The sequence below is a fragment of the Micromonospora sp. DT46 genome, from assembly GCF_049841735.1.
GTDB classification, from domain to species: domain Bacteria; phylum Actinomycetota; class Actinomycetes; order Mycobacteriales; family Micromonosporaceae; genus Micromonospora; species Micromonospora reichwaldensis.
Window position 1 is genome coordinate 61,970 of the sequence record NZ_JBNCKW010000009.1, and the last position, 57,671, is coordinate 119,640.

At 72.4% G+C, this 57,671-nt stretch carries 43 protein-coding genes and 1 pseudogene (1 of these 44 cut by a window edge); 15 read left to right on the forward strand and 29 right to left on the reverse strand.

Annotated elements, in window-relative coordinates:
- The 3 genes from ACLQ20_RS24755 to ACLQ20_RS24765 form a co-directional block, all read left to right on the forward strand.
- Window positions 1-429 (forward strand): tetratricopeptide repeat protein (locus ACLQ20_RS24755; RefSeq protein ID WP_425857804.1); only part of this gene is annotated, 429 nt, incomplete at its 5' end.
- Between the two features lie 175 nt (window positions 430-604).
- Window positions 605-1,723 carry a hypothetical protein gene (locus ACLQ20_RS24760; RefSeq protein WP_225851897.1) on the forward strand — a complete coding sequence of 373 codons (1,119 nt, stop codon included), beginning with the start codon at window positions 605-607 and terminating at the stop codon, window positions 1,721-1,723.
- Window positions 1,720-2,898 (forward strand): ankyrin repeat domain-containing protein, encoded by a 1,179-nt coding sequence (locus ACLQ20_RS24765; RefSeq protein WP_151452518.1) that lies wholly within the window; start codon window positions 1,720-1,722, stop codon window positions 2,896-2,898. The genes ACLQ20_RS24760 and ACLQ20_RS24765 overlap by 4 nt, the downstream gene beginning before the upstream one ends.
- Before the next feature lie 679 nt (window positions 2,899-3,577).
- Here the strand turns inward: ACLQ20_RS24765 and ACLQ20_RS24770 are convergent.
- From ACLQ20_RS24770 to ACLQ20_RS24785, 4 genes are all read right to left on the reverse strand, one after another.
- The gene (locus tag ACLQ20_RS24770) at window positions 3,578-4,540 is read right to left on the reverse strand and encodes a hypothetical protein (protein ID WP_425857805.1); all 963 of its coding nucleotides are present in this window, start codon (window positions 4,538-4,540) and stop codon (window positions 3,578-3,580) included.
- 78 nt (window positions 4,541-4,618) lie between these two features.
- On the reverse strand, window positions 4,619-5,059 hold the full coding sequence (locus tag ACLQ20_RS24775) for a hypothetical protein (RefSeq protein ID WP_425857806.1): 441 nt from the start codon (window positions 5,057-5,059) through the stop codon (window positions 4,619-4,621).
- 85 nt (window positions 5,060-5,144) lie between these two features.
- Window positions 5,145-5,648 (reverse strand): hypothetical protein, encoded by a 504-nt coding sequence (locus tag ACLQ20_RS24780; RefSeq protein ID WP_327027863.1) that lies wholly within the window; start codon window positions 5,646-5,648, stop codon window positions 5,145-5,147.
- Complete coding sequence (locus tag ACLQ20_RS24785; RefSeq protein ID WP_425857807.1) at window positions 5,641-7,026, reverse strand: molybdopterin-dependent oxidoreductase; 1,386 nt, start codon at window positions 7,024-7,026, stop codon at window positions 5,641-5,643. Before ACLQ20_RS24785 ends, ACLQ20_RS24780 begins: the two co-directional genes overlap by 8 nt.
- Window positions 7,027-7,325: 299 nt before the next feature.
- Between ACLQ20_RS24785 and ACLQ20_RS24790 the strand changes: the two genes are divergently transcribed.
- Window positions 7,326-8,387: an NAD-dependent epimerase/dehydratase family protein gene (locus ACLQ20_RS24790; protein ID WP_425857808.1), complete on the forward strand. Its 1,062-nt coding sequence runs from the start codon at window positions 7,326-7,328 to the stop codon at window positions 8,385-8,387.
- Between the two features lie 17 nt (window positions 8,388-8,404).
- On the opposite strand, the gene ACLQ20_RS24795 is transcribed toward ACLQ20_RS24790, so the two are convergent.
- The gene (locus tag ACLQ20_RS24795; protein ID WP_425857809.1) at window positions 8,405-9,820 is read right to left on the reverse strand and encodes a hypothetical protein; all 1,416 of its coding nucleotides are present in this window, start codon (window positions 9,818-9,820) and stop codon (window positions 8,405-8,407) included.
- A 145-nt stretch (window positions 9,821-9,965) separates the two neighbouring features.
- Between ACLQ20_RS24795 and ACLQ20_RS24800 the strand changes: the two genes are divergently transcribed.
- From ACLQ20_RS24800 to ACLQ20_RS24815, 4 genes are all read left to right on the forward strand, one after another.
- Entirely contained in the window at window positions 9,966-10,640 is a 675-nt protein-coding gene (locus tag ACLQ20_RS24800) for a glycosyltransferase family 2 protein (RefSeq protein ID WP_425857810.1), read from the forward strand.
- Window positions 10,637-11,317: a TIGR04282 family arsenosugar biosynthesis glycosyltransferase gene (locus tag ACLQ20_RS24805; protein WP_358121030.1), complete on the forward strand. Its 681-nt coding sequence runs from the start codon at window positions 10,637-10,639 to the stop codon at window positions 11,315-11,317. The genes ACLQ20_RS24800 and ACLQ20_RS24805 overlap by 4 nt, the downstream gene beginning before the upstream one ends.
- Window positions 11,314-12,057, forward strand: coding sequence for a class I SAM-dependent methyltransferase (locus ACLQ20_RS24810; RefSeq protein WP_425857811.1), 744 nt, complete (start codon window positions 11,314-11,316; stop codon window positions 12,055-12,057). The genes ACLQ20_RS24805 and ACLQ20_RS24810 overlap by 4 nt, the downstream gene beginning before the upstream one ends.
- 681 nt (window positions 12,058-12,738) lie before the next feature.
- Entirely contained in the window at window positions 12,739-14,112 is a 1,374-nt protein-coding gene (locus ACLQ20_RS24815; protein ID WP_425857812.1) for a calcium-binding protein, read from the forward strand.
- 477 nt (window positions 14,113-14,589) lie between these two features.
- Here ACLQ20_RS24815 and ACLQ20_RS24820 read toward each other — a convergent pair whose 3' ends face one another.
- The 4 genes from ACLQ20_RS24820 to ACLQ20_RS24835 all read right to left on the reverse strand — a co-directional run bounded on the left by ACLQ20_RS24820 (window position 14,590) and on the right by ACLQ20_RS24835 (window position 18,379).
- The gene (locus ACLQ20_RS24820) at window positions 14,590-14,832 is read right to left on the reverse strand and encodes a hypothetical protein (protein ID WP_425857813.1); all 243 of its coding nucleotides are present in this window, start codon (window positions 14,830-14,832) and stop codon (window positions 14,590-14,592) included.
- A 270-nt stretch (window positions 14,833-15,102) separates the two neighbouring features.
- Window positions 15,103-16,050 (reverse strand): carbohydrate ABC transporter permease, encoded by a 948-nt coding sequence (locus ACLQ20_RS24825; RefSeq protein ID WP_327027871.1) that lies wholly within the window; start codon window positions 16,048-16,050, stop codon window positions 15,103-15,105.
- Window positions 16,047-17,018, reverse strand: a complete 972-nt coding sequence (locus ACLQ20_RS24830) for a carbohydrate ABC transporter permease (RefSeq protein WP_151452542.1) — start codon at window positions 17,016-17,018, stop codon at window positions 16,047-16,049. The genes ACLQ20_RS24825 and ACLQ20_RS24830 overlap by 4 nt, the downstream gene beginning before the upstream one ends.
- 128 nt (window positions 17,019-17,146) lie before the next feature.
- Window positions 17,147-18,379, reverse strand: coding sequence for a hypothetical protein (locus tag ACLQ20_RS24835; protein WP_425857814.1), 1,233 nt, complete (start codon window positions 18,377-18,379; stop codon window positions 17,147-17,149).
- A 357-nt stretch (window positions 18,380-18,736) separates the two neighbouring features.
- Between ACLQ20_RS24835 and ACLQ20_RS24840 the strand changes: the two genes are divergently transcribed.
- A complete protein-coding gene (locus ACLQ20_RS24840; protein ID WP_425857815.1) occupies window positions 18,737-21,235 on the forward strand; it encodes a hypothetical protein in 2,499 nt (832 codons plus the stop codon).
- Between the two features lie 71 nt (window positions 21,236-21,306).
- On the opposite strand, the gene ACLQ20_RS24845 is transcribed toward ACLQ20_RS24840, so the two are convergent.
- Window positions 21,307-24,360 carry an alpha-mannosidase gene (locus tag ACLQ20_RS24845; RefSeq protein ID WP_425857816.1) on the reverse strand — a complete coding sequence of 1,018 codons (3,054 nt, stop codon included), beginning with the start codon at window positions 24,358-24,360 and terminating at the stop codon, window positions 21,307-21,309.
- 188 nt (window positions 24,361-24,548) lie between these two features.
- Here ACLQ20_RS24845 and ACLQ20_RS24850 point away from each other — a divergent pair, with 188 nt between their 5' ends.
- The gene (locus tag ACLQ20_RS24850; protein WP_425857817.1) at window positions 24,549-26,534 is read left to right on the forward strand and encodes a hypothetical protein; all 1,986 of its coding nucleotides are present in this window, start codon (window positions 24,549-24,551) and stop codon (window positions 26,532-26,534) included.
- Between the two features lie 63 nt (window positions 26,535-26,597).
- Here ACLQ20_RS24850 and ACLQ20_RS24855 read toward each other — a convergent pair whose 3' ends face one another.
- From ACLQ20_RS24855 to ACLQ20_RS24875, 5 genes are all read right to left on the reverse strand, one after another.
- Complete coding sequence (locus ACLQ20_RS24855) at window positions 26,598-29,426, reverse strand: alpha-mannosidase (protein ID WP_425857818.1); 2,829 nt, start codon at window positions 29,424-29,426, stop codon at window positions 26,598-26,600.
- A complete protein-coding gene (locus ACLQ20_RS24860) occupies window positions 29,423-30,004 on the reverse strand; it encodes a D-sedoheptulose-7-phosphate isomerase (protein ID WP_425857819.1) in 582 nt (193 codons plus the stop codon). The genes ACLQ20_RS24855 and ACLQ20_RS24860 overlap by 4 nt, the downstream gene beginning before the upstream one ends.
- Entirely contained in the window at window positions 29,997-31,037 is a 1,041-nt protein-coding gene (locus ACLQ20_RS24865) for an ROK family protein (protein ID WP_358121049.1), read from the reverse strand. Before ACLQ20_RS24865 ends, ACLQ20_RS24860 begins: the two co-directional genes overlap by 8 nt.
- Before the next feature lie 261 nt (window positions 31,038-31,298).
- Window positions 31,299-32,345, reverse strand: a complete 1,047-nt coding sequence (locus tag ACLQ20_RS24870) for a LacI family DNA-binding transcriptional regulator (protein WP_151457031.1) — start codon at window positions 32,343-32,345, stop codon at window positions 31,299-31,301.
- A 22-nt stretch (window positions 32,346-32,367) separates the two neighbouring features.
- Complete coding sequence (locus ACLQ20_RS24875; protein ID WP_425857820.1) at window positions 32,368-34,266, reverse strand: MBL fold metallo-hydrolase; 1,899 nt, start codon at window positions 34,264-34,266, stop codon at window positions 32,368-32,370.
- Window positions 34,267-34,369: 103 nt separating this feature from the next.
- Between ACLQ20_RS24875 and ACLQ20_RS24880 the strand changes: the two genes are divergently transcribed.
- Entirely contained in the window at window positions 34,370-36,457 is a 2,088-nt protein-coding gene (locus ACLQ20_RS24880) for a beta-N-acetylglucosaminidase domain-containing protein (RefSeq protein ID WP_425857821.1), read from the forward strand.
- Here ACLQ20_RS24880 and ACLQ20_RS24885 read toward each other — a convergent pair.
- The 6 genes from ACLQ20_RS24885 to ACLQ20_RS24910 form a co-directional block, all read right to left on the reverse strand.
- Window positions 36,413-37,951 (reverse strand): FAD-dependent oxidoreductase, encoded by a 1,539-nt coding sequence (locus ACLQ20_RS24885; RefSeq protein WP_425857822.1) that lies wholly within the window; start codon window positions 37,949-37,951, stop codon window positions 36,413-36,415. The two genes, ACLQ20_RS24880 and ACLQ20_RS24885, sit on opposite strands and share 45 nt — an antisense overlap.
- Entirely contained in the window at window positions 37,948-39,789 is a 1,842-nt protein-coding gene (locus ACLQ20_RS24890; protein ID WP_425857823.1) for a hypothetical protein, read from the reverse strand. Before ACLQ20_RS24890 ends, ACLQ20_RS24885 begins: the two co-directional genes overlap by 4 nt.
- Window positions 39,790-39,858: 69 nt before the next feature.
- Window positions 39,859-41,253, reverse strand: coding sequence for a GH1 family beta-glucosidase (locus tag ACLQ20_RS24895; RefSeq protein ID WP_425857824.1), 1,395 nt, complete (start codon window positions 41,251-41,253; stop codon window positions 39,859-39,861).
- A gap of 28 nt (window positions 41,254-41,281) precedes the next feature.
- Window positions 41,282-41,980: an aspartate/glutamate racemase family protein gene (locus ACLQ20_RS24900; protein WP_425857825.1), complete on the reverse strand. Its 699-nt coding sequence runs from the start codon at window positions 41,978-41,980 to the stop codon at window positions 41,282-41,284.
- Window positions 41,965-42,870 carry a hypothetical protein gene (locus ACLQ20_RS24905; protein WP_151453032.1) on the reverse strand — a complete coding sequence of 302 codons (906 nt, stop codon included), beginning with the start codon at window positions 42,868-42,870 and terminating at the stop codon, window positions 41,965-41,967. The genes ACLQ20_RS24900 and ACLQ20_RS24905 overlap by 16 nt, the downstream gene beginning before the upstream one ends.
- A complete protein-coding gene (locus tag ACLQ20_RS24910) occupies window positions 42,867-44,432 on the reverse strand; it encodes an FGGY-family carbohydrate kinase (protein WP_425857826.1) in 1,566 nt (521 codons plus the stop codon). The genes ACLQ20_RS24905 and ACLQ20_RS24910 overlap by 4 nt, the downstream gene beginning before the upstream one ends.
- Before the next feature lie 87 nt (window positions 44,433-44,519).
- Here ACLQ20_RS24910 and ACLQ20_RS24915 point away from each other — a divergent pair, with 87 nt between their 5' ends.
- Window positions 44,520-45,347: a DeoR/GlpR family DNA-binding transcription regulator gene (locus ACLQ20_RS24915; RefSeq protein WP_425857827.1), complete on the forward strand. Its 828-nt coding sequence runs from the start codon at window positions 44,520-44,522 to the stop codon at window positions 45,345-45,347.
- Complete coding sequence (otnK, locus tag ACLQ20_RS24920; protein WP_425857828.1) at window positions 45,344-46,651, forward strand: 3-oxo-tetronate kinase; 1,308 nt, start codon at window positions 45,344-45,346, stop codon at window positions 46,649-46,651. The genes ACLQ20_RS24915 and otnK overlap by 4 nt, the downstream gene beginning before the upstream one ends.
- 881 nt (window positions 46,652-47,532) lie before the next feature.
- On the opposite strand, the gene ACLQ20_RS24925 is transcribed toward otnK, so the two are convergent.
- From ACLQ20_RS24925 to ACLQ20_RS24955, 7 genes and pseudogenes are all read right to left on the reverse strand, one after another.
- Entirely contained in the window at window positions 47,533-47,838 is a 306-nt protein-coding gene (locus ACLQ20_RS24925) for a hypothetical protein (protein WP_425857829.1), read from the reverse strand.
- A gap of 42 nt (window positions 47,839-47,880) precedes the next feature.
- Window positions 47,881-48,297 (reverse strand): annotated as a pseudogene (locus tag ACLQ20_RS24930) (transposase); the annotation flags it as partial.
- 292 nt (window positions 48,298-48,589) lie between these two features.
- The gene (locus tag ACLQ20_RS24935; RefSeq protein WP_151453028.1) at window positions 48,590-48,877 is read right to left on the reverse strand and encodes a hypothetical protein; all 288 of its coding nucleotides are present in this window, start codon (window positions 48,875-48,877) and stop codon (window positions 48,590-48,592) included.
- A 181-nt stretch (window positions 48,878-49,058) separates the two neighbouring features.
- Complete coding sequence (locus ACLQ20_RS24940; protein ID WP_151453039.1) at window positions 49,059-49,637, reverse strand: hypothetical protein; 579 nt, start codon at window positions 49,635-49,637, stop codon at window positions 49,059-49,061.
- Between the two features lie 365 nt (window positions 49,638-50,002).
- A complete protein-coding gene (locus ACLQ20_RS24945; protein WP_425857830.1) occupies window positions 50,003-51,121 on the reverse strand; it encodes a hypothetical protein in 1,119 nt (372 codons plus the stop codon).
- Between the two features lie 38 nt (window positions 51,122-51,159).
- Window positions 51,160-52,296: a hypothetical protein gene (locus ACLQ20_RS24950; protein WP_425857831.1), complete on the reverse strand. Its 1,137-nt coding sequence runs from the start codon at window positions 52,294-52,296 to the stop codon at window positions 51,160-51,162.
- Window positions 52,297-52,688: 392 nt separating this feature from the next.
- Window positions 52,689-53,459: a hypothetical protein gene (locus ACLQ20_RS24955; protein WP_225851966.1), complete on the reverse strand. Its 771-nt coding sequence runs from the start codon at window positions 53,457-53,459 to the stop codon at window positions 52,689-52,691.
- A gap of 629 nt (window positions 53,460-54,088) precedes the next feature.
- Between ACLQ20_RS24955 and ACLQ20_RS24960 the strand changes: the two genes are divergently transcribed.
- Window positions 54,089-55,240, forward strand: coding sequence for a cytochrome P450 (locus tag ACLQ20_RS24960; RefSeq protein WP_425857832.1), 1,152 nt, complete (start codon window positions 54,089-54,091; stop codon window positions 55,238-55,240).
- 35 nt (window positions 55,241-55,275) lie between these two features.
- Window positions 55,276-55,467, forward strand: coding sequence for a ferredoxin (locus ACLQ20_RS24965; RefSeq protein ID WP_425857833.1), 192 nt, complete (start codon window positions 55,276-55,278; stop codon window positions 55,465-55,467).
- Between the two features lie 273 nt (window positions 55,468-55,740).
- On the opposite strand, the gene ACLQ20_RS24970 is transcribed toward ACLQ20_RS24965, so the two are convergent.
- On the reverse strand, window positions 55,741-57,671 hold the 3' portion of the coding sequence (locus tag ACLQ20_RS24970; RefSeq protein ID WP_425857834.1) for a LuxR C-terminal-related transcriptional regulator. 775 nt of this gene lie beyond the right edge of the window; the window shows 1,931 of its 2,706 coding nt (coding positions 776-2,706); its start codon lies off the right edge, out of view; the stop codon is at window positions 55,741-55,743.

Sequence of the window (57,671 nt, forward strand, 5' to 3'; positions counted from 1 at the left end):
GATCCGGCCGGCGCCCGAGACCTGTTCGCCGAGGTGCTCCCCATCCGTGAGCGGGTCCTGGGCGCCGAGCACCCCGACACCGTGACTACTCGCTACGACCTCGCGTACTGGATCGGGGCGGCGGGTGATCCGGCCGGCGCCCGAGACCTGTTCGCCGAGGTGCTCCCCATCCGTGAGCGGGTCCTGGGCGCCGAGCACCCCGAAACCCTGAACACCCGCCACAACCTCGCGCGCTGGATCGGGGCGGCGGGTGATCCGGCCAGCGCCCGCGACCTGCTCGCCGAGCTGCTCCCCATCCGCGAGCGGGTCCAGGGTGTCAAGCACCCCGACACCCTGGACACCCGCAACGACCATGCGTACTGGACCGGGAAGGCGGGTGACCCGGGCCGGCGCCCGCGACCTGCTCGCCGAGGTGCTCCCCATCCGTGAGCGGGTCCAGGGCCTCAAGCACCCAGGGTGCAGGTCTAGACAAAGCCGGCTGATTGCTGCGCATGGCTCGGTAGTCACTTCACGGTTTCGGCGTAGCGCCTAATCACTTGCCGTGGTCGGCCCGGGCTGGCATCATCCCGGCCATGATCGAGAGAATCGAGTCCTCCGTCCGCCGGTGAGCGTGACGACCGAGCCAGGATCGCTCGGACCCCAGACCGCCCTGTTCGAACACGCCCTGCGCCTGCATCAGCAAGATCCGGATTCGCCCCTGCCACGTGATGGCGAGCCGTATCCGGACGACGAGCTCCACCGCTATCAGCGGCAGCGCCCGCAGACCCGGAAAGATCAGCGCCTCCGCGGCGTCGACGTTGCCGCCATCCTCGACATGCACTTCGGCAAGGCCGATGCGCCACCGAGCGAACTCGCCGACGCGTTCTGCCTGGCTGACGTCCCGATCCATCACAACGAGCACATCGCTGCAGCGGCGCTGCGCGCGGACCGGCAGCGGGTGCGGCAGACTGGCCGGTGGCTGGTGCGGCACAGCCCCGATCGATGCTCAGCCGCTGTTGGGCTGGCACTGCTCGCCACGGACTGGGCGGAGGAAGACATCCCGCTGATCCAGACTATCGGCCTGCTGTCGCATTGGTTCGGGCCGTTGGCCGCCGAGGGGCTGCGACGTCGCCGAGGAGGCGAACAAGCGTTGTTGTGGCTGGCCCAGCGTGTTGCCGGTTGGGGACGGGTCTACGTCATCGAGGCGCTCTGCCAGCAGGGGGCATACGCCTCGCGTCGATGGCTGCTGCGCCACGCCTGCGACGGCGACTACCTCAACGGCTACTTCGCCGGCCGCGTCGCCACTGCAGCTCACCTGCACGAAGCGATCACCGGGACTGAGACCGACGATGACCTGGTCGATCACACCGGTCGACTGTTGAAGATAATGGCGGGCTGCGGTGGCATGGGCATGCCCCTCGATCACTATCCGCCGGCGCCTCATGTCCTCGCCGCGCACGTGGCTCGCCTCGACCGGCAGACGCCGACCCTGAGCAGGTACGTCGACGCCGCGATCATCGCCGACCATCTCGCGGACAAGACTCCGCAGCAATCCGGATGCACGAATGAACAGCGAGACCACCTCGTCCAGCAGTACCTGGCCGTGCTTGATCGACAAGACTGGTGTGATGCCGTTCGCGCCGGCCTTGATGCGGACAACGACTTCTTCGCCTGGTTCGCCAGCAACCCTGCGGCACGGCTGCATCTGCGAGCGTTCACGGAGATGACGGGTGATGATCGATGAACGAGGCTGCCGATCAGCGCCTGATCGACGCCGTGCAGGCTGGGGACGAGGTGGCCGTCGGGCAAGCGCTGGCCACCGGCGCGGACCCGAACGTCCCGGTTGGCCGCTTCCGAGGATCGTTGCTGGCCGAGGCATCGCGCAGCGGCCGGCGGGGGATCGTGGGCATGCTGGTGAACGCCGGCGCGCGCATCGGCCCCGCCGATCCCTACACCGCCTCGCCGTTGCGCGCCGCCGTACTCGAAGCGCACACGGAGGTGGTGCTGCTTCTTATCGCCCATGGGGCGCTCACGACGGAACCCGCCACCGGGCCGAGCGTGCTGACCCAGGCCCTGTCCCACACCGCATTCCGCCCGACACCAACAGCTCTTGCGACGCTACGGGTGCTGCTGGAAGCGGGAGCGACCCCCGTCCCGAACGAGGAAGCACCACTCATCACCGCAGTGACGCGACCCGTCGCACCGGCGGTGCTACGACTTCTCCTGGCCTACGGAGCGGACGCCAACCAAAAGCGTTCCGATGCCACACCAGCGATCGTGGTGGCGGCGCGTCGAGGCGATCACGCCGCGGCCGACGTGCTCCTTGAGGCCGGCGCCGACGTGAACGCCCGCGACGGGCAAGGGCGAACCGCGTTGATGCACGCAGTCGAACGCAACGAACGACGGGTCATCGCTACCCTCCTGCTGGCCGGCGCCGCCATCGACACCGTCAGCGCCGACGACATGACGGCCCTGCAACTTGCGCGTGGCTGGCAACGCCAGAACATCCAGTTCATGCTGGGCGAGTGCCACGCCGGCCTGGACGACGTGCCAATTGTTCGTACCGCTCTCCGGGTTGCCGCGTCCGACGTCCGGCTCGCCGGAGACCCGCAGATGCTCCATCTGCTGGCGGACGTCATCGACATCGCCCTAGGAGATCTCGGAGACGACGAGTGGAACACTCGCACGGGCACCGACGCCGAGGTGGCCCGGGCCTTTGCCGTCCGCCTGCGCGACGACCTCGTCCCAGCAGTCCACGCATCCTGGCATCAGCTCGACGCAACTGCGGCCGAGCTTGCCGCCGCGCGCTCGGCGTTGGTGGAACTCGCCTACGGCACCACGCAGATCATGCCAGCCGCCGCCAGCCGGCTCGAGATAACCGACCTGCTCGAGGAGCTGAATCGACAGCTTGGTCGCTAACGCCAACGCCAGTCACGTGCGTCGGAGCAGGGGGCGCGGGAGGAAGTCGTACAAGCTGTTGAGAGGTCTGTGCCTCGAGTGTTCGGTGGCGGAGAGGCGCTGGTGCCGTTCTCTAGCGCTTCTCCGCAGCCGGGCCGCCCGTGAGATCTCACAACCGTCTCACGGACGGCCCGGGAAGGCCCGGTAGAGCCCGACCTGCCTCGGACTGCCGGCTGGCCGATGACCTGCAATTTCGGCAGGAGGCGGTATCGTCCGGCAGCCGCCGGTAGACCTGCTAGTTCACTGGGGGTCAAGGGGTCGTCGGTTCGAATCCGGCCGTCCCGACCGGTTGACCTGGGGAGATGAAGATCTTCTCCGGTAACGGCGGTAACATCCGGTAGCGGATGATCTTTGTTGGCGGTAACGGCACAGACCGTCGGCCGCCGTGCTGTTGGCTGTGGAACGCTCTGACCTGCCGCTTCATCTGCATCCCGGATGAAGCGGCATTGTGGTCTCTTGATTCCGCGTCAAGCGCTCCAGATCTGCCAGATGTTACTACGTCGGGTGTTTCGGCGGTCCTGAATGCGAGGCAGGATCGCCGGCGCTCCCCGGTCCTGGTCTTCACGAGTTCGACCGGTGGACAGTGGAGCAACCTGTCATTGCGTCGGCGGAGAGGTCGACATCGGCCTGGCTCGGGCGACTACCTCCTGAGCAGTTCGATGAGCGCGGTGTCGCCTTGGGCCAGGATCGGCGGTCCATGCAGCGGTGTGGCCAGGACCCGTCGGCAATGGTCGAGTTCGATGTAGACCACGTCGCCGATGATCGTGGCGTCCTGTAGGGCAGCGAAGCGGCCTGCGGCGACTGAGCACTGCTCAGCGGGGCGTAGCGCTGCCAGCATCCGCTCGATGGCCGCCCGCCGCTTCTGTGGCAGGAGCAGTCCGTACTCGAAGGTCCCGGCCGGCTGGGGCGTTCCCTGCTGCTGCGCCGGCACCCGGTACACGCACAGACGCACTCGGGACGGGAGCGACACCCGGCCCGGCCGTGGGAGGAGCCTCGGGTCCCTGGTCTCGGTGGCCATCACGTCTGACCGATCCTGGTTGCATCCGGAGGCGGCCACTCCGGCTGACACGATCTCCCGTACGACCTTTTCCGAGACGGAGGTCAGGCGCAGGGCGCGCACCGCCTCTGGTACCTCGGGGCGCGGCTTGCGGCAGTTGTCCGTCGGTAGTCCCGGGCGGATCCATCGGCCTTGCGCGTCGAGTAACAGCAGGTTCGGCACCCAGGGCATCTCCAGGCTGCAGGCTTCGACGGTGGTCGTGTCATCGGGTAGGCGCAGTGCGGCAAGTAGCGCCGTCACGTCGGTAGCCCGGCCCTGGGTGAGGACCAGATCCTCACCGCGGTCGGCGCGTCGTTTCGGCTCGAGCTGGCAGTGAATCGCGGCCGCCACCGTGAAGTCGGTGCCCAGGCGGGGCAGGGCGAGGGCGTCGGGCGGGCGTCCGTCGTCTGCTACCGGGGCGTCGACCGCGCAGGAGGTCCACGCGGATCGGATCGTCGCCTTGCCGGTTACCACAGCGGACCTCGGCGCCACCCGCCCATCGGCGGGTGCCTCGGTCGCCGTGGGCGCACCCGTGCATGCGGCCAGTCCGGCCAAGGTCATCACCACGACGAGCCCTCTGACAACTACTCGCATATCGCTCCTTGACGTCTAAATACACGCAATCCGTGCACCTCTGAGACGATGTCATCCGCGATGCGGTTCCCGGCCAGTTCCCCGGGCCTTGCGTGAGTGGCGGCGGAGCGGTCGGTCGCCGTCGTCATCGCCCGAGCGTCGTCCGTCAGCACGCTCCAGTCGGGCACCGTGACCAGCGCTTTCGTCGTCGTGATCGGCGAGACCAGCACCTTCGAGCAGACGGTTACCACGATCCTGCACGTCAGCGGCCTCACCACGGTCGCACCGCAGACGCCCTGCCCCGGCGATGCCCGCACTGCGTCCGCAAGGCCGACCAGACGAACGCCGCGACGGAGGCCCCGTGACGCCGCCGGTTCCGCAGCCGAGGTCGATCACGGTGTCGCCGTCGTCGAGACCGAGGACACCGACGACGGCGTCGAGCACCTCCGGCGGGTATCCACGCCGCTGTCTCGCGTAGTAGGTGGCCACCTCGCCGCCGAAACCCGTTGCCATGCCGCCAGCTTCCGGCGGCACGACGCGGAAGGCGAGCGATTCTGCTCAGGGCAGCGTGATTCCGTCGAGCCACAGGCCACGCCGATCAATCGGCGACGGGCAGTGGCCGCTCCCCGCTTCCCGGCGCGGCACGCGACCGCGCCGCCCGCCGGAGCGCGTAGAGGATGCCGCTGGCCAGGAACAGGGTGGCGCTGAGCAGCAGCCAGCGGGCCAGGAAGGGCTGCTGGTCCTGACCGGTCGCGGCGGCATAGGTCTCCCGGCCCTGCCTGAGGATGCCGGGGAGGTAGACGAGGAACAACAGCCCGGCGGCCAGGGCCGGCACACGGAGGTGGTTCAGCAGCGACGGCCCGGACGCTGGCATCGCCGACCGGCTCCGCAGGCCTCGGTCGGCCAGCGCGTAGACCGGGAACAGGACCAGGTCGTGGGCGATCACCGCGCTTACGAACCAGAGGAGCAGAGGACCGGACCCCGGCTCGCCGGCGACCCGGAGGACCACCCATCCGGTGACGGCGAAGCAACCGGCGAGCAGGAGCAGGTGCCGCGCACCGGCGCCGTACGCGGCCCGGAACCGGGCCCGCACCTCAGCCATCGGTACGCGTCCGGAACTCGATCTCGCCGACCCACTTCGTGCAGTGCACACCGGGCAGGGCAGGCACGATGATCCGGGCCGGGTAGCCGTGGTCGAGGGAGAGGTCGGCGCCGTTGACGCCCAGGGCGAGCAGGGAGTCGGGGTCGAGCACCTGGTTGGCCTGCAGGGTCGCCTGGTTGAAGAGTCCCGCCTTCTCCAGGGAGCGGACGTGGGCGGAGTCGGGTGTGCCCGCCCCGACGAGGGCGGCGAGGTCGCTCAGCCGTACGCCGGTCCAGGTCTGCAACGTCGACCACCCCTCGACGCAGGCGATCGGCAGCCGGGCGGTGTGCTGGGCCATGGCGAGCAACGCGGCGCGGTCGAGGGCGACCACCCGCTCGCCGGCGCGTAGCGTCACCCGCCAGCCCGGCCCGGTGTCGGCGGCCTCGACGCCGGCCGCGGCGGCGGTGCGGTTGACCGGGAAACCGTTCGGTCCCTCGCCCGGCTGCCGGCCCCGGGGCAGCAGCAGAGCGGTACGCCGCCACACCCCGTCGAGGCTCTGCCCGACGGTGAGCGCCCCCAGCAGCAGGGACAGGCCGCCGACCAGGGCGAGGGCCCCGCGTCGGCTGACGGTAGCCGGCCCGGGGTGGCTGGCCACCAGGCCGTCCGGGTCCGGCGGCTCGGGTCGGGTGGCGGCGCGCGGGGCGGTCAGCACGGCGCGCGGGGGGCCCGACCGCAGCGCGGAGAGCATCCGGGGCAGCTTGAGCGCCACGTGCGCGACCAGGGCGGCGGTGAACACCCAGGCGCCGAAGTAGTGGGCGGTGTAGAAGTCGAACCCGAACAGGTAGGCGTACTGGATGTCCAGCAGCCCCGTGGCGATCTGGAACAGGATGCCGCCGACCAGCAGGAGCAGGGACAGCCGCTCCAACACCTGCGCCACCGAGCGGGCCGGCGGCCAGTCGAACAGCTTCGGGATCACCGACCAGAGTTTCGCCAGCACCACCGGGATCAGCACGATCCCGAGCGTCACGTGCAGCCCCTGGGTGAGGCGGAACAGCCAGGGCGGGCGGGTCGGCCAGTCGAACTGCGGCAGCCGCAGCCACCCGACGTCGCGAGGCAACGCCTGGCCGAACTGCGGGCCGTAGGCGAGGTAGTCGAGCAACCCGGTGATGATCACCAGCGGCAGCGTGGCGAGCAGGACCATCCCGAAGACGGCGGTGAGCCAGGGGCCGCGCAGCGGACTGCGCCACCGGCCGGCGATCCTTGCGACGCCGGGCGGGGGATGCGCTGCCAGGAAGCGCCACCACCGCCGGGGGAAGCCGGGCGCCGGACGCGGTGCGGTCCCGGCCCGCGTCGGCCGGCCGGAAGGGTTCCTGTCGGGGGCGGTGCTGTCGGTGCCCACCGATCCTCCTCAACGGCTGTCGACGGGATCTCCTCCCGGCCGCGGTCCCTCTGGAAGCCGCGGGAAGACGTCAGGTCGGCGGAGCCGCCCGCGCCAGGCATGGCGGGCCGCGGCGCCGGTGACACCCGCGCGGGCCCACTGACCGCAGGGTAGAGGCGGTGCGGGGCGCAGGGGTGCGGTTGCGGGATTCCGGCAGTTCATGAACCCCGGGGTTACTCCGGGTGGGGTGATGTTTCAAGCTTCTTACGTCCGCCGTGACCTGACCCGCCACCGCCGTCCGCCGACCTACGCTGACCGGCATGCGGGTACTGGTCACCGGCGCCGCCGGCTTCATCGGGTCGCAGGTCGTCGACCTGCTCGCCGCCGAGGGGCACGAGGTGGTGGCGCTGGACGCGCTGTTGCCCCAGGCACACGGGGGAGAACTGCCCGAATGGTCCCGGCGGCACCATCCCGTTGTCGGTGACGTCCGCGACCCCGAGCTGCTCGACCGGCTCCTTCGCGGGGTCGACGCGGTCTGCCACCAGGCGGCGATGGTCGGCCACGGGCTGGACCCGTCGGACGCTCCGGCGTACGCCAGTCACAACGACTACGGCACGGCGGTGCTGCTCGCCGCCATGCACCGGGCCGGCGTGACCCACCTGGTGCTGGCCAGCTCGATGGTCGTCTACGGAGAGGGGCGCTACGAGTGCGCCCGGCACGGGGGCGTCCGTCCCGCCGCCCGCCGCCCCGCCGACCTGGCAGCCGGCCGGTACGACCCGACGTGCCCGCGCTGCGCCGCCGTCCTCACCCCGATGCTGGTCCCGGAGGACGCCCCGCTGGAACCACGCAGCACGTACGCCGCCAGCAAACTGGCCCAGGAGCACCTGGCCGGTGCCTGGGCGCGGCAGACCGGTGGTGGTGTGTGGGCGTTGCGCTACCACAACGTCTACGGTCCCCGGATGCCCCGCGACACCCCGTACGCCGGGGTGGCCTCGATCTTCCGGTCCGCGTTGGCCGACGGCCGGCCGCCCAGGTTGCTGGAGGACGGCCGGCAGCGCCGGGACTTCGTGCACGTCACCGACGTGGCGCGGGCCAATCTGCTCGCGCTGGGCACGTCCCCGCCGGGGGATTTGGTGCCGGTCAACATCTGTTCCGGTGAGCCGCGTACCGTCGGCGAGCTTGCTGCCACCCTCGCCATGGCGATGGGCGGGCCGGCGCCGCTGGTCGTCGGTGGCGCCCGGTCGGCCGACGTGCGGCACGTGGTCGCCGACCCCGCCCGGGCGGCCGAGTTGCTCGGCTACACCGCGCGGGTCACGTTCGCCCAGGGGGTCGCGGCCTTCGCGACCGATCCGCTGCGTGAGCCGGCGGCGCTGCCGGCCTGAGCGATCGCCAGTGCGCTTCAGGAGACCGTCCAGACGAGGTGGCTGACCGCGAGCGCGGTCGCGGCCTGCCCGGCCAGCCACCAACGGCGCGTGGCCGGGGGCAGGTGGGCGGCGGCGATCAGCAGCCAGCCGACGAACGGCAGCCAGATCCGTTCCACTTCCGCCTTGCTCAGCCCGGACAGGTCTGCCGCGAGCACCACCACTGCCGCGGCCACCGGCAGCAGCACCGTGGGCCCGCCGACCCGCCCGGCCACGGCCGGCACGGCGAACCGGCGGCGGGCCGGCCCGCGCGGGACGGTCGGCACGGACCGTGCCGCCGCCCCCGCGGCCGCCACCGCGCGGCACAGCGCCGGCCCGAGCACCGGGCCGGCGGAGAGCACCAGCGCCGCCAGGTTCGCCCACACCCAGTAGCCGTACGGGCGGTCGGCCGCCCAGCCCTGGTAGTAACGTTCCACCACCCGCTGATAGCCGTCCCACCACCAGAAGCCGGCGAGCCCGAACGCGGCCACCACCGCCGCGACGCCCGCGAGGCCGGCGCACAGCGCGGCGATCCGGTCCGCCGGCCGCAGGACCAGCACGGCCAACGCCAGCAGGCCGACCAGGACGAAGCCGTACGACAGGTGCAGCGCGAAGCCCAGCAGCAGCCCGCCGACGGCGGGCGCCACCCGACCGCGTACCGCCAGCAGGGCCAGACCGGCGGCGACCACGCCGGCGAAGATGCCGTCTGCGGAGGCGCCCACCCAGACCGCGCCCGGCAGCAGCACCAGGAACGGCAGGACGGCGTGGGCGGCCCCGCTGGCGCCGAGCGCCCGCAGCGCCACCGGCACCGAGACGGTGACGGTCGCGCCGACCAGTACGCACGCCAGCGCGGCGGCGGTGCCGCCGCCCAGCCCGATCCGGTCCAGTCCGACGAAGACCAGCAGCGCCCCGGGCGGGTGACCTGCGGTGTGGGTGGACCACGAGTCGGGCTGGAAGTCGAGGATCCGGCCGGTGAAGCCGGCCAGCATCGCCGGGATGTCGGTGGTCCCGGGCACCTCGTGCAGGTACTCCGCCTGCGGAGTGAGCCGTTCGGTGAGCCCGGCCGACCAGCCGTCCACCAGCGCCAGCGCCAGCGTCCACGCCGTCGACGCCAGCCAGGCCGCGCCGAGCAGCGGGACCCAGCGGGCGGTCCGGGCCCAGCGCACGCCGAGACCGATCACGCCGGCCGCCACCAGCACGGCCGCGGGCGTGCCCCAGCCGGCGTGCGGTTGCCAGGTGGCGTACAGCGGGGCGGCGTCCGCGTGCAGACCCACACCGCGGGCATTGAGGACCGCGCCGACCGTCGTGGCGACGGCGACCAGGGCCACCTCGACGCCCAGCACGGCCAGGTCGAGGTGCCGCCGGCGGGTTGACGTCCGACCGGGGGTGTCCGGCGGCGCGGTGGTCGTTCCCATGTCGACCGGACGGTACGGCCTGAGGCCGCCAGATGTCAGCCGAACAGCCGAAGGTAACTGTCCGTTAACGACCGACTGGGTGCCAAAAAACGAGTATGGCCCGATCCGCCTACCTGGACCCGGGCGGCGTCCTAGCGTCGACGGTATGCCGACGCTGATCGACGTGGTGCTGCCGTGCCTGGACGAGGCCGCGGCCCTGCCGGGTGTGCTCACCGCGCTGCCGCCCGGATACCGGGCGATCGTGGTGGACAACGGCTCCCGGGACGGCTCGCCCGAGGTGGCCGCCCGGTACGGAGCCCGGGTGGTGCACGAGCCGCGCCGCGGCTACGGTGCCGCCGTGCACACCGGGCTGGAGGCGGCCGAGGCGGACCTGGTGTGCGTGCTGGATGCCGACGGCTCCTTCGACCCCGCCGAACTGCCCGCCCTGGTCGCCCTGGTGGCCGACGGCGCCGCCGACCTGACCGTGGGGCGGCGGCGGCCGGTCGCCGCCGGGGTGTGGCCGTGGCACGCCCGCGCCGGTACCGCCCTGATCGCGGCGTTGCTGCGGCAGCGGGGCGTGCCGCTGCGCGACCTCAGCCCGATCCGGGTGGCCCGCCGCGACGCGCTGCTCGCGCTCGGCGTCACCGACCGGGCCTTCGGCTACCCGCTCGAACTGTTGATCCGGGCCGCCGCCGCCGGCTGGCGGATCCACGAGCTGGACGTCAGCTACGCCCCGCGGGCCGTCGGCACCCGCTCCAAGGTGTCCGGCTCGGTCCGCGGGACCCTGCGCGCCACCCGCGACTTCGCCGGGGTGCTGCGCGGCGTGGGACGGTCGCGATGACTGTGCTGCTGGTGATGGCCAAGGCGCCGGTGCCGGGCGCGGTGAAGACCCGGCTCGGTCCACCGGCCACCCCGGGGCAGGCGGCGCGGCTCGCCGCCGCTGCCCTGCTGGACACCATCGACGCCGCGCGCGCGACGCCCGGCGTGACGGCCGTGCTGGCGTTGTCGGGCCGCATCGAGGATGCCGAGGCCGGCGACGAGCTTTCGGCCGCCCTGGTCGGCTGGTCCGTCCTGCCGCAGCGGGGCGGCGGGCTCGGCGAGCGGCTCGCCAACGCGTACGCGGACGTCGCGGAGTCCTTTCCGGGGCATGAGGTGGTGCAGGTCGGCATGGACACCCCGCAGCTGACCCCGGCGCGGCTGCGCGCCGCGATCCGCCGGCTCGCGTCGACCGACGCGGTTCTCGGCCGCGCCGTCGACGGCGGTTGGTGGGCGCTCGGGCTTCACGACCCCCGGCACGCCGTTGCCCTCCGCGACGTGCCGATGTCCACCCCGGAGACCGCGCGACACACCTGGGCGGCGCTCGTCGGGCGGGGGCTGCGGGTCGCGCCCCTGCCCGTCCTGCGCGACGTCGACGTCTGGACGGATGCCCTGGCGGTGGCCGCCGAGGCCACGGGAAGCCGGTTCTCCCGACAGGTCGCGGCACTCCGCCGCACCCTTGTTCCCGGTGGCCACCCGTGACGGTGCGCGCTGCCGGGCAGGCGGCTGGGCCGTGCGACCTGGAAGGAGGTACCGGTTCGGCCGACGGGCCGGGGCACCGCCGGGACGAGGGCGCCGCAACCGGCGGCGACGTCTTCTCCACCGCCCTCGCGGCGCGGCCCGGCGGGCACTGGCTCGAGCACAGCGACGGCCGGTGCGATCCGCTGCCCGTGCACCGTTGGCAGGGCCCGGCCGAGCCGGCACTGGCGGACGTCGTCGCCCGGTGCGCCGGCCCGGCGCTGGACGTCGGCTGCGGACCCGGCCGGCTCACCCTCGCGCTTACCCGGGCCGGGCACGCCGCGGTCGGCGTCGACGTCTCCGCGCGCGCGGTACGGCTCACCCGGGCACGCGGGGCGGTCGCCGTCCGCCGGGACGTCTTCACGCCCCTGCCCGCCGAGGGACGGTGGGCTCACGTCCTGCTGATGGACGGCAACATCGGCATCGGCGGCGATCCGGTCGCGCTGCTCACCCGGTGCCGGCAGTTGGTCCATGCCCGAGGGACCGTCGTCGTCGAACTCGAACCTCCCGGCCCCGGCCTCTGGTGCGGGTACGCCCGGGTGGCGTCCCGCTCACCCGACGGCGAACTGCGGCGCAGCGGGACGTTCCGGTGGGCGCGACTGGACACCGTCGCCGTGCACGTCGCCGCCGGAGCGTCCGGGCTGATGGTTCGGGACATGTTCGCGGCGGGCCGGCGCTGGTTCGCCGAACTCGCCGCCGGGTGACGGCGAGGGAGCCGACGGAGACCGTGGCCCCACCGCTGCCGAGAATGCCCCGCACGTTGTAGCCGACAGGCATCGCTGGCCACGATTCCTTCTGCGCCTGGCGCGGCGCAGCGCGACGGTGAGGGCTCGTTCGCCGGTGGCGGTCAGGCTGACGGTTATCGCTCGCTGATGCGGGATCAGATCAACCAGTCGCAGGCTCAGCAGCAGGTTGATCGTGTCGCGGACGGCTGTCTCTTTGACGCTGGCGTGCATCGCCAGTGCTTCGCTCAGTGTGCGAACCGTCCAGTGCCTCCCGGGCTGTTGCACGAGGGTCTGATGGATCCGGCGCCGTGCCGAGGTTGGCCGCTTTTCAACCTGATCTGGCAGGTCAGAGACGGTGTGCGTAGCCCGGGGATCGATGAGGGCGAGCCACGGTTGTTCGACGCCGGAGCGCTGCGAGCGGCGTGCTTGAGGTTGCGCTCATTGTCGCCGATCCGCCACTTCCACTGATTACTGTGTGGAGTTGATCGATATACGCTGTGTCTCGTTCATTGCCGGTCGGGACACGGTCGCCCTGGCGGTGGAGGCAGCGGCTTCCCACCGTGTGGTCCCGACGTCGCCTCGTCGGGCTAACGCCAGCACAAGGGAGCCACATTGCGACTTGTCCTCTCATCCCTCACCCTGTCACGACCACAGGGACGGTTGTCACGTCGACTCCGGCAGACGGGAGCCACGGCCGCGCTCGTCGTGGCGGCGCTGGTCGTCACCGCCACCCCGGCACTGGCGACGATCACGATCTCCCAGCCGACCGTGCCGACCCTCGCACGCGGGGCATCCGGCGAGGTCACCTTCACCCTCGACGCCAACGCCAACGACCCGGTCGGCAAGATCGCTTTTACGGCTCCGGCGAACACGACGTTCGCCCGCACGTCCTACACCTATAACGGCGGGCCGGGCGCGTTGTCCTGCGGGCTCAGCGGTGACGCCAAGACCCTCACCTGTCCGGAGACCGGGACCCTGCCCGGCTTCTTCTGGCCCGGCGTCGCCACCATCGGCGTGCGGCTGCTGATGGACCCGGCAGCACCCACCGGAACGGTCATGACCGCCGGGACGGTCACCAACTACGACTGGGCCGGCGTCCAGAACGCCCAGGGCACCTACACCGTCCAGACCCCGCCACCCGTAGCCGACCTGGCCGTGGCCGTCACCGACTCCGCCGACCCGGCAGCGCTCGGCGGCACCTACAGCTACACCGCCACGGTCACCAACAACGGCGCGGACCCCGCCACCGGCGCCACCACGGCGCTCACTCTGTCCGGGACCTCCGCCGGCATCGTGTCGGCTTCTGCCTCGCAGGGCTCCTGCACGGTCACCGCCCCGACCGTATCCTGCGCCCTGGGCGGGCTCGCCACCGCGGCCACCGCCACCGTCACCGTCACCGTCGAGCCGCAGGCCGCCGGCACCATCACCGCCACCTCCATGGTGTCGGCCACCGAGTCTGACCCGGTCAGCGCCAACAACACCGACGTCGAAACCACCATGGTGACCAATGGCCTCGGTTGCACCATCACCGGCACCGCCGGCAACGACACCCTCACCGGCACCAACGGGGCCGACGTGATCTGCGGCCTGGGTGGGAACGACACCATCAACGGCGGCAACGGCGACGACGTCCTCTACGGCGGCACGGGCATCGACACCATGGACGGCGGCAACGCCGACGACGTGCTCCACGGCGGCACGGGTGATGACGTGATGGGCGGCGGCAACGGGGCCGACCATCTCTACGGCGGGGCCGGCAACGACACCAACTACGGCGAGACCCTCCTCGGGTCACTGCTGCACCTGTTCGACAACGGCTCCGACCACGTCTACGGCGGACCCGGCAACGACGACCTCGACGGCCAGAACGGCAACGACATTCTCGTCGACACCGACGGCACCGACAGCATGTCTGGCGGCCTCGGCAACGACAACATCAACATCCAGGACGGCACCGGCGGTGACACCGCGAACGGCAACCTCGGCACCGACACCTGCACTGCTGACACAGGAGACACCACCACCAGCTGCTAGCCGACGTTAAGCCTCAGGACAGCCAGCCACCAGCGGCGTTCGGTGGAAAAATCGACCACCTGTTCAGTCACGACGACCCCCGCCAACCCGGCGTCGTCGCCGTGAACACCGAACGCCGCTGGGGTCTGGCTCGTCCCGGCCGCCGTGTCCGCAGAGACGGTGGCCGACCGGCCACCAAGTTGGTCAACGGCCGCAGGGGCACCTGGTCGTCGACATCACGGCCTGGCCTGCCCTGGCCGTCAAGGCTCACGCATCACGGATTTCGCGACCTTGCGCAGTCGGCGCTGCCCTCTAGGGGACGGTCTCGACGTCGTACGTAACGAGCAGCTGTCCGCTCACCGCCCGGAAGCCCGCACAGTTCCGCAACTCGGAGACCTCCTGGCCGGCCCCTCGGCGACCAGGAGTGTGATGACTTCTGGCTGGCCAGGCATACGCCTGCGCTCTGTTTTATTGAGCCCTTCAACCTGATCTTGCAGGTCAGAGACGGTGTGGTTCGTCGTGGTGGCGCGCGGCGGCCCGCAACCGGGCGAGCCCCTCGGCGGCCCGCAGCAGATCCGTGCGGTATGCCGCCCAGTAGGCCCGCCGCGGTGGTGCGTGCCGGCTGCCTGCCTGCTGCGGTTCGCGCGCCGCGACTCCGGCGGCCCGTCGGTACCGTCGCAGCAGCGCACTGTCGAGGATGAGGAACAGTCCAGGCCGCACCAGGTGCAGGGTCTTGCTCACCTTCGCATGCCCGAGCCTTACTGGGGCAGTAGGGATTTCCTGATCTAGACGGCGCGTAGCTGGGGGCCGACGAGCCTGCAAGTCGGCGCTGAGCGCCGTTCCCGCATCGGTGATCGACTGCTGCGGCGGAGCAAGACGCCGCGAAGGCACGCCAGGATCTGGGCCGCCTCGGGCTTCTTCTGCTTCAGCGGCTCGCGGCGATCTAACCCCGGCGGGGAGGCGCGGCTTTGGGCCCGGTTTCACGCCGAGCCCAAAGCCGCGTTTCGGAGGTCAGCCCTTACGGCCCTGGGTAGCGACGCCTTCGATGAAGTACCGCTGGCCGAAGCTGAACAGCAGCAGCATGGGCAGCGTGACGAGCAGCGAGGCGACCATGACGTACTGGTAGTCGCCCTGCCCGCCGGCGGTGGGGCTGTACTTCGTCATGGCGTACGCGATGCCGAGCGGAGCGGTGAAGTCCTCCATCGACTCTCCGTTGAGATAGATCAGCGCGCCCTGGAAGTTGTTCCACGCCGCCTGGAACTCGAACAGGAAGACGATGACGAACGACGGGATGGACAGCGGCATGGCGATCTTCCAGAACAGCTGCCAGTAGTTGGACCCGTCGATGCGGGCCGCCTCGAACAGTTCCCGGGGCAGGCTCAGGTAGAACTGCCGTTGCAGGAAGATGTAGAACGCCGAGCCGAACAGGTTGGCGCCGAACAGCGGCACCCAGGTGCCGAGGAGACCCGTCTCCTTCCAGATCAGGTACATCGGGATCATCGTGACCGCGCCGGGCAGCATCATCGTGCCCAGGACCAGCCCGAACAGCAGGTTGCGGCCGGGGAAGCGGAAGTACGCGAACCCGAAGGCCACCATCGAGCTGGAGATGGCGACCGTTATCGCGGCGAGCAGTGCGATCGACACGCTGTTGAACACCCAGTGCAGCAGCGGCAGCTCGCTCCAGACCTGGACGTAGTTGTCCCACCGCCAGGTCTTCGGGATCAACGAGTTGTCGAACACCTGGCTGGCCGGCTTGAGGCTGGCCGCGATCAGCCAGACCAGGGGGTACAGGAACAACGCGGCGAAGCCGACGAGCAGGAGGGTGAGCAGTACCCGCCCGACGGTCCATCTCGTCGGCCGGCGCCCGGGCTCCCGTATCCCTCCGGAGGGCGCGGCGTCCACGGCCTGGGCCAGGACGGGGGCTGCGGTGGGTGCCGTGCTGGGGCCGATTGTCGTCACGACCGCTCTCCCTCGTAGTACACGAAGCGGTTGCCGACCTTGACCTGGATGAAGGTCAGGATCATCAGGATGACGAAGAGCAGCCAGGCCATCGCCGCCGCGAAGCCGAAGTTGAACTGCCGGAACGCCTCCTGGAACAGGTAGACCGCGTAGAACAGCGACGCCTCCGGCGCCGGGTTGTTCTGGTCCCGCCAGAACAGCAGGTAAGCCTGGTCGAAGATCTGGAACGCCGCGATGGTCAGGATGATGACGTTGAAGAACAGCGCCCCGGAGATCATCGGCAGGGTGATGGAGAAGAACTGGCGGACGGGGCCCGCCCCGTCGAGCGAGGCGACCTCGTACAGGTCACGCGGCACGTTCTTGAGCGCGGCCAGGAAGATGACCATCGTGCCGCTGACCGTCCAGAGGGCCATGAGCACGATCGACGGCTTGACCCACGTCGGGTCCACCAGCCACTGCGGGCCCTCGATGCCGATGAAGCGCAGGCCCTGGTTGATGGCGCCGGTGTTGCCGTTCAGCAGCAGGAAGAAGATCGACGCCGTGGCCACCGCCGGGGTCATCTTCGGCAGGTAGTAGACCGTGCGGAAGAACCCGGCGCCGCGGCCCACCCGGTTGAGCAGCACCGCCAGCAGCAGCGCGAAGCAGATCTCCAGGGGTACGGCCAGCACGGCGTAGAACAGGGTGTTCGCCAGCGACTTGGCGACCTTCGGGTTCTCCAGCAGCGCCTCGTAGTTGCTGGTCCCGGTCGGCCGGATGACGTTGGTCGCCAGGTTGTACTTGCTGAACGAGATGACCAGGCTGTAGATCATCGATCCGGCGGTGAAGACGAGGAAGCCGATGATCCACGGCGAGATGAAGAGGTAGCCGGCCAGCGCCTCCCGGCGGTTGTACTTCCTTCCCCGGCCCGGCCGTTTCCTGCTGCTGTCGCGAGTGCCGTCGCCGGAGGGTGCGACGGTGGTACTTGTCATCCAACGCCTCCATGGTGTGCCGGGTGCCGGAGATTCCCGGGGTGGATCGCAAGATCTCCACAATGCGGCGTGGCGGGCTCCCGCGCCATGCGAGGACCCGCCACGCCCACGAGGTACGTTGCTGGCGGTCAGCCGCCGGTAACGGTCTTGTACGCGTTCATCGACGCCGTCTGGGCGTCGGCGAGCGCCTGCTGGGCGGGCTTGCTGCCGAGCAGGGCCGCGGTGACGGCGTTCAGCAGTTCCTGCTTGATCTGCTGGCCGGCCGGCGACGCTCCCACGCTCTTGCCGGCGTCCGCGACCTCGTAGTACGTGCTGATCACCTGGTCGAAGCCGGCGTCACCGCTGGGCTTGACGTACTTCTCCCGGATGGCCTTGTCGGACACCGGCGACCCGGTGAACAGGCCGGTGTTGATGGACTTCTTCTCCTCCACCGTCTTGGCCCGAGCCTCGGCGGCGGCGTTCCAGGAGCCCTCCTCGGTCAGCGCGAGCGCCCACTTGCAGGCGGCCGAGGGGTTCTTTGCCTGGGCGGGGATCACGAACGAGGTGCCGCCGGCCTGGGTGACCGGGTTGCCGTCCTTGCCCTTGAACGGCACGGCGCCCAGCTTGATCTTGTCCTTGTACGGCGAGAGGACGTTGGGGTACCACTGGGCGTCCACCTCCGCCCCGACCTGGTTCTGGACGAACTGGTTCTTCTCGCCGAACATGTCGAACGAGTCGGTGAAGCTCTTGTACTTGGCGAACCCGCCCTGCGCGTCCACGATCTTCTTGAGCAGTTCGAGCGCGGCGACGTTGTTCGGGTCGTCCAGGGCGGGCTTGCCGTCGGCGTCGGCCAGCTTGCCGCCCATGCCGACGAGCCAGAGGTTGATCTGGCCGGTCGCCTGCGGGTTGAACCCGAGCGTCGTCGGCACGCCGCCGTTGGCCTTGTACATCTTCGCGACGGCGGTGAGCAGCTTGTCGGGGTTCGACGTGTCGATGTCGGCGTCCTGCACGCCCGCCGCGTCCATGGCCTTCTTGTTCAGGATGATCGCCGCCGGCTGGTAGAACTGCGGCACCGCCCACATCTGACCCTTGTACGTGACGTCGTTGGCCACCGCCGGGTACCAGCGGTCCTTGGTGACCTTGTTGACCTCCAGGCACTTGTCGAGCGGCTGGATGAGGCCCTGGGCGGCGTAGGTGAGGACCAGTTCACGGTCCATCTGCACCACGTCGGGGACGTTGCCGCTGGCCTGGCGGGTGGTGAACTTCTGCGCGTCGAAGCCCGTCTGGTCCATCTCGATCTTGACGCCGTCGAGCTGCTTGGCCGCGTACTCGATCCGGGCCTTGCCGACGTCGTCGGCGTTGTTGAACCCCCAGGCGCTCAAGGTCCCGGTGGGCTTGGCGTCGAAGTTCGCGGCCTCGCCGCCGCTGTCGCCTTCGGACGATCCACAGGCGGCAGTCGCGACGAGTGCGGCGGCGACGCCTGCGGCTATGAAGGCAGCTCGCCTTTTCCTCATCTGGGTCCCTTCGACGGCGTGCGGGGCCGGCGGGACCGGCCCTCAAGAGGCTGAAGTCAGCATGGAATCCGTACCAGGCGGGACCGTAGCCGAACGTGACACCGGACACAAGTGGGGAACATTTCCATTTAGTGTCGGCCCAGGTCAGAGGCAAACTGGGGTTGCGACGAGGGACAAAGTGGAGTTGGATCCTGTGTGACAACGATGCCACAATCGGGGGCCAGAGTGCCGACCATCAGCCAGATCCTGCTCGTCGGACATACCCACCACGACGTGGGCTATACCAACAGCCCGCGCCTGCTGGACGACCAGCACCGGCGCGTCGTCGCCGAGGTGCTGCGGCTCTGCGAGGCGGACCCGGAACCCGGCCCGGCCCAGTTCCGCTGGACGTTCGAGGTGGCCCGGCCGGTGCTGCGCCACCTCGCCGAGACCGGCGAAGCCGGGGCGGCGCAGCTGCGGCGGCTCGTGCACGAGGGCCGGGTCGCCGTGACGGGTGGCTACCTCAACATGACCCAGCTGCCGTCCGATGCGGAGTTCGGGGCGGTGTACGACGCGCTCCAGGTGTTCCGGGCCGCCGGGCTGCCGGTGCGTACCCAGCAGCACGGCGACGTCAACGGGATCGCCTGGGGCACCGTCGAGGCGATGCGCCGGGCGGGGATGTCCCGGCTCGTGATGGCGCTCAACCCCGACCACGGCCGGGCGCCGTACGAGCAGCCGACCGGGTTCTGGTGGGAGGGGGCCAGCGGCCAGCGGGTGTTCGTGTGGCTCTCCACGCACTACGGCTTCGGCGAGCAGTGGGGGATCGTCGACGGTGACGTGGTCGCCGCCCAACGCCACATCGCGGCCTTCGTCGAGCGGCTGGCGGCGCGCCCGGACTACCCGTACGACGTCGCGGTGGTCCACGCGGCGAACGACAACCGCTGGCCGACGCCGCTGTTCCTCGACGTGGTGCGGCACTGGAACACCGTGCCGGGCAACCCGCCGATGCGCACGGCGACCATCGACGAGGCCCTCGACCTGCTGGAGCCGCAGGCCAGCCGGGCGGACGTGCCGGTCGTCCGCGGCGAGTGGTCGGACTGGTGGTCGCACGGTCACGGGTCCACGGCCCGGGAGGTGGCCGTCTACCGGGAGGCCCGGTCGTTCGCCCGGGCGGCCCAGACGAGTCTCGGGCTGACCCTGCTCCGGGGGGACGGCGAACCGGCGCTCGCCCACGTGCTCGGCTACCGGCGCGGGCCGACCCGGCTGCGCGACGAACACGAGGTGGTCGCCGACCTGGCCAGGGTGGACGAGGACCTGCTGCTGTTCGGCGAGCACACCTGGGGCTCCTGGGAGACGTACTCCAAGCCGCACTCCACCTTCAGCCACTCGCACTGGAACGCCAAGGCCGGATTCGCGTACCAGGCGTACGACCTCGCGCGTGACCTGGCCGTCGAGGGGATGTTCCGGCTCGCGGCGAGCGGCACGGACCCGGCCGGCGCGGCGCCCGTGCCGGCCGCGGGCGACGGGATCCTCGTGGTCAACCCGACCGAGCGGGACCGGACCGAGCCCGTCGAGGTCGAGCTGGACACCACCCGCCGGGCGCGGCTGGTCGCCCGGGCGCCGGCCTTCGGTGTGGCACTGCTGCCGACGCCCGGAGCGTCGACGGCGCGGACCGGCCGGGAGATCGCCAAGGGGCCGTACCGGGTGGTGGTCGATCCGGCGCGCGGCGGCGTGGTGTCACTGGTCGACCGGCGCGACGGCCGGGAGCTGGTGGACCCCGCCGTGCCGCACGGGCTGGGCGCGGTGGTGGTCGAGAGGATCCCCACCGGCTGCGACCATCCGATGGTGGTGCGCTCGCCCAAGGACTTCCATCCGGACTTCCCGGGACCGGACTTCGAGCGGCTGGTCGCCCGGGGCGAGGACGAACCGGCGATCACCGAGTCGGCCGAGCTGGCCACCATCACGTGGCGGGTCACCCCGGCGGATCTCCCGGCGGCCACCGTGGCGCTCACGCTCTACCGCGACGCCGACGTCGTGGACCTCGACGTGCACCTGGTCAAGCCCGCGCGGCTGGAACCGGAGAGCATCTTCGTGGCGTTCCCGTTCGCGGTGCCCGACCCGGAGTTCCTGCTGGAAACCGCCGGCGCGGTGTACGCGGCCGGGACGGAACAGCTCCCGGACACCAGCAGGGACTGGCATTCGGTCCAGCACGCGGTCGGTGTGACCAACCGTGACCACGGCATCCTGTGGGGCAGCTTCGACGCGCCGCTCGTGCAGGTGGGCGGCTTCCACACCGGGCGGTGGGCGCGGACCCTCGCGGTGGCCGGTGGACAGGTGAACAGCTGGCTGATGAACAACCTGCACTTCACCAACTTCCAGGCGAGCCAGGACGGCACCCGGCGGTACCGGTACCGGTTCGCCGCGCGCTCCGGCCCGGTGACCCGCGAGCAGGTCCGGGTGTACGGCCGGAACCTGCTGGAACCGTTGCAGGCGCGGCGGTACGCGGGGCCGGTCGGCGTGACGGGCGGCAGCGGGCTCCGGGTGGAACCGGCGGACCGCCTGCTCGCCGAGGTCCGGCCGGCCGGCGATCAGGCGGTGCGGGTACGGCTGCGCAACATCGGCGCCGAACCGGTGGCGGCCACCGTCGAGTGGGCCGGCCCGGGGGTGACCGGCGGCGGTCCGGTGACCGTCGCCGGCCACGGGATCGCCGACGTGACGCTGCGCCGCGCCGACCCGCCGTCCTGACCCCGGCGACCCGGGCGTGGTCTTCGCTGACGGACCAAGCGAAGACCACGCCCGGGTGTCACCACGCTCTCTCAGTCCCGCGCCGGCGTCAGCCGGAGCGTCACCACCTGGAACGGCGTCAGGGCGAGGTCGACGGCGTCGCCCTCGACCGTGACCGGGGCCAGCGCGGCGACCGATTCGTCCGCCCGCTCCAGCAGGTCGACCACCCGGGCCCCGGCGAGGCCGAACGAGGCGCTCAGGCGGGCACGGGCGCGTCCGCCGAGCGACTCGTACACCCGGACGATCACGTCGCCGGAGCGGTCGTCGGCCAGCTTCACCGCCTCCACCACGACGGCCGGGTCGCTGACCTCGATCAGCGGGTCCACCGCGTGCCCACCGGTGCGGCGGCGGACCGGCAGGTTGGCCCGGTAGCCCTCGCGTACCGCGTCCTCGATCTCCGCCCCGCAGACCAGCGCGTAGCCGAAGCGGTGCGCGCCCCGGTCGGTGTCCGGGTCGGGGTAGCGGGGGCCGCGGAGCAGGGACAGCCGTACGGTGGTCGGCTGCGCGCCCTGCGCGTCGCCGGGCGGCCGGCGCGTCACGTCGTGGCCGTACGTGCCGTCGTTGACCAGCGCCACGCCGTATCCCGGTTCGCCGACGTGCAGCCACCGGTGCGCGCAGATCTCGAAGCGCGCCGCGTCCCACGAGGTGTTGGTGTGGGTGGGCCGCTGGAGGTGGCCGAACTGGATCTCCGAGCTGGAGTGCGTGGCCTGGACGTCGACGGGGAAGGCCACCTTGAGGAAGGTCTCCCGCTCGTGCCAGTCCACCTCGGTCTCGAACCGCAGCACGCGCTCCCCGGCGGCGAGGGACACCGTCTGCACGTACGCGGAGTTCCGGTCGTTGCGGCTGATCCGGACGCGCACGCACCGGGGATCGTCGGCCTGCACCGTCAGCTCGGTGACCTCGGTGAGGTCGTGGCGCCGGTTGCGGTAGAACTCGTCGACGTCCCAGGCGTCGAACTTGTTCGGCAGGTCCGGGTGCAGTTGCAGGACGTTGGCCGAGCTGCCGGCCGGCAGCACCTCCCGGTCGGCCACCAGGTCGCGGATGGCCGCGACGGTCCCGTCGGTGGCGATGCGCACCCGGAGCAGGCCGTTGTCCAGCACGGTGCCGTCCGGGCCCGTCCGCACCGACACCGCGGAGGCGCCGGCGTCGGGCCCGGTGCCGTCCGCGGGGGTCGTCGCGATTCCGAGCGCCGGCACGCCGGGCCGCGTGTGCGGCGCGGCGTTGGCGACCAGCGGCACCGACCCCGGGCCGGTGAGCGCCGCGAGCGCCGCGTCGATCAGCGTCTCCAGCCGGTCGGCCAGTCTCGCGTACGTCTGCCGGGCCTCGCGGTGCACCCAGGCGATCGAGCTGCCCGGCAGGATGTCGTGGAACTGGAGCAGCAGGGTCTCCTGCCAGACGGCGTCCAGCTCGTCGTACGGGTACTCGTGGCCGGTCCGCGACGCGGCGGTGGCGCACCACAGCTCGGCCTCGCGCAGCAGGTGCTCGGTGTGCCGGTTGCCGCGCTTCATCGCCGACTGGCTGGTGTACGTGCCCCGGTGGTATTCGAGGTACATCTCGCCGTTCCACACGGGCGCGTCCGGATACTCGTGCTCCGCCTCGGCGAAGAACTCGGCCGGGGTGCGGATGGCCAGCCGGGGCGAGCCTTCGAGGTCGGCGACCCGGCGGGCGATCTCCAGCATCTCCCGGGTGGGCCCGCCGCCGCCGTTGCCGTAGCCGAACGGCAGCAGCGACACGGTGGAGCGCCCGTGCTCGGTGAAGTTGGCCACCCCGAACGCCAGCTCGCGCCCGCTCAGCTCCGAGCTGTACGTCTCGGCCGGCGGGAAGTGGGTGAAGACCCGGCTCCCGTCGATGCCCTCCCACCAGAAGGTGTGGTGCGGGAAGCGGTTGGTCTGGTTCCAGGACATCTTCTGGCTGAGGAACCAGCGGAAGCCGGCGAGGCGGGCGAGCTGCGGCAGGGACCCGGAGTAGCCGAACGAGTCCGGCAGCCAGACCTCGCGTGGTTCGATGCCGAACTCGGCGGCGAAGAACCGCTTGCCCTGGGTGAACTGGCGCACCAGGGCCTCGCCGCCCGGCATGTTGGTGTCGGACTCCACCCACATGCCGCCGACCGGCAGGAACTGCCCGCTGGCCACCTTCTCCGCCACGCGGCGGTACACCTGCGGGTGGTGCTCGCGCAGCCAGGCGTACTGCTGGGCGGAGGAGCAGGCGAAGACGAGTTCGGGGTACTCGTCGGCGAGCGCCACGACGTTCGAGAAGGTGCGCGAGCACTTGCGGATCGTCTCGCGTACCGGCCAGAGCCAGGCCGAGTCGATGTGCGCGTGGCCGACGGCGGTGACCCGGTGGGCGCTCGGCGCCGCCGGGGAGGCGAGGACGCCGGCCAGCCGTTTGCGGGCGGCGGGTGCGCTGCCGGTGAGGTCGCCGAGGTCCAGCTCGTCGAGCATCAGCTCCAGGGCGCGACGGATCTCGTGGTGCCGCGGGTCGGTCACGGCCAGCTCCAGGGCGAGCTGGTGCAGCACCTGCACGTCCAGGACGAGCGCGTACACCTCCTCGTCCCGCAGCGCCAGTTCCGCCCGGTCGAGCCGGTAGAGCGGCGTGTCGGGGGCGGTCTCCCGGTCCCCGAGCTGCGTGACGGTGCCGTCGAAGCGCGGGTTCGCCGCGGCCTCGACGTACACCTCGACGCGCTCGCCGCCGCCCGCCTCCCGCGCCACCGGCACGTACGCCGTGCGCGGCTCGATGCCCTTGATCGGAGTGCCGTCCGCCGTGTACGCGAGGCCCTCCGAGCGGAAGCCGGGCCCGGCCCGTTCGAAGCCGAGATCGACGATCAGTTCGACCCGCCCGCCGCGCATCCGCTCGGGCACCTCGCCGGTGAACCGGAACCAGGTGGTGCTCCAGGCGGGACCCCAGAACTGGCCCACGGCGAACGGCGCGTAGGGCAGCGCCAGCCCGACGTCGGCGGGCACCGGCTCGCCGGGCAGGTGGGCCGCCTCGACGGTCACGGGCTCGACGTCGCGGTGGATCGCGGGGATCAAGCGTTCGAGCAGAACCCGGTCGATCCGTTGGGTCAGGTTGGACAGAGAGCGATGCATCGGGAAGCTCCCGGGGGAGTGAGCGGCCGGGCCGCTTGTGGGAACGAATCCACAGACGCAACCACACGCTTTTTGCTTGTGTCAATGCGTCCTGTCCGGCCGATACCTGGCCCTGTAGGGGTACTTCCGCTATCTTGGCGGCTCAATAGTGGTATCGATCCCAGAGCGCGAAGGATGTGCACGTCACGGTGACCGGCTCCCTGCCCGCTGCGGTCGCAGCCCCCACGCCACTGCGCAACGCGGCCGGTCAGACGGTCGGCTCGGCGCCCGGAACGGTCGACGTCGTCTGGGCCGACGGTCGGACCGAACCGGCCGCCGACGGGCCGTTCACGGCCACCCTCGACTGGGCGCCGCCGTCGGCCACCGGGCGGCGCGACGTCCGGCTGACCGTCGAGTACCGGGGCGACGCGGTGGTGGACGCGGGAATCCGGTACCGGGTCGACCTCGCCGCCGACCCCGAACCGCCGTGGTGGTTGCTGCCCGGCGCGTTCTACGGCGAGAACCGGCCGGCGGACTGCCTGCGGGTGTATCCCCGGTTCGCGGTCGACGGCACCGACCACGCCGGCATGGTGAGCGACCACTGGGAGTTCCGGGCCGACCGGGCGGCCACCCCGGCGGTGTTCGGCTGGGCCGGCGAGGGCGGCGTCGCCCTGGTCGCCGACGAGACCACCGCCCTCGGCATGACCGGGCTGGGGTTCGGGCACGACGCCGGGCGCGGCTGCGGACACCTGCACCTGACGTTTCCGTTCCGGGAGGCGCCGGTCAGCTACGACGGATCCGCGGCACCGGGGCCGGCCGAGGTCAGCACGTACGCCTGGCGCCCGGGCGAGCGGGTGGAACTGGACCTCGCCGTCTACGCGCTGGACCGGGACCGGCACGGCTACGCGGCCGTGCTGCGCGAGGAGCACGCCCGCCAGGCCGCCGACGCCCCGCTGCGGCCCTGGGTCGACGTCACGCAGGCCGCCGTGCTGGCCGCCGAGGGGTTGCGCCGGTGGCACTACGCCGAGCCCGGCGTCCTGCTGGAGACGGTCGCGTTCGACCGGGGCATCAGCGGCCAGGACGGGCTGCCCGTGGACCGGCAGGCCATGCACGTGGGCTGGGTCAGCGGCATCCCGTGGGCGTACGCCCTGCTGGCCCACGGACGGCGGGTCGGCGCGACGGCCGACGTCGTGGCCGCGGTACGGGTCATCGACTTCTGCTGCGCCGAGCTGTCTCCGTCCGGCACCTTCTGGGGCGTCTGGTACCGCCACCGGGGCTGGTCGCAGAGCTGGTCACCGGTGCCGCACAGGCTGCACTCGCGCACCCTCGCCGAGGCGACGCAGTTCCTCGTCCGGGCCCTGGAGCTCGACGGCGACCCGGAGGGCTCGCGGCCGGCGTGGGTCCACGCGGTCCGGTCCAACCTCGACGCGGTCGTCGCCCGGCAGCGGCCGGACGGCAACCTCGGCTCGACCCACCACGCGCTGACCGGTGAGGTGCTCTCCTGGGCCGGCTGCGCGGGACTGGCCTGGGTGGGCGCGCTGGCCGAGGCCGCCCGCTGGGACGGGCCGGACGGCGCCGGGGGCGGGTACCTGGCCGCCGCCGTCCGGGCCGGGGAGTACTACGCGCCGTTCGTCGAGAGCGAGTTCCTGCACGGCGCGCCGGAGGACGTGGACCTGGCCCCCACCTCGGAGGACGGCTACGTCGCCGTGATGGCGTACCTGGCGCTGCACCGCCGCACCGGCGAGCGGCGCTGGCTGGACCTCGCCCGCCGCGCCGCCGACTGGACGCTGACCTTCCGGTACACGTACAACACCACGTTCCCGGCCGGCACCCTGCTGCACACCTACCGCTTCGCGACCCGGGGGGCCGACAACGCCTCGCCCTCCAACCAGCACCTGCACGCGTACGGGCTGATCTGCACGGCCGAGTTCGCGGAACTCTCCGCCGCCTGCGGCGACCCGCACTACGTCGAGCGTGCGCGCGAGGCGCTGGCCTGCTTCCGCCAGTTCGTCGCGCGCTTCGACGGCGACTTCAACGCGTACCGGGGGATGGTGAGCGAGCGGTACTACCAGACCGCCTGCTTCCAGCCGAAGGGCATGCTGCTGACGCTGTCGCACGCGTGGAGCGTGGGGGTGCTGCTGCTCGGCTGCGAGCAGGCACTGGCCGACCCCACCCTCCTGGTCCCGCCCCGCTGACCCCGGCCCGGACGCGGAGCGCGGGGGAGGGGTCAGCGGGGGAGCGGTCCCGAGCGCCGGGGCTCAGCCGCCCTCACGGCGGCGTTGGTTCGGGGCCAGCCGCTCGGCCGGCATCGTCGCGTCGGAGGACTCGCGGTCGGGCTCGGTGTTGCGCCGCCCGCCCGGCGCCGCCGGGATCGCCGACTCCGTGACCGACCCGGGCGACGCCTCGGCGAGGTCCCACTCGATGAGGTCGACCTCCCGGACGGCGCCCCCGTCGACCGGCACCCGGAAGGTGCGCAGCTGGCTGGGACCGAAGTCGGCCTCGATGGCCCGCCCGAGCACCGGCAGGTCGATGCGGACCCGGCCCGGCCGGCCGGTGGTCTCCACCGCCCGGACGACCAGGTCCGGGGCGGATCCGCCGTCCTCGTGGCCCTTCACGGCGGTCACCATCACCTGGTCACCGCCGTCGGACAGGTAGCTCTGCTGGGCGGGCAGCGGACCCCAGTGGAAGCTCTCCAACATGGCCCGGACCGGCGCGCCCAGCTCGGCCGCCCGCCGGAACAGGCCGGCCTGCCGCCAGTCGCCCCCGTGCGGCACGAGCAGGTAGCGGAAGGACTGGATCCCCTGGTCCTGGTACGAGTAGAAGCCGTCCGGATCGAGCTGGCGCGGATCGTGCCAGGAGTAGACGGGGCTGCGGACGGCCGTGATGCCGATGCTCGGGGTGTCCCCGTCGGGATCGCCGGGCGAGACGTCGTACCCGTGCTTGGCGTTGTTGACCACCGCGAGCCCGGCGGGCCGGCCGTCCACCGTGCCGCTGACGTCCACCCACGACTGGGCGGGGTTCTCCCCGCCGTCGACCGGCTGCCCGATGGACCCGAACGGGATCTCGTAGGTGGCGACCGGGTCGCTCACGGCCGTCGGGAAGCAGAGCTTGAGCAGGTGGGCCTGCTCCCGCCAGTCGAGGGTCACCCGGACCTCGACGTGGTCGTCGCGGTGCCCGAGGATGAACTCCTCCACCATCGTGGAACGGTTCCATGCCCGCTCCACCCGCAGCCGGGCGCGCAGCGGCCCCGCCTCGCGCAGGGTGACGCGGCTGGTCCACATGGGAGCCCCGGGCCACCGGTACGAGACGACCCGGTGGCCCCAGGTGTCCGTCGGGTCCTGGCAGATCTGGGTGTGCTCGCCCCGGGCGCCGGCGACCAGGTCCACCCCGGTCCGCTTGTCGAGCAGCCCGCGCAGCCATCCCGTCTCCGGGTCGATCTCCACCCGGAGCAGGTCGTTCTCCAGGACCGTGTCGGTGGCCCGCAGGTTGCCCGCCTGCCGCTCACCGGCCTGCGTGTCCGTCGGCGCGGCACCGGACCGCAGCCGGTAGAGCCGGTAGCCCAGCGGCGGCAGTACCGCCTCGAACACCGTCGCCCCGCGTCCCTTGTCGTCGGTGGTGGCCACCGACTGGGTCCGCTGGGCGAGCGTCAGGCGGTCGTCGGCGTCCACCACGTGCACCCCGGTGGGCTGGGTGCCGTACTGGAGTTCCACCTGCGCCGTCACCGGCCACGGGTGGGGATTGAAGACCAGGACGGGCTGGGTGCCCTCGGCCAGCGGGATGTCGACGTGCCGGGCGATCACGTTGTGCGTACGCGTGATGATCCGCTTGGCGACCGCCGCCGCCTCGCCGAGCTGGTCGCGGGCGTCGTCGTACGCGCTCTCGATCGCGGAGCCGGGCAGGACGTCGTGGAACTGGTTGAACAGGATCTGCCGCCAGGCCCGGCCGAGGTCGTCGGTGGGGTAGTCCAGCCCGAACAGCGTCGAGCCGAGCACCGCCCACCGCTCCGCGGACAGGATCGCGGCCTGCGCGCGGCGCTGCCAGAGCTTGATCCCGGAATGCGCCGAGTAGCAGCCCGGGGCGTGCATCTGCAGGTCGTCCCGCCAGACCGGCAGCTTCGCCAGCCCCTCCTCGCCCTGGTTCTTGGCGAACTCGTCGAAGTAGCGGGCCGGCGAGGAGATGACCATCCGGCCGAACGAGCCCATCCGGTCGTAGCGGTGGATGGACTCGATGTTGGCCCGGGTGGGCCCGCCGCCGTGGTTCCCGACGCCGAAGTAGATCATCATGTCGCCCAGGCCGTGGTCGAGCACGCCGAGCGACTTGTCGGTCTGCCCCGCCACGTCACCCGGCGGGCTGCAGTACTCGAACGGGATCCGGTAGGCGAGCACGCGGGAACCGTCGGGCGACTCCCACCAGAAGGCGGTGCCGGTCAGGTGGGACTCGTGCGGGCCGGGCCGCAGGAAGCAGTACGCGTGCATGCCCTGGCCGCGCAGGATCTGCGGCAGCATGCCGTGGTGCCCGAACGGGTCGACGTTCATGCCGACCGTGGCGGTGACCCCGAACTTCTCCTTGAGATAGCGCTGGCCGTGCAGCCCCTGCCGGACGAACGACTCGCCCGAGGGCATGTTGCAGTCCGGCTCCACCCACCAGCCGCCGACCATCTGCCAGCGGCCCTCGGCGACCCGTTCCCGGATCCGGGCGAACAGTTCGGGGTCGGACTCCTCCACCCAGCTCAGCAGCACCACCTGGTTGCAGGTGAACACGAAGTCCGGATACTCCTCCATCCGGTGGATCGCCGACCAGAAGGTGGCCCGGGTCTCCTGGTAGCCCTCCTGCCACGGCCACAGCCAGACCGGATCGAGGTGGGCGTTGCCGATCATGTGCAGGGTGCGTTGCGGCGTCGCCGCCGGGCGGCGCGCGGGGTGCAGGCCGGGCGGCTGGTCGCCGGAGGGGGCGTTGGCGACCGGCGCCGTCGGGCGTCCGGTGGTGGCCTCCGCCGCCGTCCGCTGCCGGGGCGGCTCCGCCGTCGGGCCCGAAGGCGGTTCCATCGGCGTGGTGCCGGTGCCGTCGCGGTGGTCGGGCTCGGTCACGCCGTGGGCTCCTCGCCGGCGGCCCACGCGTCGACCATCTCGCTGATCACGTGCAACATCAGGGTGTGCATCTCCTGGATCCGCTGGGTGCTCTTGCTGGGCACGAGCAGGGCGTGGTCGGCGTGGATGCGGGCCGGACCGCCGTCGCCGCCGGCGAACAGCACCGTCGTCGCGCCGCCGGCCTGCCCGGCGGCGAGGGCCGCCACGACGTTGGGGGACCGCCCCGAGGTGGTGAAGGCGATGACCACGTCGTCCGGGCGGGCGAGCGCGCGCACCTGGCGGGAGAAGACGTCCTCGTACGAGTAGTCGTTGGCGATGCAGGTCATCACGCTGGCGTCGGTGCTCAGGGTCACCGCGGGCAGTGGCCTGCGGTCGCGCTTGTAGTGGCCGATGAGCTCGCCGGCGAGGTGCTGCGCGTCCGCGGCGCTGCCACCGTTGCCGAGGGTGTAGACGACGCCGCCGCGGGCGAGCCGGTCGCAGACGAGCTCGCCCACCGTCCGGATGTCGTCGGCCAGCGTGGTGGTCGCCTCGGCGACGGTCACGTGGTCGTCCAGTTGGGTCTTCAACCAGTCAGACATGTGCTCGCTCCACTCGCAGGTTCCGGGTCAGCCCGCCGGCCGGATCGGCCTCGGCGAGCAGGTCGTGGCCGATGGCTCCGGCGCCCACCACGCAGACCAGGTCGCCGAGTTCGGCCGGGACGACGCGGGCGACGCGGGCGGCCGGCGCCATGGCCTCCCGCGCCACGAGGGCGCGGACCGGGTCGATCAGCATGGCTCCGGCCCGGGTGACGCCGCCGCCCAGCACCACCATGTCGGGTTCGAACGCGTTCACGAGGTCGGTGACCGCCGCGCCGAGCAGGTCGACGGTCTCGGTCCACACCCGCACGGCGAGCGGGTCGCCGGCGGCGGCCGCCGCCGAGACGTCCGCGGCGGTCAGCCTGGGCAGCGCCGACATCGACGAGGCCGCGCCACCGGCCAGGGCCTCGCGGGCGCGCTGGGCGATCGACGTGCCGGAGGCGTACGCCTCGACGCAGCCTCGCCGTCCGCAGCCGCATCGCCGGCCGCCCCGGTGCACGGTCAGGTGCCCGAACTCCCCGCCGTTGCCGGCGGCGCCGCGGTGCGGGGTGCCGTTGATGACGGCGCCGCCGCCGACTCCGGTCGAGACGGTCAGGTAGAGCATGGTGGTGGTGCCCCGGCCGGCGCCGAACCGGTATTCGGCGATGGCGCCGACGGTTGCGTCGTTCTGCAGCGCGAACGGCACCCCGAACGCGTCCGCCGCGAGCGGCCCGATGGGCACGTCCGTCCAGCCGGGCAGGTGCGGTGGCGACAGCAGCCTGCCGGACGGCGCGTCCAACGGTCCGCCGCAGGCGATGCCCACCGCCCGGACGGGGCCGACGCCGGCGAGTTCGACGGCGCGGCGGCCCATCTCGAAGAGCCGCCGTGTCACGACGCGCCAGCCGTCCTCCCGGCGGGTGGGCTCCACCACCAGGCCGTGGCTGGAGCCGTCGGCCGTCACCACGCCCACGGCCAGCTTCGTGCCGCCGATGTCGAGGGCCAGAACCGGGCCCGGGCTGCCGGCGGGCGGCAGGGCGAACGGGTCAGGGTCGGTCATGGGAGTCCTCTCGGTCGGCCCCGGGGGGTGGTGCAGCGGGATGCCTGCGGGGTCTCCCGGGGCGGCCGTCGGAAGGCCGGCGTCTATGGGATCGATCCCAGACAGAGCCTAGGAGTGAGCCCGGACATCGTCAAGCGAGGGCAGCCGGGTGGTGCTACGGCGCGTGGGCGGGATGCGGCGGCACGTGTTCGTCAGCAGTGCCGGGTGACGGAGCCGGCGCGTGCGCGCCGGTGCGGTCGGGCCGGCGCGTCGCCGCCCCGGTCAGCGCGTCCGGGGCGGGGCCGTCGAGCCGCGGGAGGTGACCGTGGCCGAGAGCAGCACGGTCCGCACCGGCGCGTGCGGCGACTGGATGCGCTCGAAGAGCTGGGAGATGGCCGCCTCGCCGAGGGCCACCGGATCCTGCGCCACGGCGGTCACTCCGGGCTGGACCAGGCTCATCCACGAGACGTCGTCGAACGACACCAGGCTGAGCTGATCGGGGATGGTGAGGTTGAGTTCGGTCGCGGCCCGCCACACGGCCTCGGCCAGGACGTTGTTGGCGGCGAACACGGCGGTCGGCGGCTCCGGCCGGCTGAGCAGCTTGTGGGCCTCGATCCGGGCGGCGTCGACGTCCCAGCCGGCGCTGACCACCAGCGAGTCGTCGAAGGGCACGCCGGCCGCCGCGAACGCCGCCCGGTAGCCGGCGAGCCGGTCCCGGCCGGTGGTCCAGTGCATCTCGTCGATCACCATCGCGATGCGCCGGTGGCCGAGGTCCAGCAGCTGCGAGGTGACCTGCCGGGCGGCACTGCTGTTGTCGACCATCACGGCGTCGCAGGCGCCCAGCGAGAACTGGCGGTCCACCTCCACCACCGGGATCCGCTGCCGCGCCAGGTAGGTGCTGATCTCCGCCGACACAGGGGTGACGATGACCCCGGCCACCCGCAGGGCCACGAACGCCTCGGCCGCCTCCGCCTCGACCTCCGGGGAACCGCCGTCGTCGGCCAGCATCATCGTGTACTGCCGCTTGCGGGCCTGCTGGCTGATGCCGGCCGCGAGCCCGGCGTAGAACGGGTTGTTCAGGTCCGACACCAGCACGCCGATCGACTGGCTGGCCTGCTGCCGCAGGTGCCGGGCGGTCGCGTCGGGCACGTAGCCGAGGCTGCGGGCGACCTCCCGGACCCGGTCGCGCACCGCCGGTGCGACGTACCCGCGACCGGTCAACGCCCGGGAGGCGGTCGACCGGGACACCCCTGCCGTCTCGGCGACCTCCCTGATGGTAGGCCGACGTGCCGGAGGGAACCCGTCGGGCACCGTCAGCCCACTCTTCATTCGGCCACCCGTCCCGCTTCCGTCACGTCGACCCAGCTTCTGTCACGTCCACCAGTGCCTCCGCGTGCTGACCCAGGTGGAGATCGCCGATGCTCACATCGACGGCCATCCGGGCCCGTCGTCGCGCCGGCCCTGTCAGCGTCACCTCGACCTCTATCTCCCCCCGCCCGAGCGGGGGCAACGAGATCGCCGCGACGTCCGGCACAGCGACCCAGCCTACCGGCAGCACAAGACATACCACGGCTTTCTCGACGGAGGGTCGTGGGTTGCTCACGCTGACGACGAAGCGGGCGACCGTGCCAGTCTGCGCCCGTGAGTAGTACGGCGCAATTCGGGCGAGTACGCCGTCCGCGACGACCTCGCCCTCGTCCAGCGGCAGCAGGTCCTGGTGGACCCGGACGAGTTCGTCGCCCGCCTCGGTCAACAGCTCCAGGTAGTCGTCGGTGACCCAGCGCGGCGCCCAGTGCCCCGAGACCATCAGCCCCGGGCCGACCCGGCGGTACAGCTCGGCGCTCGCCCGGTAGTCGCCGATGCGGAAGCGGTTGCGGTACTGGTAGTTCAGGACCTCGCGGGGGCCGCCCCGTACTCCCGAGCCGACCTGTTGGTCGCTGGTGACCAGCACGGTCACCCCGTCCACCACGAACTCGTACGCCGCCGCGTAGAGGGTGTGGCCGGGCAGTTCGTGGACCATGATCTCGTACTCGTGCCAGGTGAAGCTCTCGCCCAGGGGGAGCCGCCGGTCCACCGGGATCGGGTCGTACCAGGTGCACGGCAGGTCCTCGACCATGGGCGCCTCGAGGATCCCGGCCACGTTCTCCGGCGCCCAGATCTCGGTGCCCGCCACGTCCCGCAGCAGGTTCATGCCGGCGACGTGGTCGTCGTGGTAGTGGGTCGGCAGGGCCACCTCGATCGACGTGACGCCGTGGTTGCGCCGCAGCGCCGGCAGGGAGGCCAGCCAGGGGCGGCGCGACGCCCGGTCGGTGCCCGAGGGCAGGCCGGTGGTCATGTCGTAGCCGTAGTCGATCACGAGCGCCGCGCCCGTCTCCGACAGCAGGACGTAGCTGCACGAGTTGCTGGTCCGGTTCAGCAGCAGGTGCTCGGTGAGCGCGGTGAACGGGTTGTCCAGCCGGTCCCGCAGGTCCCAGGGGTACGGGCGGCGCGAGTCGACGTACTGGCCCATCCGGGTGGCGAGCAGGCCCAGGGCCGCCCGCGGCTCGTCCATCGGCTCGCCGTGCGAGGGCAGCAGCAGGTCGAGGTCGCGCTCCATGAGCTGGTAGCAGCTCAGCACGGTCATCGCCGGACCCTCGTTGTCGGTGTACGACCACTGCGTGGCGGCCAGCGACCAGACCTTTCCGGGGGCGTAGACCAGGTCACCGGTGAACGCGAGGCGACGGCCGCCGCGCTCGACGAGGTAGGTCACCGACCCGGTGGTGTGGCCGGGCGTGGGTACCACCTCGACGGTGGTTCCCGCGTACGTGCGGCGCCGGTACTCGGGCACCACGTCGTGCACCGGTACCGACTCCAGTAGCGAGAACCTGTCCTGCCGCAGGTTGTAGTCGTTGTGGAGGGTGCGCGCCTGCCACATCCCCTCCACGTCGGCGAACAGGTCCCGCTCGACCGGCGGCACGTGGATCCGGATGCCCGCGGCCACCGCCAGGGGCAGGCCCTGCCCCTGGTCGCGGTGATGGTGGGTCATCAGGACGTCGGTGATCCGGTCGATCCCCATCTCGGCCAGGTGATCGAGGGCGAGACCGGAGCCGAAGTCGATGGCGAAGGCGGTGCGCGCGGCCGAGGTGCCGTCCCGGCCGGTCACGCCGTCCGGTCCCTCGGACCCTTCCGGCGAGCGCACCACATAGACGTTGCAGGTGTCCCTTACCCGGAAGATGCCGGGCGCAATCTCCGATACGCGCGAGGCGGTCATGTGCGGCATGGTATCGATCCCATAGGCCCTGGGGAAGATTCAGTATTCGCACCAGGACAAGCGTTGGTTCATAAGGGAAGGACCTGCTGATAACGTTCCCAGAATGTCGGCTCTCATCCCCTCCCCGGCTGGTCAACCACCCCCCGCCCTGTCCACCCGCGGCACCGTCGAGGGCTTCTACGGCCCGCCCTGGTCGCACGCCGAGCGCATGGCGCACCTGGAGTTCTCCGCCCGCGTCGGCCTGAACGCGTACGTCTACGCCCCGAAGAACGACCCCTACCACCGGGCCCGCTGGCGGCACCGCTACCCGGCACCCGACCTCGCCCGGCTCGCCGAGCTGGCGGAGACCGCCCGAACGCTGGGCGTCCGCTTCACGTACGCGATCAGCCCCGGCCTGTCGATGCGCTTCGCCGAGGAGGTGGACTACCAGGCGCTCGCCGCGAAGGCCGCCCAGTTGCACGACGTCGGGGTGGACTCGTTCGCCCTGTTCTTCGACGACGTACCGGCCGAACTGACCCGGCCCGAGGAGGTCGACCGGTGGCCCGGCGCCGGGGCGGCCGGCGCCGCGCACGGCGAGACGTGCACCCGGTTCGTGGCGGAGTTCCTCGCGCCCCGTGGCATCCGGGAACCGCTGCTGGTCTGCCCCACGGACTACGCCGGGGTCGAGGAGACCGCCTACCGCCGGCGGTTCGCCGCGACCGCCCCGCCGGACGTCGTGGTGGCCTGGACCGGGCACGACATCGTGGTGGGCGAGGTGAGCCGGTCGGACATCGACAAGGCCTCCGCCAGCTACCAGCGCCGCCTGATGCTGTGGGACAACTTCCCGGTCAACGACTTCGAGCCGAGCCGGCTCTTCCTCGGTCCGCTCACCGGGCGCACCACCGAGCTGGCCGGCTCGCCGCTGGTTGGGGTGCTCGCCAATCCGATGATCCAGGCCGTGCCGTCCCGGATCCCGTTGATGTCGGTGGCCGACTGGGCCCGCGAGCCGGATCGTTACGACCCGGCGGCGTCCGGCCGGCGGGCGCTGGACGCGGTGGCCGGGGCCGGAGCGGAGCACCTGGCGCCGCTGGTCGGGGTGTGCGGCTCCTGGCCGCCGAGCGCCGAACCGGACGCCGAACTGGTCCGCGCGGTGGCCGACACCCTCGCCGGGCGGCCGGACGCCGCCGGGGTGCTGACCGGGCGCCTCACCGGGCTGGCCCGGGCGTGCCGCGCGGCGGCCGAGCCGGAGCTCCTGGTGGCGGCCCTGCGCCCGTGGCTCGTCGCGGGCGCCGACATGGCGGCGGCGGGACTGGCGGCCGTCCGCCTGCTGGACACCGCGACCGCCGACGCGGTCGAGGACACCCGGCGGGCCCTCGCGCGGGCCGAGAGCCACTACGCCGACGTCCTGCGCGCGGTCGTCCCGCCGTTCGTGCGGGAGGTGTTGGACCGCACCGTTCAGGCGGACCCGGGGCCGGCAGGACAGGCGGAGCGGGACGCGGCCGGCCGCCCCGCTCGCGCCGACGGTCGGCCGGTGGCACTGCTGGTCACCGGCGAGCGCCGCACGGCCGGGGACGAGGCCGTCGCCGCGCTGCTCGGCGAGCGGGGGTACGCGGTGTGCCGGCGGCACGCGCCGGGCCCCGACGAGGTCGCGGCGGCGTCGCTCGTCGTCGTCACCCGGGGCGCCGACGGACCGGCGATCGAGGCGGTCGCCCACGCCGGCGCACCGCTGCTGGCCTGGCACGGCCTCGCCCCGCTCGGGCTCGCCCGGCACAGCGAGGTGCTGCTCGCCCGCGACCGGGTGCGGATCGTGGATCCGGCCGACCCCGTCGCCGCCGGGCTCGACGACGTGGTCACGGTCTACCGGGGACCGGCCAAGCTGACGGTCGCCGAGGTCGGGCCGGACGCGCAGATCGTGGCGCTGGTCGTGGACGAGAACCGCCCGGCCCTGTTCCGCTACCCCCGGGGCGCCCGGCTGGCGGACGGGACCGTCGCACCCGCGCCGCGGGTCGGCGTGTTCCTGGGCGCGGACGGCCTGGCGCCGTGGCTGATGACCGCCGAGGGGAGGGCGCTGGTCGTGGCCGCGCTGGATGCCTGCGCGGCCCCGGGCCGTTCCGCGCCCGCCGCAGGGGAGCGGCCGGGGCCGGCCGCCCACCGGCAGCGCGGGACGTCACAGCCCGAGGATCTGCCCCGCGTCCCGGAGGTGTCGCTGTAGCAGCGGGGTGTCCACCGACTGCACGGGACGGCCGTCGCGCAGCGCCAGCGTGGCGGCCAACCCGGCGACGTGCCCCAGCATCTGGTACTGCACCTCCATCCGGATCGACGAGAACGCCACGTGCGAGGCGGAGACGCAGACCGGGACGATGAGGTTCAGGCAGTCGGCGTAGCGGGGCACCAGCGCGCGGTACGGGATCGGGTACGGCGGCGTGGGCACCGACAGGTAGCCCTCGGTGAACACCATGGCCACCGGCCGGGGATGCTCGGGCACCCACCGCCAGGTCCGCTGCACCTCCCGGACGTCCAGGTGGTACGAGCCCAGGGCGACGACGTCGTGCTGCGGCCGGGCGCCGAGCAGGTCGTGCTCGGTGAGGACGTACTCGCCGAGCATCCGGCGCGCCTCGCGGACGTAGAGCTGGTGCGGCAGGTGCCCGGTGTCGGGGAACTCGTCGGCCGGCAGGCCCCAGCGCCGCAGCTCCCGCCGTACGTTCGCCGGAACGGCCGGGTCGTTGGCCAGGAACCAGAGCAGGTCCTGGGTGTGGTGCAGGTGGCGCAGCCGCAGTTCCTCCCGGCGCACGGGGTCGGCGTCGGGATACTCCCAGGCCGAGCCGTCGAGGACGTTGAGCGAGAACGGGCCGAGCGAGTTGCCGTCGCACTTGCCGTTGGGCAGGTTGGCCTCCAGCCCGAGCAGTGCCCCGGCCGTCGGCTCGAAGCCCTGTCGGCGCCAGTGGTGGAACAGGCGGCGGCCGAGTTCCCAGTGGGCCTCGTCGTAGCCGTCGCGGCGGGAGAACGGGATCCGGTCGGCGTCGGTGGTGAGGCAGACCCGGTAGCCGTACGCCATGACGCCGCCGTCGCCCGTGCCGACCGGGGCCAGCGGGCCGGTACGCAGCTGCGGCAGCACGGGGCCCTCGCGGTGGCCCGCCGGATCGTCGGAGAAGGGGGAGATGAACGGGGGCATGGTGTGCCGGCCGGGCAGCAGTTCCTGGCGTCCCGCCCAGCGCTCCCCGTACGACGCGCGGTCCTCCCGGCCCACGGCGTACGGGATCCCGGCGAGCGCGAGGAGGTCTCCCTCGTAGCTCGCGTCGACGAAGACTCCGCCCGCGAACGTGCGGCCGTCGCCGGTGGCCACCTCGACGATCCGACCGTCCCGCAGCCGCGCCGAGCGCACCGCGCTGTCGGTGACCAGCCGGATCCTCGGGTGGTCGAGCCAGCGCTGGAAGATCGCCTCGGCGACCCGCGGCTCGGGGCCCGCGTAGTGGCCCACCGACACGCCGTAGTGCTCCGCGACCTCCCGCGGGAACCGGGCGGCCGGGCCGCCCAGCACCCGCACGTCACCGACGTCCGTGTAGCCGAGTCCGCCGGAGGTCATCCCGCCGACGTGTCGGCCCGGTTCGAGGAGCAGGACGTCGGCGCCCGCGTCCGCGGCCGCGACGGCCGCGCACACGCCGGCCGAGGTGGCGGCGTACACGACCACCTCGGCCGGCGTGCTCATCCGACCCCCAGCGGTCGGCGCGCGGTCGCCGCCGGAGCCTCGCCGGTCGTCTGCCGCCCGGCCCGGTAGTCCCGCCAGGTGCGGGCCACCAGGGCGAGGTCGTCCCCGGTCAGCTCCTCGGCGGAGCGGTCGACGCGTTCGGCGTAGTAGAGCGCCGGCACGCCGAGCCGGCGCTGCGCCTCGACGTACGCGCGCCACTCCGCCCGGTCCGCGATCGGCCACTGGTCGGTGTCGACGAGATGGTCGGGCATCGTCGCCGCGACCACGGCGTGCCGGAAGGCGAGCTGGTCGACGGCCGGGACGACCCCGCCGTCCGGATCGCGTTCGAGGATGTCGTTGAGCCGGATCATGTCGCAGACGTCGCCGAAGCCGGGATGCGGCGTGTGGGTGACGACGAGAGCGTCCGGCTTGACCGCCTTCGCTGCCCGGTACAGCGTCTCCAGCATCCGGTGCAGCGCGGCGATCCCCCACGGGGCGTCGGCCGGGGCTCCCGGTCGCCGCAGCCCCCGACCGGTCGGCGCGCGCTGGGTGAAGTCGATCTTGAAGCCGTCCGCGTCCAGGCCGTCCGGACCGAGCAACCCGGTCACGATCCGGGCCAGCCGGTCGAGGTACGCGGGGCTGCCGGGGTCGACGGCGACCGGCCGCCCGCCCGGGTCGGTCACGCACTCCGCCGACGGCAGGCCGGTCGGGTCCCACGCCTTCCACCAGAGCAGCACCCGCTGGCCGGCGGCGTGCCGCTGGTCGATCCAGGACCGCAGGTCGGGCCAGCGGGCCGGGTCCGGCTCGGCGGTGCCGTACGCCAGCTGCCAGCGGTCGTCGATCACCACCGTGCCCGGGACGACGCCGTGTTCCGCGAGCCGGCCGAGCCAGCCGTCGTAGCGGTCCTGGCGGGCCAGGTCGAAGGCGACCGGCAGGCCGTCGGGCACCAGCGCCGGCCCGAGCTCCGACAGGTGGTACGGGTACGACATGGGCTGGCCCGGGATGGGCGCGGCGGCGCACTGCGCGCCCCAGCCGCAGAAGATCGGCTCGGTCCACCAGCCGGCGCGGGGCGTGGCCGCGGCGGCGGGCGCGAAGCCGCGCTCCACCAGGTCCGCCCGGTACGTCGCGAGGCCCTGCCACGGGTCGGCCGCCGGCCGGAGCACGACGGTGGGGCTCTCGAACGACCCGTCGACGCGCGTGTGCCCGTCGTAGTCGAGCTCCAGCAGGAAGCCGCCGTCCAGCGGGACGTACCGCAACTCGGTGAAGCGCAGGTCGGCGACGTGGCCCAGCACTCCCGCGGTGAGCCAGCCACCGTCGGGGACGTGGGTGGCGTGCCGGGCGGTCTCCCGCCCGAACGCCAGCAACAGCGGCGGCGGGGAGAAGACGGCGTGCAGCCGTCCGGCCGAGGCGTCGCCGACGACCCCGAGGGCGGCGGCGGTGGAGGCCGGCCGCACCACCTGGACCGGCTCGGTGGGGGTGGGGTTGAACACCGAGGCGAAGTCGGTCGAGGAACGGAAGGTGCCGCACGCCCCGCTCGGCAGGACCGCCCGGCCGCCCAGCAACCGGACGTCGCCGAGCGTGCCGGAGCCGGTGACGCCGACCGACGCCTCGATCCGGTCGGCGAAGCAGCGGAGCCGGACCGACTTGGCCGTCCACGCGGTGCTCCGGCAGGCCAGTTCCACCTCGACGACGTCCTCGCCGTCGTACCGCCCGGCGGACACCACCGGCTCGTCGAAGTCGTACGACTCGTCCGCCAGGTCGACCCGGTCCACCGAGGCCAGCAGGCTCAGCCGGGACCAGATCCGGCCGTCCGCGTCGGCCAGGACGGCGAGCCGCTGCGGCGCGCGTACCTGCAACACGTAGCCGGCAGCCGTGACGGTGTGGGTGCCGGGCCCAGAGGTGAGCTTGATGGGAGTTCTCCTTCGATGTCAGCCGAACGGCGGCACGGTGGGGCGGGTGTCGGGAAGCTGGCCGGTGGCGGCGATGCGGGCGTACACCCTGCCGGAGTCCTTCACGGTCAGCCGGCCGGAGGGGTAGTCCACGTGCACCAGGCCGAACCGGGGTCGGTAGCCCAGCGCCCACTCGAAGTTGTCCAGCAGCGACCAGTGCAGGTAGCCCACCACGTCCGCGCCCGCGTCGACGGCCTGGTGCACCGCCCGCAGGTGGCCGAGCAGGAAGTCGATGCGCCGCTGGTCGTGCACCAGCCCGTCGTGGGTGGGGGTGTCGCCGTACACCGCTCCGTTCTCTGTGATCATCAGCGGGACCCCGGGGTGGTCGTGGTGCAACCGGATCAGCAGGTCGCGCAGGCTGTCCGGGGCCACCTCCCAGCCCTCGTCGGTGCGGGTCACGTCACCGGAGGGCCCCACCACCCGCCACGGGAAGGGACGCCCGGGGCCCGGCTGCGCCGCGGCCATGACCCGGCGGGTGTAGTAGTTGACGCCCAGGAAGTCGCTGCGGCCACCGATCAGCTCGGCGTCGCCGGGCCGGATGATGTCGTCGAGGCCGCCGCCCAGGGCCCGTTCGTAGTGCGCCCACATGTCCGCCGGGTAGCCGTCGCCGAGCAGCGGGTCGAGGTACCACCGGTTCACGTAGCCGTCCGAGCCCCGGGCGGCGGCGAGGTCGGCCGGGTCGTCGCTGGCCGGGTCGCACGGGAACAGACTCAGCGCGCAGCCGACCCGCGCCTGTGGCGCGCGGGCGTGGATCACGTCGGCGCCCGCGCCGTGCCCGAGCAGGACGTGGTGACCGGCCGCGACCGACGCGCGCAGGTCCCGGACGCCGGGGGCGTGCAGGCCGAGCTGGTAGCCCAGCAGCGCGATGATCCACGGCTCGTTCTGAGTGATCCACCAGTGCACCCGGTCGCCGAGCCGGTCGGCCACCGCCGCCGCGAACTCGGTGAACGCGTCCACACTGGAGCGGCCCACCCAGCCGCCGTCGGCCAGCAGCGCCTCCGGCATGTCCCAGTGGTTGAGCGTGAGGATCGGCGTCACGTCGCGGGCGAGCAGCGCGTCGACGAACCGCTCGTAGTGGTCCAGGCCGCGTGGCTCGACCCGGCCGCGACCCTGCGGCAGGATCCGGGACCAGGAGACCGAGAACCGGTACGCGCCCAGGCCGAGCCCGGCGACCAGCTCCACGTCGCGGTCCCACCGCCGGTACGAGTCGCAGGCCCGCGAGCCGTCGCCGCCGCCCTCGATGGTGCCCGGGCGCGCGGCGAAGGTGTCCCACACCGAGGGCCCCCGCCCGTCGGCGTCGAGGCTGCCCTCGATCTGGTACGCGGAGGTCGCCGCGCCCCAGAGGAAGCCGGGTGGGAAGCGGTGCGTCGTCATCGGTCACTTCCTCGAAGGTGCTGCCGGATCAGTCCGGCCGGTCGGACAGGACACGCAACAGCGCCGCCACGCCGCCGTGCGGCGAGCTGAGCACCGGTACCGCGACGTCGGCCAGCGCGGCGGCGCGGGCCATGGAGGCCTGGGCCAGCACGACCACGTCCGCGCCGGCCGCGGCGTGGACGACGGCCGCCGCGACGAGGCTGTCCACGCGTTCCCGGTCGCCGCGGTCCTGCGCATCGGCGGCGTCCGCCACCAACTCCGCGGTCACCTCCACGGGCCGGCCGGCGCCGCGGGCCGCCCGCTCGACGAGCCGTCCGGTCGGCCCGAGCGTGGACGGGAGGGTGGCGAGCACGCGGATGCGTCCCCGTGCCCCGGGGGCGGCGGCGACGGCGACCGCCTCGTCGGCCATCGCCGCGTCCACCCGTACGACCGGAACGCGCGCCCGCCCGGCCGCCGCCTCCGCCGCCTCGCCGATGGAGGAGCAGGTGACCAGGACGGCGTCGACCCCGACCGACTCCAGGTGGCGCAGGTGCGCGAGCACGATGTCCCGGACGGCCGGCGTGACGCCCTCGCGGCGTGCGGTGTCCAGCAGCCAGGCGTCGGCGACGTGGATCCGGCGGGGCGTCGCGACCGAGGCGCGCAGCAGGTCGTCGAACGTCGCGGCCAGCGCGGGAACGGTGTGCAACAGGCCGACCGTGCCCGGGTCGGCGGTCATGCCTTCCGCCACGGCGTCGCCTCCCGGTCGACCACCTCGACGAGCCGTTCGAGGCGGGGCACGGAGATCTCGGCCAGTGCCCGGTCCACGTCGGGGCGGCCCACCACGTCGCTCCACAGCGCACGGCCGGCGAGGAAGCCGCTGGCACCGCCCTGGCAGGCGGCCCTTACCGCGTCGAGGAAGTCGTCGCGGTGAACGCCCTGCGACAGCACCACCCAGGGGCCGGTGACGGCGGAGCCGAGGTCCTCGCACGCCCGCCGGAGCTCGTCCGTCGTGCCCCGGCCCTGCCGCGGCACCTGCGCCTTGTAGAGGCTGGGACGCAGCGGGGAGAGTTCCCGGGCCGCCTCGAGGATCGCCGCGTCCTGGTCCCACCGGCCGGCGGACAGTTCCTCGGGGGTGGCCCGGACCACCGGCTCCAGCACCGAGAGCACGTCGCGCTCCGCCGCCAGGCCGATGAACCGCCGGGCCAGTTCGACGCGTCGCTCGCGGTGCGCGTCGCGGCGCCAGAGCAGCAACAGCTTGATCGCCCGTACGCCGGTGAGGTCGAACTCCGGCGCGGCGACCACCTCGTCGAGCCGGGTGTCCTCGACCGGTTGGCCGGGCTCCTGGTCGAGGGCGTCGGCGGCGAGGATCAGCCCGCACCCGGCGGGCAGCAGCCCGTCGCGGCGGATCTGATCGAGGCCGGTCGTCCGGTCGATGAGGAAGCCGGAGGCCAGCGGGCCGAGCGCGCGGGCCACCGCGGTCTTGAAGGCGACCATCCCGTCGTGGTCCGGCCGGCCGGCGCCCGCCTCGGCGAACATCGTGCGCAGGCTCTCCCGCTGGTCCATCGCCACCATCGCGAACCCGCCCGCCGGCCGCGCGATGGCGTCCAGGGTGGGCTCCGCGCTTCCCGATCCCGTCATCTGACCTCTTCTCCTCGCGAATCGTCGTCAGCCGCCTCGGCATTGGTCGCGGCCGTCACGAACCTGGCGAACGGCTCGTCGTAGTCCCGGCCGGCGCCCGCGACCGCCGGTCCTGGCTGCCAGGCCAGCGCGGGGGCCCCCGGCCCGGTCCGGTGCGCCCGAACGGCGGCGACGATCGCCGCGCCCGCGGCCACCGGCTGCGCCGCCGGCACCACCCGCAGCTCGGCGGGGAGGACGTGGGCCTTGACCCGGACCCAGGCGGGGCTGGCCGCGCCGGCCCCACCCAACAGGGTCACCGCCGCATCGGCGGGCCCGCCGGCGAGCCGGGCCTGCTCGTGCAGCATCCACCGGGTCTGCAGGCACAGCCCTTCGAACATCGCGCGGGCCAGCTCGGCCGGTGTGTGCGTGGGGCGCCGCCCGAGGATCCGCAGCCGGACCCGCGGGTCGGGCGCCGGGGCCTGCCGCCCGGACAGGTACGGCAGGACGATCACGTCGGTGGGCCGGTCGCCGCGGCCGAGCACCTGGGCGGACAGCTCGGCAGCCGGGACGCCGCCGGACTCGTGGGCCAGCCACCAGGCGATGGTGGCTCCGGCGCTCGACGAGCCGGCGAGGATCGCCCGGTGCCGGCCGGCCACCGGGACGACCGTGCTCATGCCGGCCCGGGCCACGGCCACCGGGTCGGGACAGCCGGCGACGACGGAGAGCACCGCCTCGGCCGTACCGAGCGAGTTCGCGACGTCGCCCGGCTCCCGCACCCCGCAGGCGTACGCGCCGACGGCGTGGTCGTGGCCCGCCACCACCACCGGTGTCCCGGCCCGCAGCCCGGCGTCCACGAAGGCCGGGTCCCGGACGGTGGCGGCGGACGTGCCCGGTGGCACGACGGTCGGCAGCTGCTCCGGTCGCAGGCCCACCTCGGCCAGCAGGTCGGTGTCGAAGGCCTCCGGCACCGGCTGGCCGGGGCGGGGCAACCGGTACGCCATGGTCCGCCCGGCCAGCGTGTGGTCGGTCGTCAGACGGCCGGTGAGCAGCAGGCAGACGAGGTCCGCCGCGCCCGCCCAGGACGCCATGGCCCGCCACGTGTCCGGCCGGTTGGCCCGCAGCCACGCCCAGGTGGCCAGCGGGACCTTGGCGCTGGGTCGTACCCCCGTCGCCGCGACGAGGTGCGCCCAGCCGAGGCGGCGGGACAGCTCGGCGGCCTCGGCCCCGGCCCGGTGGCCGTCCCAGCGCAGCCAGGCACCGAGTGGCGTTCCGGTCGCGTCGAGCGGCACGCCGGTCTCGGCCATCGAGGCGATGCCCACGGCGTCCGGCGCCGGCGACCCGTGCAGCACCTGGCGGAGCAGGCCGACCAGCACGCGCCGCACGGAGTCGGGCGGGGGAGTGGGGGCGGTGGCGACGGCGCGTACCCGGACCGCGGAACCGTCGATCGCCACGAGGGCCACCTTGGTGTTGGTGGTTCCCACGTCGATGCCCACGCTCAGGCAGGTCCCGTCCGAGGGGCCGCCACGCGGCGCCTCCGGCGGGTCGGCCTCGACCGCGTCGGTGGGACGCGTGGCGCCATTCACGGGGCCATTCTGTTCGGTTTCGAACGAACGGGTCAAGGTCGATGTTCGGCGATTGACAAACGAGTGTGGTCGCACTTGGATGGACCGGTGCGCTACACGCAGGCTCCCGAGCGGCGCCGCGAACTCCTGCGCCGGACGGCCGAGGCGGGCTACGTCTCCTCGACCGACGCCGCGGCCGAGCTGGGCGTGTCGGAGATGACCATCCGCCGTGACCTGCGGCAGTTGGCCGCCCAGGGACTGGTGAACCGGGTCGCCGGTGGCGCGAGCGCCCCCGTGCCGGCGTACGGCGTCCCGTTCGAGCAGCGCAGGGATGCCGCGACGGCGGAGAAGGAAGCGGTCGGCCGGGCCGCCGTGCCGCTCGTACCGGCGGGCGCGGTGGTGGCCCTCGACGCCGGCACCACGGTCGCGGCCCTCGCCGCCCGGCTGCCCGGCGGCCTCACCGTCGTCACCCACTCGATACCGGTGATCCTGGCGTGCACCGGGCGCGAGGACCTCGAGTTGATCTCCCTCGGCGGCGCCCACCACCGCGCGACCCGCTCCTTCACCGGGCCGATCACCCGTGCCGGCCTGGAGGACCTGGCGGTGGACGTGGCCGTGCTCTCCGCGACGGCCGCCGGGCCGACGGGGGTCTACTCCGCCAACGCCGCGGACGCCGAGATCAAGCGGGCGATGGCCCGCATCGCCCGCCGGGTGGTCCTGCTGCTCGACCACGGCAAGCTGGCGGCGCACGCCCCGATGCGGTTCCTGGACCTGGCGGCGGTCGACACGGTCGTCGTCGACGCGGGGACGGATGCCGACCAGCTCGCGCTGCTGCGGGCGACCTGCCGGGAGGTGGTGGTCGCGCCGCTGGACGCCGGGACGGCCGTCCCGGCGTCCTGGCCGGCGGCGAGCGCCACCCGGGTGGCCGGACCGTGACCGGGCCCTGGCTCGGTGCCGTGGCCGACGATTTCACGGGGGCCTGCGACCTCGCGGACGCGGTGAGCGAGGCGGGTGGGTCGGCGGTCGTGGTGGTGGGCCGCCCCACGGTGCCGCCGCCCGCCAGCGACTGCGTGGTCGTGGCGCTGAAGTCCCGGACCGCCCCGCGTGACCAGGCCGTCGCGGAGTCACTCGCCGCGGCGCGGTGGCTGCTCGACGCCGGCTGCACCACCCTCTACCAGAAGTACTGCTCGACGTTCGACTCCACCGACACGGGCAACATCGGCCCGGTGGCGGACGCCCTGGTCGACCTCATCGGCGACGCCGTCGCGGTGGGCACGCCGGCCACGCCTCGGGTGGGCCGCACGGTCTACCAGGGGCACCTCTTCGTCGGCCGGCGACTGCTCTCCGAGTCGCCGCTGCGGGACCACCCGCTCACCCCGATGCGCGACCCCGACCTCGTGCGGGTGCTCTCCCGCCAGGCCGAGGGTGAGGTTGCGCTCGTCGACCAGACTACGGTCGCCGCTGGCCCGGCCGCCGTCACCGCAGCGGTTGAGGCCGCTCGCTGTAACGGCGCCCGACACGTGATCGTCGACGCCCTCGCCGACCGGGATCTGGACACGCTGGCCATCGCTCTGCTGGCAATGCCGAACGGCGTGCTGACGGGCGGTGCCGCTGGGTTGGCGGCTGCGCTGGCACGGACATCCGGCACAGCGACGCGGACTTCGACGGCCGGAGCCTGTCGGAGCGGCGTCATCATCCCCGCGCGGACTGTACCGGTGGTGCCGGAGGGCCGGCAGCTGATCCTCTCTGGCAGCTGTTCTGAGCGGACCCGTGAACAGGTGGATGAGTTCCCTGGGCCTCGGGTGACGCTGTCCCCAGTCGACCTTGACATCGGCTTCGCCGAGACGGTCGACGCCGTGGCCGCTGCGGTGGCCGGGGCATACCGGAACACGAGCGGACCCGTTCTGGTCACCTCCTCGTCTGGTCCAGAGCACGTCGCGCGGTACGAATCCCGGCTCGGCCCGGGACGAGCCGCCGCACTACTGGAGACGGCGACCGCACAGATAGCCCGGCACGCGGTGGACACCCTCGGGGTCCGCCGCCTGCTGGTGGCTGGCGGCGAGACGTCGGGAGCGGTGGTCCGGGCACTCAAGCTCGGCACACTGCGGGTGGGACCGACGGCCGGCCCGGGCCTGCCGTGGATGGTTTCCGAGGGCAGCCCCACGCTCGCCCTGTTGCTCAAGGCGGGGAATTTCGGCGAACCGGACCTGTTCACCACCGCCTGGCGGCACTGCCCCTGAGGACCAGCCGCAGTCGTCGCTGTCGCGAGACGGCTATCGGCCCCTCAGCGGTAGGCGATAGCCGGGTCTCCGATGTGACTCTGTCCGGCGCGACGGCCGGTGTCGATCCGGCCGCTGTGGACGGTGGGTAATCCAGACCAGTTACAGGATGCGTTCAGCGATCGATTGCTACCGTTCTCCCGCCGAGGCTTGAAGGGGAGATCGGTGACGACCCTTTCGTCGGCACCAGACCCCGGCCCTCGGCCGCGACGTCACCCCGGCCCGGCGCTCCCGGCCACCGCCCTGCTGCTGCTCCCGGTGCTGGTGGCCGCCGGCGCGGTCGTCGTGTACCGGGCGACCGGCCGGTTCTGGGGCGACCTCGCGGCCTACCGGGCGGGCGCGCTGGCGCGCCTCGCCGACGTGCGTGCCGTCTGGCTGCCGGTGGCGGCGCTGACAGCGGTGGCCGGGATCGTCGTCGCGGCCCGCTGCGCCCGCGCCGGAGACGAGCTGCACGGCCCGCTGGCCTGCGCGACGACGGGCGTGTTCGTTCGCCGGTCTCCTGGCACCACCACTGGGTCTGGTGCCGGTCCTGGCTGGCACCGGCGCGCTCTGGCTCGCGTTCACCGTCGCGCACCTGGCGCTCAGTGGGCGCTGGTGGCTCTGGCTCGCGGTGGACGCCGTGCCGCCGCTCTTCTTTCTCCTGGCGCCCCTGGCGCTGGGGGCCGGCGCGGCGGCGGTCCGGCGGCGGCGCCGCACGGTGGCGCTGCTCGCCGCCGCCGCGTTGCTGCTCGGCGCGGGGCAGAGCGGCGTCAACGTCCGCCGGTGGCAGGGCGGGGACGGCCCGGCCCCGCCCGACGCCCTGCGCGTGTTCGTCTGGAATTACTGTGACGAGGGGGGTGCCCCTATGGGTTTGGGCAAGTCTCTGCGGTGGTGTCGGCCTCGGCGTATTCGTAGATCCAGCCTGCGGATGTGTCGGGGGCTCGGACTGCCAGGTATGTGTGTTTGACGGCAGGGTTCCAGGGTCCTGGTGCTCGACCTGGGCGGCCTCGGAAGCCTGCGGGTGGCAGTCCTGCCTGGTCGAGCTCAACGATTTTGGTCTGCCCGTTGAACGGGCCGCCGACGATCTTGATGCCGACGGTGTCGTTGACGACTTCGCCCGCGAGCCAGCGACGGATGAGCCCCAGATGCTCGGAAGTCTCGTCCTTCATGCTCGAAGCTGACCATGGGCTTGGGTCGAGGGCAAGCAAGTCTCAAGTCGCTTTGACGGGTTGGGGTTCGTAGAAGGTTCCGTCGGGGAGCATGGCGAAGAGGACGTCGGTCCGGCGCCGGGCGAGGCAGAGCAGGGCCTGGGTGTGGTGCTTGCCCTGGGCGATCTTCTTATCGTAGTAGGCCTGGGACGCCGGGTCGCCCAGGGCCGCAAACGCGGAAAGGGAAGAAAACCCGTTTGAGCTGTTTGTTTCCTCTCTTGGAGGGCTGTTCGCCGCGGATGGAGGAGCCCGAGTTCCGGGTGGCCGGGGCGAGACCCGCGTAGGCGGCGAGGTGGCCGGCGGTCGGGAAGGTGCTGCCGTCGCCGACCTCGATCAGGATGCGGGCGCCGGTCCTGACGCCGACGCCGGCATCGAGGTCAGGACCTTGGAAAGAGGGTGGGCGTCCAGGAGTTCCTCGATCCGTCCGGCCAGTCGATGCCTCCGGGCCCGGTGACACCACCCCCCGGATCATGAACAACAAGGAGGGGAAGTCATGCCGGACCCGAAGGCCGGAGGCCCCATTGCGGAGCCACGAAAAAGGTAACTGGGGGCGAGACCGAGGCGCTGTACGGGTTGCTGCGCGACGCGGACGCCGACGTCTACCTGTTGCAGGAATACTGGTACGAGAAGAGCGCCGGACCGACGCCGGCCACGCTCGACCGGCTGCGCGCCGAGTTCCCCGGCTTCCAGGTCGTGGTCGCCGGCGAGCTGGTCACCCGTCTCCCGCCTGCCGGTGCTGCGGCAGGTGCCGCTGGAGCCGGCCGGCCTGCCGCCGGCGGTGGCGGGAGCCGGCGACCAGTGGCGCTACAAGACCCTCCGCACCGACCTGGACCTCGGCGGCGGCCGCGTGCTGTCGGCGTACAACCTGCATCTGCCCGTGCAGCTCTCGCCCGAGCACGGCCCGTTCGACGGAGACTTCTACCGGGTGCTGCGCGAGCAGCACGCCCAGCGGGAACCGCAGTGGCGGGCGCTGGCCCGTGACGTGGGGTCCAACCCCCAACCGGTGCTGCTCGCCGGGGACCTGAACACCAGCCCGGCGATGGGTGACCTGCGCAAGCTGCCCGACGGCCTGCGCGACGCCGGTCACGCGATGCCGTCGCTCTACCCGGCCCGTGCGCAGACACCCGCCGGCCGGGATCGCTCGCCGGGCCCGGCCGCCGGTTCCGGTCCTCCTGACGCGGTCAGAGCCCGGCCGCGGCGTCATACCGGCGACGCAGGTCTGCCATTTCCGGCCCGGTCAGCGCCTCCTCGCGCGCCTGCTCCACGTACTTCTGCGGGAACATCTCGCGCAACCGGTCGACGAACGCGACATCGGCGCTCGCCTCGACCGTCCGAATGCCGGGGGGCTCGATGGACATGTCCATGATCACTGGACCGACGAGCTTGACGGCCCAGTCCCACGGACGCTTCTGCTCGGCGATCCCGCAGAGGCGGAAGCCGTAGACCGTTCGCACGTCGGCGAGGGCGGTGGCTTCCGCCGGCTCGTGACCGTAGACGCGGACTCCGCAGATCACCGCCGGTTTCGCCCGGCCCTCGGTGGCGGCCGGTGCGTCATGTCCAGCGTGGTGGTGTTGCCCCGGGTCCACCTGTTCGAGCGTGCTCCGCATTCGGGCCATGATCCGTGTCCGCAGATCCGTCGGCTCGGCTTCCGATCCGGCCGAGTTGGTCAGTACGACCGCGCCGGCCGTCAAGGTCAGGATCGCTGCCACCCACACGAATCGATTTCGGTACCATCCCGCGAAACTCTGCCGGGAGAACATGCTTACCTCTTGTCTGGTCGCCGTTTCCGGTGCCCTGGCAGACGGCCCGGATGCCTCCGGCCGGTCGGATCTCCGGCGTCGGCTGTGGTGGGACACGTACGGCGGGGACGGTTGCCCAGGGGTGTGCCCGTCGTACGTGGAGACGGCCCGACGAGGCGGCGCGCGAGGGCCGGTGAGACCGGCGCGCTACCGGTGCTGCTGCTCCCGTGCTGCCGTTCCCAGCGCGGTTGCCCCCGCGCTGCGGCGATGTGAGCCATTGCAACACGACCCGGACCGCTCCGGCAACATCGACGATGCTCGTCGTCGTGCCGGGTACCGCAGGTGAGCAGACACGTTGTCCCGGCTCGGGTTGGCGAGGGGTCCGGTCAGGGTGGGTCGAACCGGCCCTGACACGCCGCAGCCGTGGGCATCCGGTGGCACGGGACCAGGTTCGGGGGATTCAACACCGGAAAGGTGGCGGAACTCCGGATCCAGTACTGCTCCGGGTGCCGGGGCCGGGCCTCCACGACGAACGGCTTCTCCCCGTCGCGGAGAATCAGCTTTCCGCCACCCTGCGGCGTGGAGTCGTGGTAAGTGGCCTCGATCTCCCAACTACAGGACTTTTCCCCGGTGACCGCCTCCACACGCAGCCCGCCGGGGGACATGCCACCACCCAGGTCGATCTTACGGCGACTGAAGTACGGCCGTCCCTGCTCCTCGACGTCATCGGCGATGTACGGGATCGGATCCTCTTCGGTCAGATCGAAGAGCATCCCTTCGTAAGCGGCACCGCCCTCCGGGGCGACGTCGATCACCGCCTTGGCCGTCGACGGCTGGCAGGAGACGTTGACCGCGTGCATGTCGATGATCGAGAGCTGGGTCGTCCGGTCACTGATGATGTTCATGGTGAAGACCGCCGCGTCACTGGTGGACGGGTCTGTGAAGCCACCCGGCAAGCCACCGATCATCGACGGAAAGGGAAGCAGACGTCCACCCAACGTACGGAGGAAGCGCCAGATCTCCACGTCGGATCCGAGCGACTCCAGCTTCACCTGCTCCGGTTGGGTCAACGGCCGGTCGAGGACGATCCGCCAGAACTCGGGGATGGTGCGGTCGTACTTCACCGAAGCGACGAAGGGTGTCTTGGCCTGGTCGTGCCGCTGGCCGGCGTCCAGGTCCGTCCCGACCCGTGAATCCGCGGTCTCCCGGTTGAAGAAGTGGGTGACGACCAGAGTCGCCAGTAGGGACACGATGGCCACCGCGATCATGATGAGTAGAAACTTCGGCTTCTCCGGCGGCGGAAGATCCTTCATGCCGGGCGCGATCTGCTCCCCGGCGTGGGCGAGGAGTGAACGACCTTTCGGTGGCGCCGGTTCCGTAGCCGGTGGCCCCGGTTCCGCTGCCGCGGGTGGCGGCGCAGCGGTGGTCTTCTCGCCGTCCTTGTCTGCTCCCGGTAGCGGCGGTTCTGGTGCCATGTCCTTCTCCTGACCATCGTCGTCGCTCATGAGCACGGGTGGCGTGACCCGTCGTTCCTCCTGTCCGGTCACTGAGGCGGTGTCGCGATCGCCGTCACCGCGGGGTGAACGACCCGCTGCTCAGGCCCCGAGAACCAGGTCAACGCGGTGGCGCTCTGACCGTCGGTCGACGGCGCCAGGCTGGCGAAGACCAGCCCGGACCTGGTGCGTACCGACTGCGTCGGCAGTTGGCCCCTTACCCGGCTCCAGGAGCTGTTCGCCTCCAGACGCCACAGGACCGGGGCGCCGTAGGCCCAGGCGGATGCCTCCCCGCAGGACCAACCGATCGTGGTGGCGTACAGCAGGCCGTCCTCCCACCAGAGGTCGACCACCCGGGAACCCCGACCATCCGCGCCGAACGGGGTGGGGCCCTCCGCCACATCGAGGCCAGGGGTCGCCTGCCTACGTCCGGTGGCTGGATCCAGGACGGTGACGGTCGCGTTCTCCCGGCAGGCGTCGAAGTGACCGCCTTCGACGAAGGCCATTCGGGCTCCGCCGTAGGCGGTCGTGGCGGCGGCGGTCCCCCGGGAGACTGCGATGTTTCCCTTCGTCATGCCGATCCGCTTGACCTGCCCGTCCGAGGAGGCGAGCAGCAACTGCTCAGGTCCACCGTAGGCCGCCGTGCTGTCGAGATCGGCGCCAGCGAAGAGGGCCACCTCCGGCAGGCCAGCCAGGGCGGTGAGCTGCTGACTGAACCGCACCGGGGCGTCCACCGGTTCAGATGTGCCGTCCCGCCCCCGGGTCAACGCCAGCCGGTGGATCCTCCGCTTTCCGTCCACGACGAGGACCTCGTCCGTACCGACGGAGATGCTGCTTGAGCAGCCGACACAGGGGAGGGAGAAGCTGGTCGCGGTCGTGCGGTCGATGACCGCGACCGTCGCCTCGTCCGTGCCTGCGGCGGTCACTGCGAAGACGTACCGTCCGCTACTGGTCCAGCCCGGTGCCGTGTGGTACCCGGAGAAGTCGCCCTCGATCCGACTTACCAGTCGACCGTCGACAAGCAGGGCCAGCTCGTCTGCGGCGAGATAGGCCAGGGTGGGTGGCTTCGAGGGCTCCGCGGGCGCGCTGGACGATCCGTCGGACGGGGCGGCCAGCGTCGCGGGATCCCGGATGAGGTGATGGATCAGAAGACCCAGCAGTACGGCCGACAGAACGGTTGCGGCCATCACCACAGACTGCACCCGAGACATACGCATCGACGGACGACCCTCCACCTGACGTCGTACCTCGAGTTTAGGCTGCGGCTGTGACGGTCGCACTCCCCTCTGTCATCGCCCGGTCGGGCCAGACTCAGTGCGCCAGCTGACGACACCGCCGAGCAGGGTTCCGAGAGGCCGGTCCCGGTGACGTCAGCGACTGAACGACGATGCCGGACGTGGGTGTCCATCGCCGTCGCCTCGGACACCATGCCGTACGTCCTGTGCCAGAGGCCGCGTGCGTCGCCCCGGCACCCCATTGGAGGTGACCGTCGTGCTCAACTTCGCCCCGTGTGAGCGATCCGATCCGGCCGCTGGTCGGTGAGAAGGTCGCGGACGCGGCGCCGCCCCCGACCGGTTGATCAGCAGAAACGGTCGATGGTGACCGGTATCAGTCCCTGCGCGCGCATATGTGTGGTCAGCTCCCGTAGCAGGAACCCGACCGTCTCGTCCCGGCTTCCGGCCAGCTCGCAGGTCACATCGAGGCACCAGGCGCTGCCAGCGCCGACGCGGCGCAGATCCCAGGTGAAGACGTCGCCGCGAGTGCGGTGTCCGGCGGTTCCGACGACCCGGGTGCCCGGATCGGTGACGTCGCCCGTCGCCGACATCTGCCAGGACGCGCACAGGGCCGCCAGGCCGTCCGGGGACAATTCGTTGGCGAACAGGATGCGATAGACGCGCGTCTCGTGAAAGCCAGGCCTGACTTCGGGCGTACTCAGCCGTAGCGCACCTGGCATTCTGGCCGCTGGCCAGTCGATGAAGTGGGCGCGAAGGGTGGCCTCGGACGGCAGTTCGTCGCCGCAGGATTCCCGGTAGATCGCGGCTGCGGTGGCCCGGTCGACCGGCATGACCCGTCGTCGCAGGCCGGCATCGGCGCGAATGCGTTGACTGGTGACCGAGGCGTCACACCACCGACGGTCCCACACGGTCCACCCGGTGCTGACGAGCCCCACGGCAGAGTGATCCTCGGCGAGTAGGAACTCCTCGGCGAGTATGCCTTCGAGCTCCGCCGGATTACCGCCGATCACGGGCACGGCGTGGAGCAGGTAGTAGTCCAGCAGCGGTGGCGAACCACGATGGCCGAGCGGAGCCGAGGGGGATGGGAACAGGTGCGCGCCCGACAAGGAGGTCACCCGCGCATCATCCGGCATGTCCGCTGGCAGCCGACGCGCGACGCACCGAAGCTGAGTTCCCGGCCGGACGCGGCGGGCCGCGCCGGACAGGTGCCCGACGCGGCCGGAGATCGGTGCCGACCGCTGCCGGCCGACACCGGGCGTCGCACGCCAGGGTGGAGATCGGTACGCCCGTCAGGCCGTCACACCGGACGAATCCGGTGACGCCGGTGCTGTTGTTCCTGACGTGGTACCAGCCCCACCTGTCGTTACCCACCGCGCCGCACCGCAGGGTCGCGCTCTGGCCCGCGTAGCCCAGGCCCAGCACCGTGCAGGTCGTCGACAGCCGGTGCGCGGATGCCGTCGCCCGAGGAGCCGACGCCGTGCGGCTCGTAGGAGCCGGGCAGCCAGCCGCAGCGCGGCGCCGGCGGCCGGTCGCCCGAGCCTGGTCGGCCGGCCCGGCGGGACGGTCGCGAACGCCGCACCGGTCGGGGTGACGGGGATTGTGTCGACCTTCGCCGATAGGTAACGTAGCGCATCGATATGGCTACCCACTGCTGTCGTCGGAGGTGGTCCATGTGACACGTGCCGTGGAGGCGGAACTGCCCCAATGGCCGCCGGTCAATCCCACCCGAGGTCCGTTCACCCCGTTGGACGAAGCCGAACGAGACCGCTACGTCGGCCCGGTGCGGCGGGTGCGGCTGCCCACCGGGGCTCCGGCCTGGCTGGTCACCCGGCACGCCGACGTCCGCCAACTGCTGCGCCACCCCGCTTTCAGCTCCGACTTCCGCCGCCCCGGCTTCCCGTTGCTGCGCCCGCTGCCGCCGCAGGCGGCCGAGGACGGCAGGGGCTCGTTCATCCAGATGGACGGCGGCGAGCACTCCCGCCTGCGGAGGATGCTCACTGCCGAATTCATGATCAAAAACGTCCGCCGGATCGAGCCGCTGATCCAGCGCACCGTCGACGAGGCGCTCGACGTCCTGGCTGCCGCCGGGCCTCCGGCCGACCTGGTGTCGTCCTTCGCCCTGCCGCTGCCGTCCATGGTGATCTGTCACCTGCTCGGCGTCCCCTATGCCGACCACGACTTCTTCCAGACCCGCAGCCGCACCCTGCTCGACCGCGAGATGCCGCCGGCGCGGGTCCAGCGCGACTTCGAGGAGCTGCGTGACTACATTCGGGCGCTGGTCGACGCCAAGCGGGCCCGGCCCGAAGGGGCGGACGACCTGCTCAGCCGGCTGATCCGGGAACGGGTCGAGCCGGGGGAGCTCGATGTGGACGAACTGGTCGGGATGGCGCTGCTGCTGCTCATCGCCGGCCACGAGACCACCGCCAACATGATCGGGCTGAGTGTCCTGCGACTGACTCGGAACCCGGGGCAGTACGCGATCCTGCGTGACGAGCCCGAACGGGCGGCGGAGCTGGTGGAGGAGTTGCTGCGCTACCTGAGCATCGTGCGGTCCGGCCTGCTCCGGGTGGCCACCGAGGACGTCACGATCGGTGGTCGGCTGATCCGGGCCGGTGAGGGCGCGGTCGTGGTGATCTCCCTGGCCAACCGGGACGCCGACGTCTTCGACGAGCCCGACCGGTTCGATCCGTACCGGCAGGCGCACCAGCAGGTGGCCTTCGGGTTCGGGGTGCACCAGTGCATCGGGCAGCCTCTCGCCCGGGCCGAGCTACGGATCGCGCTGGTGGCGCTGGCTCGCCGCTTTCCCGGCCTTCGGGTGACGGCCGCGCCCGAGGATTTGAGCACCCGGGACAGCTCGGTCGTCTTCGGACTCGACGCTCTGCCGGTGACCTGGTGACCGCCGGCGGCCGGCCCGTCGGCGAGGAGGCAACGGTGCGGGTCGAGGTCGACCGGGACGCCTGCTGCGGGTCGGGCAACTGCGTGCTCGCCGCGCCGGAGGTCTTCGCGCAGGACGACTCCGACGGGCTGGTGCTGCTCCGGGCCGCCACGCCGCCAGCGGGGAGCGGCGAGCGGGTCCGTCGCGCCGCCGATCTCTGCCCGGCCGGGGCCATCCGGGTCGTCTGAGGCCACCGGAGCCTGCGCTCGTCGACCTCCGGGAGCGCCGACCCCGGGGCCGTGCGTCACCCTTGCCAGGCGTACGCCGGGCGACGCTGACTGCCGACGTGGGTGAGCCCCAGGGGCACGGTCCCGCCGTAGAGGGTGGGCGCGCCTCGCGCCTGCGCGTGTCCTACCCGTCGAGGCGTGCCCGCCCGCCGTCCGGCCGGTCGGGGTCCGCCGCCCGGTGCGGCAGCGGTGCTCTGCCGGGCCCCGCCGCGCGGCGACGACGCACCGCGCACCTCACCGAGGTTCCCCGGCCAACGCCGTCGGGTGCGACCGGAGCATCGCCCGGGCCAGGCTCGCCCGGTTCGACACGCCGAGCTTGCGGTAGATCCGGCCCAGGTGGGTGTCGACCGTACGGACGCTCAGGAAGAGCCCGTGTGCGACCTCCACGCTTGTCATACCGCGGCTCACCAGATCGGCGATCTGCCGTTCACGCTCGGTCAGCACGGCCAGCGGGTCGCCACCCCTGGTTGACGTGTCGGGGACGAGACGGCTCTGCTGTCGGCGAACCCGATCGACCAGACGGGCCGAACCGCACTGTTCGGCGAGCGCGGCGGCCCGTCCGAGCCAGGCGCGGGCATCGTCGGTGCGGCCGGCGTCGACCAGCACGGTTCCCGCCGCCGCCATCGTCCGGCACAGGTCCAGGTCCAGTCCCCGACCGGCGAAGCATTCGACTGCCTGCTCCGCGTCGGCCAGCGCCGGGCTGGTTTCCCCGCGTGCGGCGTACAGCCGCATGCGGGCGCGCATCAGGAAGCCCTGACGGCTGACGGAGAGGTTGCGCACCGAGGCCTCGGCCAGGTCGACCCACCGGCTCGCGTCACGCGTGTCACCCATCCGCAGCGCGGCCGTGGACAGCGCCTCGTACCACCGGGACCGGTTCGGCGGGGCGATCCGTGGCATCTCCGGGCCGCCGAGAGCGTCGAGTATCAGCCGACGCCCGCGTTCCGGCTCCGCCACCTTGATCAGCAGGTCCGCCAGGAGACAGGGCACGATCGCATCCTCGGCCGGCCCCTGGTCCCGGACCAGGGCGAGGGCCTGATCGCCCAGGGCGATCACCGCGGCGGCCTCTCGGTCGGAGTCCCGCCAGTACCGTACGAGCGCGAGAAGCGCGGCGACCGAAGCCCGGGCCGTCGACGTGCCTTCCGGTTCGAGCAGTTCCGCAGCCTCCTCCAGGGTGCGGCCGGCCCGGTCGAGCAGTCCACGTTGCAACTCCACCGCCCCCAGCGAGGTCAGGATGGCGGGAAGGATGAAACGTTGTCCGGTTCGGCGGGCCTCGTCGGCACCCCGGGACAGGTGCCGTTGCGCCTCGGTGAACCGGTGCAGGGCGTCCTCCGTCGCGCCCACCAGGTAGAGGGCCGGCAGGTTGGTGACGACGCTGCTGTCCGGCGTGGTGTCCACCAGATCGGCCGCGATGTCGGCGGCCCGGTCCGCGGCGTCGCTGTCCGCGGCGAGCAGGTGCGCCATCGCCATCTGGGCGACGGCGGCCGCCTCCCCGAGCCGGTCCCCGTGCTGCCGGGCGATGGTGGCGGCCTCGCGGGCGTTCAGGCGGGCGGCTTCCTGATCGAGCCGGTCGAGGGCGAGTGCCGCCAGTTCCGTGTGCATGGCCACGGCCGTGGAGGGAGCGCAGGGATGGGTGCCCCGCAGCGCGGCCAGCCCCTCCCGGATCAGAACCGACGCCTCGGCGTGCCGGCCCTGGATCCGGCGTACCCGGACGGCGACTGCCATGGTCGAGGAGAAGTCCCCACCCGGTATGCGGACCGCCCGGGGTAGGAAGGTGTGCACCAGTTGCTGCACGTCGCATCGACCGCCGCGCAGCAACTGGGCCCGCAGGGCCAGCACCTGCGCTTCGTACCAGCGGTCGTCGCCCTCGGGCAGCACTTGTAGCGCGGACTCCAACCACTCAAGGGCATCGGCCGGTGCGTCGTGCATGGTGCTCCGCGCCGCGTCGATCAGAACGGGCAACTGCTCGGGACGGCCCGTGTCGAGGGCCCGGGCGATGTGGTGGGCGCGCTGGATGACCGGAGCGCCGCGAGCCAGCAGTTCGGTCTCCACGCGCCGGTGGGCGGCGAGGCGTTGGCTGGGGCCGATCTGCGCGTAGACGAACCGACGGACGACGTCGTGCCGGAACGCGAAGCGCGGCAGCAACTGCACCGGGCGCATCAGGTCCA

Bases quoted from the DNA above. Each gene is read 5' to 3' on its own strand.
- ACLQ20_RS24795 (WP_425857809.1), bottom strand. From the start codon at position 9,820: ATGGGAACGACCACCGCGCCGCCGGACACCCCCGGTCGGACGTCAACC.
- ACLQ20_RS24800 (WP_425857810.1), top strand. From the start codon at position 9,966: ATGCCGACGCTGATCGACGTGGTGCTGCCGTGCCTGGACGAGGCCGCG.
- ACLQ20_RS24950 (WP_425857831.1), bottom strand. From the start codon at position 52,296: ATGGCCGCAACCGTTCTGTCGGCCGTACTGCTGGGTCTTCTGATCCAT.
- ACLQ20_RS24845 (WP_425857816.1), bottom strand. From the start codon at position 24,360: ATGCATCGCTCTCTGTCCAACCTGACCCAACGGATCGACCGGGTTCTG.
- ACLQ20_RS24805 (WP_358121030.1), top strand. From the start codon at position 10,637: ATGACTGTGCTGCTGGTGATGGCCAAGGCGCCGGTGCCGGGCGCGGTG.
- ACLQ20_RS24775 (WP_425857806.1), bottom strand. From the start codon at position 5,059: ATGGCAACGGGTTTCGGCGGCGAGGTGGCCACCTACTACGCGAGACAG.
- ACLQ20_RS24865 (WP_358121049.1), bottom strand. From the start codon at position 31,037: ATGACCGACCCTGACCCGTTCGCCCTGCCGCCCGCCGGCAGCCCGGGC.
- ACLQ20_RS24830 (WP_151452542.1), bottom strand. From the start codon at position 17,018: ATGACAAGTACCACCGTCGCACCCTCCGGCGACGGCACTCGCGACAGC.
- ACLQ20_RS24790 (WP_425857808.1), top strand. From the start codon at position 7,326: ATGCGGGTACTGGTCACCGGCGCCGCCGGCTTCATCGGGTCGCAGGTC.
- ACLQ20_RS24895 (WP_425857824.1), bottom strand. From the start codon at position 41,253: ATGACGACGCACCGCTTCCCACCCGGCTTCCTCTGGGGCGCGGCGACC.
- ACLQ20_RS24765 (WP_151452518.1), top strand. From the start codon at position 1,720: ATGAACGAGGCTGCCGATCAGCGCCTGATCGACGCCGTGCAGGCTGGG.
- ACLQ20_RS24925 (WP_425857829.1), bottom strand. From the start codon at position 47,838: ATGAAGGACGAGACTTCCGAGCATCTGGGGCTCATCCGTCGCTGGCTC.
- ACLQ20_RS24880 (WP_425857821.1), top strand. From the start codon at position 34,370: ATGTCGGCTCTCATCCCCTCCCCGGCTGGTCAACCACCCCCCGCCCTG.
- ACLQ20_RS24945 (WP_425857830.1), bottom strand. From the start codon at position 51,121: ATGAGCGACGACGATGGTCAGGAGAAGGACATGGCACCAGAACCGCCG.
- ACLQ20_RS24870 (WP_151457031.1), bottom strand. From the start codon at position 32,345: ATGAAGAGTGGGCTGACGGTGCCCGACGGGTTCCCTCCGGCACGTCGG.
- ACLQ20_RS24885 (WP_425857822.1), bottom strand. From the start codon at position 37,951: ATGAGCACGCCGGCCGAGGTGGTCGTGTACGCCGCCACCTCGGCCGGC.
- ACLQ20_RS24875 (WP_425857820.1), bottom strand. From the start codon at position 34,266: ATGACCGCCTCGCGCGTATCGGAGATTGCGCCCGGCATCTTCCGGGTA.
- ACLQ20_RS24780 (WP_327027863.1), bottom strand. From the start codon at position 5,648: ATGGCTGAGGTGCGGGCCCGGTTCCGGGCCGCGTACGGCGCCGGTGCG.
- ACLQ20_RS24860 (WP_425857819.1), bottom strand. From the start codon at position 30,004: ATGTCTGACTGGTTGAAGACCCAACTGGACGACCACGTGACCGTCGCC.
- ACLQ20_RS24940 (WP_151453039.1), bottom strand. From the start codon at position 49,637: ATGTTCTCCCGGCAGAGTTTCGCGGGATGGTACCGAAATCGATTCGTG.
- ACLQ20_RS24905 (WP_151453032.1), bottom strand. From the start codon at position 42,870: ATGACGGGATCGGGAAGCGCGGAGCCCACCCTGGACGCCATCGCGCGG.